This is a genomic window from Priestia sp. ABM2_011 (genome assembly GCF_056158845.1).
In genome coordinates this window covers 4,430,153-4,487,823 of record NZ_JBSWUB010000001.1, presented here as the reverse complement: position 1 = coordinate 4,487,823, position 57,671 = coordinate 4,430,153, and the positions used below count along the sequence as shown (strand labels likewise).

Annotated in this window: 58 protein-coding genes and 1 riboswitch (2 of these 59 running past the window's edge); of the genes, 41 read left to right on the top strand and 17 right to left on the bottom strand. The window is 38.2% G+C overall.

Features of this window, described 5'->3' with window-relative positions:
• Together ACXAE4_RS23675 and ACXAE4_RS23670 are read left to right on the top strand one after the other, a co-directional pair.
• On the top strand, positions 1-195 hold the final stretch of the coding sequence (locus ACXAE4_RS23675; protein WP_014461472.1) for an ABC transporter ATP-binding protein. Its footprint begins 495 nt before the window's first position; only the last 195 of its 690 coding nucleotides appear in the window; its start codon lies beyond the left edge, outside the window; it ends in the stop codon at positions 193-195.
• Positions 192-1,388, top strand: coding sequence for an ABC transporter permease (locus tag ACXAE4_RS23670; protein ID WP_014461471.1), 1,197 nt, complete (start codon positions 192-194; stop codon positions 1,386-1,388). The genes ACXAE4_RS23675 and ACXAE4_RS23670 overlap by 4 nt, the downstream gene beginning before the upstream one ends.
• Before the next feature lie 97 nt (positions 1,389-1,485).
• Here ACXAE4_RS23670 and ACXAE4_RS23665 read toward each other — a convergent pair whose 3' ends face one another.
• Positions 1,486-2,472: a S8 family peptidase gene (locus ACXAE4_RS23665; RefSeq protein ID WP_289578721.1), complete on the bottom strand. Its 987-nt coding sequence runs from the start codon at positions 2,470-2,472 to the stop codon at positions 1,486-1,488.
• Between the two features lie 353 nt (positions 2,473-2,825).
• Here ACXAE4_RS23665 and folP point away from each other — a divergent pair, with 353 nt between their 5' ends.
• From folP to ACXAE4_RS23650, 3 genes are all read left to right on the top strand, one after another.
• Complete coding sequence (folP, locus tag ACXAE4_RS23660; RefSeq protein WP_080564783.1) at positions 2,826-3,674, top strand: dihydropteroate synthase; 849 nt, start codon at positions 2,826-2,828, stop codon at positions 3,672-3,674.
• Between the two features lie 118 nt (positions 3,675-3,792).
• Positions 3,793-4,926 (top strand): zinc-dependent alcohol dehydrogenase, encoded by a 1,134-nt coding sequence (locus tag ACXAE4_RS23655; protein ID WP_289578722.1) that lies wholly within the window; start codon positions 3,793-3,795, stop codon positions 4,924-4,926.
• Between the two features lie 241 nt (positions 4,927-5,167).
• Positions 5,168-5,362, top strand: a complete 195-nt coding sequence (locus ACXAE4_RS23650) for a hypothetical protein (RefSeq protein WP_013055532.1) — start codon at positions 5,168-5,170, stop codon at positions 5,360-5,362.
• 26 nt (positions 5,363-5,388) lie between these two features.
• Here the strand turns inward: ACXAE4_RS23650 and liaG are convergent, their stop codons facing one another.
• Positions 5,389-6,249: a LiaG family protein gene (gene liaG / locus ACXAE4_RS23645; protein WP_226556154.1), complete on the bottom strand. Its 861-nt coding sequence runs from the start codon at positions 6,247-6,249 to the stop codon at positions 5,389-5,391.
• Positions 6,250-6,646: 397 nt separating this feature from the next.
• Positions 6,647-6,748: riboswitch (purine riboswitch) on the top strand.
• Between the two features lie 138 nt (positions 6,749-6,886).
• Between liaG and ACXAE4_RS23640 the strand changes: the two genes are divergently transcribed.
• The 5 genes from ACXAE4_RS23640 (at position 6,887) to bioA (ending at position 12,642) form a co-directional block, all read left to right on the top strand.
• Complete coding sequence (locus ACXAE4_RS23640; RefSeq protein WP_475237044.1) at positions 6,887-8,080, top strand: NupC/NupG family nucleoside CNT transporter; 1,194 nt, start codon at positions 6,887-6,889, stop codon at positions 8,078-8,080.
• A gap of 315 nt (positions 8,081-8,395) precedes the next feature.
• Complete coding sequence (locus tag ACXAE4_RS23635; RefSeq protein ID WP_013055535.1) at positions 8,396-9,832, top strand: amino acid permease; 1,437 nt, start codon at positions 8,396-8,398, stop codon at positions 9,830-9,832.
• 137 nt (positions 9,833-9,969) lie between these two features.
• On the top strand, positions 9,970-10,533 hold the full coding sequence (locus ACXAE4_RS23630; protein WP_289578723.1) for a biotin transporter BioY: 564 nt from the start codon (positions 9,970-9,972) through the stop codon (positions 10,531-10,533).
• 32 nt (positions 10,534-10,565) lie between these two features.
• A complete protein-coding gene (gene bioD, locus ACXAE4_RS23625; RefSeq protein WP_116742103.1) occupies positions 10,566-11,288 on the top strand; it encodes a dethiobiotin synthase in 723 nt (240 codons plus the stop codon).
• Positions 11,269-12,642, top strand: a complete 1,374-nt coding sequence (gene bioA / locus ACXAE4_RS23620; protein ID WP_475237041.1) for an adenosylmethionine--8-amino-7-oxononanoate transaminase — start codon at positions 11,269-11,271, stop codon at positions 12,640-12,642. Before bioD ends, bioA begins: the two co-directional genes overlap by 20 nt.
• Positions 12,643-12,721: 79 nt before the next feature.
• Here the strand turns inward: bioA and ACXAE4_RS23615 are convergent, their stop codons facing one another.
• Positions 12,722-12,904 carry a YolD-like family protein gene (locus ACXAE4_RS23615; RefSeq protein WP_289578724.1) on the bottom strand — a complete coding sequence of 61 codons (183 nt, stop codon included), beginning with the start codon at positions 12,902-12,904 and terminating at the stop codon, positions 12,722-12,724.
• 376 nt (positions 12,905-13,280) lie between these two features.
• Here ACXAE4_RS23615 and ACXAE4_RS23610 point away from each other — a divergent pair, with 376 nt between their 5' ends.
• Positions 13,281-13,946, top strand: a complete 666-nt coding sequence (locus tag ACXAE4_RS23610; protein ID WP_014461462.1) for a TerC family protein — start codon at positions 13,281-13,283, stop codon at positions 13,944-13,946.
• Positions 13,947-14,079: 133 nt separating this feature from the next.
• Positions 14,080-14,259, top strand: a complete 180-nt coding sequence (locus ACXAE4_RS23605) for a hypothetical protein (protein ID WP_140451633.1) — start codon at positions 14,080-14,082, stop codon at positions 14,257-14,259.
• A 33-nt stretch (positions 14,260-14,292) separates the two neighbouring features.
• Here the strand turns inward: ACXAE4_RS23605 and ACXAE4_RS23600 are convergent, their stop codons facing one another.
• Both ACXAE4_RS23600 and ACXAE4_RS23595 read right to left on the bottom strand, forming a co-directional pair.
• Positions 14,293-15,561, bottom strand: a complete 1,269-nt coding sequence (locus ACXAE4_RS23600) for a dicarboxylate/amino acid:cation symporter (protein ID WP_028412107.1) — start codon at positions 15,559-15,561, stop codon at positions 14,293-14,295.
• A gap of 145 nt (positions 15,562-15,706) precedes the next feature.
• Entirely contained in the window at positions 15,707-16,765 is a 1,059-nt protein-coding gene (locus ACXAE4_RS23595) for a DctP family TRAP transporter solute-binding subunit (RefSeq protein WP_033578117.1), read from the bottom strand.
• A gap of 108 nt (positions 16,766-16,873) precedes the next feature.
• Between ACXAE4_RS23595 and ACXAE4_RS23590 the strand changes: the two genes are divergently transcribed.
• From ACXAE4_RS23590 to gdh, 4 genes are all read left to right on the top strand, one after another.
• A complete protein-coding gene (locus ACXAE4_RS23590) occupies positions 16,874-18,442 on the top strand; it encodes an ATP-binding protein (RefSeq protein ID WP_289578725.1) in 1,569 nt (522 codons plus the stop codon).
• 12 nt (positions 18,443-18,454) lie between these two features.
• Positions 18,455-19,141, top strand: a complete 687-nt coding sequence (locus ACXAE4_RS23585) for a response regulator (RefSeq protein WP_098113701.1) — start codon at positions 18,455-18,457, stop codon at positions 19,139-19,141.
• A gap of 219 nt (positions 19,142-19,360) precedes the next feature.
• Positions 19,361-20,221: a RhaT/GlcU family sugar-proton symporter gene (locus tag ACXAE4_RS23580; RefSeq protein WP_098113702.1), complete on the top strand. Its 861-nt coding sequence runs from the start codon at positions 19,361-19,363 to the stop codon at positions 20,219-20,221.
• Between the two features lie 17 nt (positions 20,222-20,238).
• Positions 20,239-21,024, top strand: coding sequence for a glucose 1-dehydrogenase (gene gdh, locus ACXAE4_RS23575; RefSeq protein WP_033578120.1), 786 nt, complete (start codon positions 20,239-20,241; stop codon positions 21,022-21,024).
• 32 nt (positions 21,025-21,056) lie between these two features.
• Here the strand turns inward: gdh and ACXAE4_RS23570 are convergent, their stop codons facing one another.
• The 6 genes from ACXAE4_RS23570 to ACXAE4_RS23545 form a co-directional block, all read right to left on the bottom strand.
• Positions 21,057-21,635 (bottom strand): ferric reductase-like transmembrane domain-containing protein, encoded by a 579-nt coding sequence (locus ACXAE4_RS23570; RefSeq protein WP_028412113.1) that lies wholly within the window; start codon positions 21,633-21,635, stop codon positions 21,057-21,059.
• Positions 21,610-22,533, bottom strand: a complete 924-nt coding sequence (locus ACXAE4_RS23565) for an FAD:protein FMN transferase (RefSeq protein ID WP_028412114.1) — start codon at positions 22,531-22,533, stop codon at positions 21,610-21,612. The genes ACXAE4_RS23570 and ACXAE4_RS23565 overlap by 26 nt, the downstream gene beginning before the upstream one ends.
• A 12-nt stretch (positions 22,534-22,545) precedes the next feature.
• Positions 22,546-22,968: a hypothetical protein gene (locus ACXAE4_RS23560; RefSeq protein WP_028412115.1), complete on the bottom strand. Its 423-nt coding sequence runs from the start codon at positions 22,966-22,968 to the stop codon at positions 22,546-22,548.
• Positions 22,969-23,182: 214 nt separating this feature from the next.
• Entirely contained in the window at positions 23,183-23,653 is a 471-nt protein-coding gene (locus tag ACXAE4_RS23555) for a hypothetical protein (RefSeq protein WP_028412116.1), read from the bottom strand.
• The gene (locus tag ACXAE4_RS23550) at positions 23,643-23,861 is read right to left on the bottom strand and encodes a helix-turn-helix transcriptional regulator (protein ID WP_013081870.1); all 219 of its coding nucleotides are present in this window, start codon (positions 23,859-23,861) and stop codon (positions 23,643-23,645) included. Before ACXAE4_RS23550 ends, ACXAE4_RS23555 begins: the two co-directional genes overlap by 11 nt.
• Before the next feature lie 148 nt (positions 23,862-24,009).
• Positions 24,010-24,192 carry a YolD-like family protein gene (locus ACXAE4_RS23545; RefSeq protein WP_013081871.1) on the bottom strand — a complete coding sequence of 61 codons (183 nt, stop codon included), beginning with the start codon at positions 24,190-24,192 and terminating at the stop codon, positions 24,010-24,012.
• Between the two features lie 393 nt (positions 24,193-24,585).
• On the opposite strand from ACXAE4_RS23545, the gene ltaS reads away from it, so the two are divergent.
• Positions 24,586-26,514: a lipoteichoic acid synthase gene (ltaS, locus tag ACXAE4_RS23540; protein WP_289578726.1), complete on the top strand. Its 1,929-nt coding sequence runs from the start codon at positions 24,586-24,588 to the stop codon at positions 26,512-26,514.
• Positions 26,515-26,590: 76 nt separating this feature from the next.
• Here the strand turns inward: ltaS and ACXAE4_RS23535 are convergent, their stop codons facing one another.
• Together ACXAE4_RS23535 and ACXAE4_RS23530 are read right to left on the bottom strand one after the other, a co-directional pair.
• Positions 26,591-26,791 carry a YolD-like family protein gene (locus tag ACXAE4_RS23535; protein WP_074893948.1) on the bottom strand — a complete coding sequence of 67 codons (201 nt, stop codon included), beginning with the start codon at positions 26,789-26,791 and terminating at the stop codon, positions 26,591-26,593.
• 229 nt (positions 26,792-27,020) lie between these two features.
• Positions 27,021-27,494: a GNAT family N-acetyltransferase gene (locus ACXAE4_RS23530; protein WP_047751599.1), complete on the bottom strand. Its 474-nt coding sequence runs from the start codon at positions 27,492-27,494 to the stop codon at positions 27,021-27,023.
• A 111-nt stretch (positions 27,495-27,605) separates the two neighbouring features.
• Between ACXAE4_RS23530 and pdxR the strand changes: the two genes are divergently transcribed.
• The 11 genes from pdxR (at position 27,606) to ACXAE4_RS23475 (ending at position 38,087) form a co-directional block, all read left to right on the top strand.
• The gene (gene pdxR, locus ACXAE4_RS23525) at positions 27,606-29,003 is read left to right on the top strand and encodes a MocR-like pyridoxine biosynthesis transcription factor PdxR (RefSeq protein ID WP_328141773.1); all 1,398 of its coding nucleotides are present in this window, start codon (positions 27,606-27,608) and stop codon (positions 29,001-29,003) included.
• Positions 29,004-29,137: 134 nt separating this feature from the next.
• Positions 29,138-30,073, top strand: coding sequence for a homocysteine S-methyltransferase (mmuM, locus tag ACXAE4_RS23520; protein ID WP_098999800.1), 936 nt, complete (start codon positions 29,138-29,140; stop codon positions 30,071-30,073).
• Between the two features lie 339 nt (positions 30,074-30,412).
• Complete coding sequence (locus ACXAE4_RS23515) at positions 30,413-31,045, top strand: fumarylacetoacetate hydrolase family protein (protein ID WP_289578728.1); 633 nt, start codon at positions 30,413-30,415, stop codon at positions 31,043-31,045.
• 148 nt (positions 31,046-31,193) lie between these two features.
• The gene (locus ACXAE4_RS23510) at positions 31,194-31,328 is read left to right on the top strand and encodes a hypothetical protein (protein ID WP_257041451.1); all 135 of its coding nucleotides are present in this window, start codon (positions 31,194-31,196) and stop codon (positions 31,326-31,328) included.
• Positions 31,329-31,494: 166 nt separating this feature from the next.
• The gene (locus ACXAE4_RS23505; RefSeq protein ID WP_028412122.1) at positions 31,495-31,956 is read left to right on the top strand and encodes a CBO0543 family protein; all 462 of its coding nucleotides are present in this window, start codon (positions 31,495-31,497) and stop codon (positions 31,954-31,956) included.
• 228 nt (positions 31,957-32,184) lie between these two features.
• Complete coding sequence (locus ACXAE4_RS23500) at positions 32,185-32,748, top strand: ImmA/IrrE family metallo-endopeptidase (RefSeq protein WP_028412123.1); 564 nt, start codon at positions 32,185-32,187, stop codon at positions 32,746-32,748.
• Between the two features lie 327 nt (positions 32,749-33,075).
• On the top strand, positions 33,076-34,380 hold the full coding sequence (locus tag ACXAE4_RS23495; protein ID WP_028412124.1) for a CitMHS family transporter: 1,305 nt from the start codon (positions 33,076-33,078) through the stop codon (positions 34,378-34,380).
• A gap of 153 nt (positions 34,381-34,533) precedes the next feature.
• On the top strand, positions 34,534-36,123 hold the full coding sequence (locus tag ACXAE4_RS23490; protein WP_028412125.1) for an ATP-binding protein: 1,590 nt from the start codon (positions 34,534-34,536) through the stop codon (positions 36,121-36,123).
• Positions 36,124-36,150: 27 nt separating this feature from the next.
• The gene (locus tag ACXAE4_RS23485) at positions 36,151-36,822 is read left to right on the top strand and encodes a response regulator (protein ID WP_028412126.1); all 672 of its coding nucleotides are present in this window, start codon (positions 36,151-36,153) and stop codon (positions 36,820-36,822) included.
• 24 nt (positions 36,823-36,846) lie between these two features.
• Positions 36,847-37,815 (top strand): tripartite tricarboxylate transporter substrate binding protein, encoded by a 969-nt coding sequence (locus ACXAE4_RS23480; protein WP_028412127.1) that lies wholly within the window; start codon positions 36,847-36,849, stop codon positions 37,813-37,815.
• Positions 37,816-37,949: 134 nt separating this feature from the next.
• Entirely contained in the window at positions 37,950-38,087 is a 138-nt protein-coding gene (locus ACXAE4_RS23475) for a hypothetical protein (protein WP_165573233.1), read from the top strand.
• 74 nt (positions 38,088-38,161) lie between these two features.
• Here the strand turns inward: ACXAE4_RS23475 and ACXAE4_RS23470 are convergent, their stop codons facing one another.
• On the bottom strand, positions 38,162-39,034 hold the full coding sequence (locus ACXAE4_RS23470) for a LysR family transcriptional regulator (RefSeq protein ID WP_028412128.1): 873 nt from the start codon (positions 39,032-39,034) through the stop codon (positions 38,162-38,164).
• Positions 39,035-39,174: 140 nt separating this feature from the next.
• Between ACXAE4_RS23470 and ACXAE4_RS23465 the strand changes: the two genes are divergently transcribed.
• Both ACXAE4_RS23465 and ACXAE4_RS23460 read left to right on the top strand, forming a co-directional pair.
• Positions 39,175-40,293 carry an AbrB family transcriptional regulator gene (locus ACXAE4_RS23465; RefSeq protein WP_028412129.1) on the top strand — a complete coding sequence of 373 codons (1,119 nt, stop codon included), beginning with the start codon at positions 39,175-39,177 and terminating at the stop codon, positions 40,291-40,293.
• Positions 40,294-40,358: 65 nt separating this feature from the next.
• On the top strand, positions 40,359-41,132 hold the full coding sequence (locus tag ACXAE4_RS23460) for a class I SAM-dependent methyltransferase (RefSeq protein ID WP_028412130.1): 774 nt from the start codon (positions 40,359-40,361) through the stop codon (positions 41,130-41,132).
• 38 nt (positions 41,133-41,170) lie between these two features.
• Here the strand turns inward: ACXAE4_RS23460 and ACXAE4_RS23455 are convergent, their stop codons facing one another.
• The 3 genes from ACXAE4_RS23455 to ACXAE4_RS23445 are packed head-to-tail and all read right to left on the bottom strand — an operon-like array spanning position 41,171 to position 44,113.
• A complete protein-coding gene (locus tag ACXAE4_RS23455) occupies positions 41,171-42,016 on the bottom strand; it encodes an ABC transporter permease (RefSeq protein WP_013081885.1) in 846 nt (281 codons plus the stop codon).
• Positions 42,009-43,214 carry a quaternary amine ABC transporter ATP-binding protein gene (locus tag ACXAE4_RS23450; RefSeq protein ID WP_013081886.1) on the bottom strand — a complete coding sequence of 402 codons (1,206 nt, stop codon included), beginning with the start codon at positions 43,212-43,214 and terminating at the stop codon, positions 42,009-42,011. Before ACXAE4_RS23450 ends, ACXAE4_RS23455 begins: the two co-directional genes overlap by 8 nt.
• Positions 43,215-43,249: 35 nt before the next feature.
• Entirely contained in the window at positions 43,250-44,113 is an 864-nt protein-coding gene (locus tag ACXAE4_RS23445) for a glycine betaine ABC transporter substrate-binding protein (RefSeq protein ID WP_028412131.1), read from the bottom strand.
• 595 nt (positions 44,114-44,708) lie between these two features.
• Here ACXAE4_RS23445 and ACXAE4_RS23440 point away from each other — a divergent pair.
• The 11 genes from ACXAE4_RS23440 to ACXAE4_RS23390 all read left to right on the top strand — a co-directional run.
• Positions 44,709-45,293 carry a TetR/AcrR family transcriptional regulator gene (locus ACXAE4_RS23440; protein ID WP_098113710.1) on the top strand — a complete coding sequence of 195 codons (585 nt, stop codon included), beginning with the start codon at positions 44,709-44,711 and terminating at the stop codon, positions 45,291-45,293.
• 135 nt (positions 45,294-45,428) lie between these two features.
• Entirely contained in the window at positions 45,429-46,916 is a 1,488-nt protein-coding gene (locus ACXAE4_RS23435) for an aldehyde dehydrogenase family protein (RefSeq protein WP_098113711.1), read from the top strand.
• Positions 46,917-46,941: 25 nt separating this feature from the next.
• Entirely contained in the window at positions 46,942-48,318 is a 1,377-nt protein-coding gene (locus tag ACXAE4_RS23430; protein WP_028412134.1) for a putrescine aminotransferase, read from the top strand.
• A 122-nt stretch (positions 48,319-48,440) separates the two neighbouring features.
• Positions 48,441-49,397 (top strand): agmatinase, encoded by a 957-nt coding sequence (speB, locus tag ACXAE4_RS23425; protein ID WP_028412135.1) that lies wholly within the window; start codon positions 48,441-48,443, stop codon positions 49,395-49,397.
• A gap of 301 nt (positions 49,398-49,698) precedes the next feature.
• A complete protein-coding gene (locus tag ACXAE4_RS23420; RefSeq protein WP_014461429.1) occupies positions 49,699-51,078 on the top strand; it encodes an APC family permease in 1,380 nt (459 codons plus the stop codon).
• Between the two features lie 116 nt (positions 51,079-51,194).
• On the top strand, positions 51,195-51,851 hold the full coding sequence (locus ACXAE4_RS23415) for an HAD family hydrolase (RefSeq protein WP_028412137.1): 657 nt from the start codon (positions 51,195-51,197) through the stop codon (positions 51,849-51,851).
• 306 nt (positions 51,852-52,157) lie between these two features.
• Entirely contained in the window at positions 52,158-53,543 is a 1,386-nt protein-coding gene (locus ACXAE4_RS23410; RefSeq protein WP_099330630.1) for an LLM class flavin-dependent oxidoreductase, read from the top strand.
• Positions 53,540-54,721 carry an acyl-CoA dehydrogenase family protein gene (locus ACXAE4_RS23405; protein ID WP_099330631.1) on the top strand — a complete coding sequence of 394 codons (1,182 nt, stop codon included), beginning with the start codon at positions 53,540-53,542 and terminating at the stop codon, positions 54,719-54,721. The genes ACXAE4_RS23410 and ACXAE4_RS23405 overlap by 4 nt, the downstream gene beginning before the upstream one ends.
• Positions 54,722-54,827: 106 nt before the next feature.
• The gene (ssuD, locus tag ACXAE4_RS23400) at positions 54,828-55,961 is read left to right on the top strand and encodes an FMNH2-dependent alkanesulfonate monooxygenase (protein ID WP_099330632.1); all 1,134 of its coding nucleotides are present in this window, start codon (positions 54,828-54,830) and stop codon (positions 55,959-55,961) included.
• A gap of 15 nt (positions 55,962-55,976) precedes the next feature.
• Positions 55,977-57,164 (top strand): acyl-CoA dehydrogenase family protein, encoded by a 1,188-nt coding sequence (locus ACXAE4_RS23395; protein ID WP_099330633.1) that lies wholly within the window; start codon positions 55,977-55,979, stop codon positions 57,162-57,164.
• Positions 57,165-57,466: 302 nt separating this feature from the next.
• Positions 57,467-57,671, top strand: the 5' end (the start) of a protein-coding gene (locus ACXAE4_RS23390; RefSeq protein WP_028412138.1) for an ABC transporter substrate-binding protein. The gene runs 740 nt beyond the window's last position; 205 of the gene's 945 nt are visible here — the first part of the coding sequence; its start codon is at positions 57,467-57,469; the stop codon falls past the right edge of the window.

Genomic DNA, 57,671 nt, shown 5'->3' with positions numbered 1-57,671 from the left:
GATGAACCAACAGGAGCTCTAGATACAAAAACAAGTGCTGATATTATGGAGCAATTTTCTAAACTTAATGCAGACGGCACAACAGTGGTAGTCATTACCCATGAACCTGAAGTGGCAGAATACACATCGCGTACAGTTATCGTTCGTGACGGTAAAGTGCTAAGTCATAGCGATAAGGAGAACGATAGCTTATGAGTTTGATAGAAAATATTCGCATGGCTCTCTCTTCGGTTCTTGCTCATAAAATGCGCTCTGTTTTGACGATGCTTGGTATTATCATTGGCGTAGCGGCTGTTATTATCGTTGTAGCCATTGGTCAAGGCGGAGAACAGATGATTAAGTCGGAAATAACAGGAGCAAGCAATACAGTTGATGTATACTATCAGCCTCCTGAAGACGAGATGCAAGCTGATGACCTTTCAATGATGGGGGAGCCGATCTTTACAGAGGATGACATTAAAGCTCTTTCGACTATTCCCGGCGTGAAGAATGTGGTGGCTTCTAGCTCAATGGGAATGGGAATAAGATATAGAGACAAGGAATCAGATACGACTGTTAATGCAATTAATGAAGGGTATATTGAAGTTAATCAGCTGGAAGTTTCAAAAGGAAGAATGTTAGACAGCTCTGATTTTTTATCAGGTAATCGAGTAGGTGTTATCACAAGCGATATGAAAAAAGAGCTGTTTGATAAAAAAGAAGCCCTTGGACAAGTAGTATGGGTTCAAGGACAGCCTATCAAAATTGTTGGTGTGACAAAAAAGCCAACGGGGTTTTTGGCATTTGAAATGCCAACTATTTATATTCCAGACAATACGTATAAATCAAGCTTCGGTAAGCTTGACTACACAAACCTTAGCGTTCAAGCAAAAAGCTCTGATCAGCTAAAAAAAGTAGGCAATGACGCAACGGATTTGTTAAATAACTTGCATGATGCGGAAGATGCTTACCAAGTGCAGAACTTAGAAGAAATAGCAGATAGTATTGGAAATGTAACGCGCATTATGACCACAATTATTGGTTCAATTGCAGGCATTTCACTGCTTGTTGGAGGAATTGGCGTTATGAACATTATGCTGGTTTCTGTAACGGAACGCACAAGGGAAATTGGGATTCGTAAAGCACTAGGCGCATCCAAAAGACAAATTTTAACTCAGTTTTTGATTGAATCCATTACGCTCACGCTTATTGGTGGTTTGCTTGGCATTGGCCTCGGCGCAGGCGGGGCAGCTCTTGTTTCATTATTTGCTGGATGGCCATCATTAATTTCGTGGCAAGTAGTGCTCGGAGGAGTATTGTTCTCCATGACGATTGGTATTGTATTCGGTATGCTTCCTGCAAATAAAGCGGCGAAGCTAGATCCAATTGAAGCATTAAGGTATGAATAGAGACATTCATTTGCATGTTTTTATTTCAAACTGACGAAAAGCTTTCCAATCATTTTTGAAAAAGCGGACCATTATATGATCCGCTTTTTCTTATTTGTCACTTACTAATATTGATGCGGGCTACGTTGATAATATCGTGTATTTTTTCCACTAGATTAAGCATGAGAAATCCATTTCCTTCGGAGCTTTTTCGATATCCAAGAGGAAGCGTCCTTCTTACAAGTTGAGCATAGATTTCAGCTTCAATTAAAGAGCGTCCAAATTCTTTCTCACATAAATTAATTAATAGTGCTACAGCTCCTGCAACGTGGGGAGTTGCCATAGAAGTTCCTGAAAGCGTAGCGTACTTACCTTCTAAATAAGTAGAGATAATGTCAACACCAGGTGCGACCAAGTCTACTTCTTCATTAACATTGGTAAAAGGAGCTAAGTCTAGGTTGTTGTCTACGGCTCCTACTTGAATCACTTCGTTGTAACTTCCTGGGTACGAATATTCAAGTGTTTCTTCGCGGTCATCGCCTTCGTTTCCAGCTGCAACAACGACAGAAACATCTTTATTAACAGCATCTTGAACAGCTTTGTGCAGTTCTGGAACGTCTTGTGGTCCACCCAGTGACATGGAAATAACTCGCGCTCGCTCATTGTTAGGACCGCGCCATTCGACGGCGTAGTTAATAGCGTCAATAATCCATTCGTAATTTCCAGATCCTTCACCGGTAAGTACTTTTAAGCTTAAAATTTTTGCTTTGGGCGCCACCCCTACTACCCCTTCATTATTGAGCGCAGCAGCAATGGTACCAGATACGTGAGTACCATGCCCATTATTGTCTTCAAATATAGAAGAATCTCCATTATGATCGGAAGTGAAATTTCTTCCTCCGATAATACAATCTTTTAAGTCAGGATGATTTGTGTCAACACCAGTGTCGATAACTGCAATTACAATGCCTTCCCCTTGATTGCTTTGTTCCCAAATAGACGGCGCTTGAATTAAGCTTACTCCTTTAGGCGTTTCGTTTGTTGAGTCGATAATCGACTCAATTGTATAAGGAATTAATTTGACTTGTAACGGTTGTTGAGTCATAGTCATCCTCCTTAAAATGAATTCCATAAAAATGGAAGTTGCTTAATTATAAATTCCCAACTATTGCTATAAATTAAACGCTTTTTATGCGATTCCTTTCTTTTTGAATAAAAAGACTCATAAAAGATGTGAGAAGAGGAAAAAAGACCCTAAAGACAAGCCCTACAAAGATTTTTAATGTTATCTGTGTATTCGCTTTTAATGTTTATCTCACACTATAGAAGAAAGAAACTCCAAGAAAAATAACATAGAACTGGTGACTTTTGATATAATTACGAACGGTATGACATTCTCAAAATACATGATATTTATAAATATACATCAATTTGCAAATTACGAAGGGGCTGAGTATAGTGTCAACTTTAACGTCTCAATCCGTCATTAAATGCGGAAAGTATGAACTGAATTATGCGGACCGTACGCTTATTATGGGGATTTTAAACGTAAACCCGGATTCATTTTCAGATGGCGGAAAATACTACGATGTAGATAAAGCAGTTGCTCATGCTGAGGAAATGGTGAAGCACGGAGCAGACATCATTGATATCGGAGGAGAATCAACTCGTCCTGGTTATACAAGAATTAGCGATGAAGAAGAGATTAAACGGATTGTACCCGTTATTTCTGAAGTGGCTAAGCGCGTAGAGGTGCCGATTTCCGTAGATACATACAAGTCGGAAGTGGCCAAGCATGCGCTAGAAGCAGGAGCACATATTATTAACGATATATGGGGCGCAAAGGCTGATCCCAAAATGGCTCAAGTTGCAGCTGACTATAATGTTCCTATTATTTTAATGCATAATCGCCATGAGCCCAATTATACAAATCTGATTACAGATATGATAAGTGATTTAAAAGAAAGCATCTCCATTGCAAAGACTGCAGGAGTTCGAGATGATCAAATTATTTTAGATCCAGGCGTTGGTTTTGGAAAAACGGCTGCCCATAATGTAGAAGCAATTCAGCATTTAGATCAGCTGACGAATATGGGTTATCCGGTGCTGCTTGCTACTTCTCGTAAAGGATTTATTGGACAAATAGTCGATGCTCCTCCTACGGAAAGAATGGAAGGAACCGCAGCTACTGTATATGCTGGGATTGCACAAGGCGTACAAATAGTTCGGGTTCATGACGTATTAGAAATTAAGCGCTTTGTAAAGATGGCAGATGTACTGGTAGGAAAACATGTCTTTCAGTTTTAATAATCATTAAAGCAGATGCGTAAGCGCTGCTTTTTTATTTTTCCTTGATTTATCCGGATAGAATACATGCCTTTAGATAAATTTAAGTAGCATCAAGGTTTTAAAAATGGAGGTAAAAATGAGAGCGGTAACGTATCAAGGACCTAATCAGGTAAAAGTAGCAGAAGTAGAAGATGCGAAGTTAGAGAAAAAAGATGACATTGTCATTAAAATAACGTCAACCGCTATTTGTGGTTCTGATTTGCACTTATATCAAGGAAACATGCCATTGCCTCACGGTTATATTATTGGTCATGAACCAATGGGAATTGTGGAAGAAGTAGGACCGGATGTTACAAAAGTAAAAAAAGGAGATCGCGTTATTATTCCATTTAACGTAGCGTGCGGACAGTGTGCGTACTGTAAGGATGATTTAACGAGCCAATGTGATAATTCTAATCCACATTATGATTCTGGCGGCTATTTTGGATATACTGAAAAGTTTGGAAATCATCCAGGAGGTCAAGCTGAATATTTAAAAGTGCCGTTTGGGAATTTCACACCGTTTATGATTCCAGAATCGTGCGAATTAGAAGATGAATCGCTTCTTTTTTTATCAGATGTGCTTCCAACTGCTTATTGGAGTGTAGAGCATGCGGATGTTAAAAAAGGAGATACCGTTATCGTACTCGGCTGCGGACCAGTGGGATTAATGGCTCAAAAGTTTGCTTGGATGAAGGGTGCCAAACGGGTTATTGCAATAGATCATGTTCCATACCGAATGCAGCATGCAAAGAAAATGAATGCCGTAGAAACCTTTGATTTTACAGAATACCCAGATATGGGGGAGCATTTAAAAGAAATCACAAAAGGCGGAGCTGATGTGGTGATTGACTGTGTAGGTATGGATGGCAAAAAGTCGCCTCTTGAATACATTGAACAAAAATTGAAACTTCAAGGTGGAACGCTCGGGCCTATTCAAATTGCGACAAAAGCCGTTCGTAAATGTGGAACCGTCCAAATCACCGGGGTATACGGAAGCAACTATAACAGTTTTCCGTTAGGAGCATTTTTTGCTCGAAATGTAACTCTCAAAATGGGGCAAGCTCCTGTCATTCCAGTTATGCCGAAATTATATGATCAAATTGTAAAAGAAGAATTCGATCCAAAAGAAATCATTACTCATAAAGTCGCTTTAGAAGACGCAGCTAATGCTTACAAAATCTTTAATGGTCATCAAGATAACTGCATTAAAGTCATTTTAAAACCTTAAAGTGTCATGTCTATTAAGGAAAGATTCCTGAGCAGTGAAGCTCGGGAATTTTTTATGTATGTAAAGTGGCGGAGGAAAATAATGCACGATTGGATGGTTGATTTTACATAATTTAGCTTTATGATAGAAAGAGAAGATATAACGCTTTCATATTCTGATTAAATCGTGCTGCTTAAAATGAAATAAATAATATCTTGGTATTCAATCTTATTCAATCACCGAAATATGGAGGAGAGAATGAATGAAATTAGCATTGCTTCTTGTCATTATTATCGGCGTTGCTGCCCTTGCAGGTACGATCAGTGCTGCAAAGAAAGTAGATGAAGATTACGGGAAATCTAAAAAGAAAAGTATAGTGAATTTATCTATTATTTACGGAGTCGTATTCATAGGATCAATTGTAGGAGTAGCATGGTATATTGCAGTGAGACCATAAATAAAACGAACACTTCCGTGTTCGTTTTATTTTGATTTTAACGTTAACTCTCCGCTTGAAACAGCTGCATCAATAGGATATTTTCCATTTCCATGCTTTCCTTTTAATACATCTTCTGTTACGGTTGCATTGCTTAACTTAAAGTCATTGTTTATATCACCGCTGCTTACTTTTCCATTCACTTTAAAACCAGCGCTTTTGGGAAGAACCAACATGGCATCTCCAGATCCTACATCTACAGAAACGGCTTCTTCTAGCTTTTTAAAATCCATATAGAGATCACCAGATCCAATGCGCGCCTGAAGTTTTCCTTTATAGTTTGTTCCTTTAATTTCCCCAGAGCCTACAGCAAATTTAGCCGTTTGGCTTTCAACATTACTCAGCTGTAAATCTCCAGAATTGACATCCGTACGAAGAGAGGTGCTGCTCAAGTTTGAAATACTTGCATTTCCAGAGCCTACTTTAATCGAAACATCTTTCAGCTGAAGCGCTTGCTCAGGCTGTGTAGCAACTTGAAGGTCTCCAGAACCTACCGTAAGCGCAAGATTGTGGTGGTAATCTCTAGGAATGTAGATTGTCACTTTTGTGTTTGAAAAAATAGAAAGCCATTGAAAAGGACTTTTTTGATAAGTGACGACTAGGGTGTCTCCATTTTGCTTTACATCTACTTTTCCTTTACCTTCTACTTTTGTTTTAATATCTTGACGATCTTGCGGCACGACAGTTGTACTGATGCTTGGAGAGTCAATTTGAATATGCTGAATATCACTTGATAACGCCGCTTCAGACTTGGACGTCTTGAATGAACTTAACGACCAAGAGGAAGGCGCAAATGCAGTAGAAAAGAGAACTGCAGTACCACCTATCACTAAAATAAAAGCCAACATTTTTTTCACGTTATAACCCGCTTTCTACCTAAATTAAGTTTGTTTTCTTCTACCATAAAGTGTAAAATGAAAAGCGGTTAAATTCAACGAACAGCAGGATTATTTTTTTCTACGTCTCAAGTCGTAAAAATGAAACATTTTTTTCGAGGAATTAAATGAAAAGCGAAGTAGATATTTAAACATACTCATTAAAGAATCAATTTCTTTGTTTCAAAAATAGGAAAATAATTGAGTTAAAAGGACGATTAAATCCACTTTTTTTGTGTAATTTTCCGATGGGTAGTTCAAAAGAAGTGATAAATAAATAGAATTTTCATACCAATTTTATTATTCCGAAAAACTTTTAAAGTGTTGATTATTAAAAAAATAAAGGGTAGAATTTGTTCATATCAATTGAATACAGCTAAGATTACGATCTTGTATATTATCAGTAATATGGTCTGATAGTCTCTACCTAGTAACCGTAAAAAACTAGACTACAAGAAAGTTTGGATATAAGCAGCAAAAAGAAGGGCGTATTATCATAGATACAGCCTTCTTTCAAAGCTCTTACTTTTCATACTTTCTGTTATTGTCAGAATTTATGAAAAGTAAGAGCTTTTTTTGTTTTTCAAATACACACCTGGGAGTGGCTTGCATGTACTTTTTATTAAATTTATTAGGCGTTTTTGTAGTAATGGGTGTCGTCTTCTTATGTTCTCCTAAAAAGAAAGAAATAAAGTGGCGTCCGATTGCTTCACTGTTGGTCGTTGAAGTCCTCATTACTTGGTTTATGTTAGGAACTTCAATCGGAACATGGATTATTAATAAAATTGCTTCGTTCTTTACTTGGCTGATTTCCTGTGCTAACGATGGAATTGCTTTTGCGTTCCCATCCGTAATGGGGAATGAAACGGTTGACTTTTTCTTCAGTGCATTACTGCCTATAATCTTTGTCGTGACGTTCTTTGATATTTTATCTTACTTTGGTATTTTAACGTGGATTATTGATAAAGTAGGCTGGGTCATTTCGAAAGTTTCTCGTTTGCCTAAATTAGAAAGCTTTTTCGCTATTCAAATGATGTTCTTAGGAAATACGGAAGCATTAGCAGTTATTCGTAATCAACTTTCTGTGTTAAAAGACAACCGTTTGCTTACGTTTGGAATTATGAGTATGAGCAGTATTAGCGGATTTATTATCGGTGCTTATTTAACAATGGTTCCCGCTACGTACGTGTTTACAGCAATTCCACTGAACTGTTTAAACGCGCTTATTTTAGTCAGCTTATTGAATCCAGTTCATGTTACAAAAGAAGAAGATATGATTTACGTACCGCCAAAGTCGGAGAAAAAAGACTTTTTCTCTACCATTTCAAACAGTATGTTAGTCGGAATGAACATGGTAATTGTTATTTTAGCGATGGTTATTGGATATGTAGCTCTTACATCTGCGCTTAACGGTATTTTAGGCGTTATCGTAGACGGCTTGACTGTACAAAAGATTTTCTCTTATATCTTTAGTCCATTCGCATTCTTACTAGGGCTAACGGGACATGATGCAATGTACGTAGCTCAGCTGATGGGTATCAAGCTAGCAACAAATGAATTCGTGGCAATGATGGATTTGAAGAAAAATCTAGATACACTTCCACCGCATACGATTGCAGTTGCTACAACATTCTTAACATCTTTTGCTAACTTCAGTACGGTGGGTATGATTTATGGGACGTATAATTCTACGTTATCAGAAGGTAAATCAACGATTATTGGAAAAAACGTATGGAAACTGCTCGTGAGCGGTATCGCTGTTTCTTTATTAAGTGCTATGATTGTTGGATTGTTTGTTTGGTAAAAAGTTAAAAAAGCTGTGCTTTCGTCTTCGAAAGCACAGCTTTTTTCTTGTTGCATCCTCTATTCATTTAAAGAAAAACGGTTATGAATATCAACAGTAAAAGAAAATCACACTATTCAAGAAAAATTCATTTTACTTTTTCAGAAAAACATTTTAAATCTAGTGAGCATTATGTTAAGATTACAAATGGCTGTTTCATTTAAATTGAGAACGCCGCATAAATATGTAAGTAAATATGCATAGAAAACAAAGGTTTATTAATTTTTTTCTAGGTAATATCTCGTAATAAATAGGTTGAAAGGAAATGTCGTTAATATGATAGAAGGACAACAGCAAACAAATGAATTAAAAAAGACGATGAAAAGCAGACATTTGTTTATGATTTCGCTCGGCGGGGTTATCGGTACAGGTTTCTTTTTAGGAACAGGATACACGATTAGCCAAGCAGGAGCGATTGGAGCTATCCTTTCGTTTATCGTAGGTGGCTTCATTATGTACTTAACAATGCTTTGCTTAGGGGAACTTGCAGTAGCAATGCCAGTTTCCGGTTCGTTTCAGACATATACAACAAAATTTATTGGCCCTGGTGTTGGTTTCGCTTTTGGATGGTTATATTGGTTGGGCTGGGCTGTAACGGTTGCATTAGAATTTTTATCAGCAGGTCAGCTCATGCAAAGATGGTTTCCTGATTCTCCTGTATGGATCTGGTGCGCTATATTTGCGCTTTTATTATTCTCATTAAATGCACTGTCAGCTAAAGCGTTTGGTGAAGCGGAGTTTTGGTTTGCGAGCATTAAAGTGTTAGCTATTATTTTATTTATCGTGCTTGGTGGAGCTGCTATGTTTGGTTTTCTTCCATTAAGTAATGGAGACAGCGCACCGCTTTTCTCTAATTATACGGCTCACGGCGTGTTCCCTCACGGAATTAGTGCCGTGTTGATTACCATGATTACAGTTAACTTCTCATTCCAAGGTACGGAGCTTATTGGTGTAGCGGCTGGGGAAAGTGAAAACCCAGACAAGACTGTACCAAGAGCAATTAAACAAACAGTATGGAGAACGCTTGTATTTTTTGTACTAGCTGTAGCTGTCTTAGCAGGTATGATTCCTCTTGAAAAAGCAGGCGTAGTGGAGAGTCCATTTGTTGTTGTATTTGACCAAATTGGTATTCCATATGCAGCAGATATTATGAACTTTGTTATCCTAACGGCACTGTTATCTGTAGCTAACTCAGGTCTTTATGCAGCAACGCGTATGCTGTATTCATTGTCAAAAGATAACATGGCAAGTTCAGCTTTCATGAAAGTAAATAAACGCGGTGTGCCGATGAACGCCTTGCTTTTAACATTAGGCATTGCGCTTTTATCTCTACTTTCAGGATTCTTTGCTCAAGAAACAGTATTTGTATGGCTCATTTCTGCAGCGGGTTTAGGTGCACAAATCGGCTGGATTACGATTGCTGCATCACTGCTTGCATTTAGAAAAAGATATATAAATCAAGGAGGGCAAATCGAGGATTTAAAATTTAAAGTCCCTCTTTACCCGGTATTACCTTTAATCGCATTAGTATTAAATACAATCGTATTGGGAAGCATGGCATTTGATGCAGAACAGCGAATGGCACTGTATGTCGGTATTCCACTAGCGCTGCTGTTTTATGCTTATTATCATGCACGTGTAAAAAAGAAAGTTGATCTATCTATTAGCCGTCAAGAAGTGCAGCTTAAAGACGACAAAAAAGTAATTTTATAAAAATCAAAAAGACGCAAAAGCCCAGGTTTTTGCGTCTTTTTTTATTGTTTATTTGTAAACTTAAAATAAAATTAAGTTGACAAATAAAAAGAAATTATTGCAAACTTAAAGCAGCGAAAAGAGAAAGGAGGGTGAACATGAGACCGAAAACAATGGCGTATGTGTCTTTATTTGCAGCTTTAACGGCGATTGGTGCATTTATAAAAATTCCTATTCCCTACATACCGTTTACTCTTCAAATTGTTCCTGTTTATTTAGCCGGTGCGCTGCTAGGTCCGCGTTTAGGTTTGTATAGTCAGCTATGCTACATAGGTATTGGGTTAATCGGTGTTCCGGTTTTTGCAGAAGGAGGAGGTTTAGGGTATATCTTCAAACCAACGTTTGGCTATTTAATTGGCTATGCTGCAGGTGCATTTATCAACGGCTACCTTATTCAAAAATATGACTTAAGGAAACCTTTTGCTATCTTTTTAGCTAATTTATCTACGTTAGCTATTGTATATGCAGTCGGCTGCTTCTGGCTTTACGGAGCAATGAAATGGATAATTGAAAAGCCTTTTTCACTGAGGGATACACTTCTTTTTGGAGCTGTTTTGCCAATGCCTGGAGATCTTTTGTTGTGTATTTTATGTTCAGTGCTGATTCACCGAATGCAGCCTCAGTTTAGCCGTTTGTCATCAAAGCGGGTTAAAGCGGGGTAACTAAGACATAGAAAAAAAGGAGAAAAAAGAAAATGGGCAAAGCGTATTTTATTACGGGAACTGGAACAGATATTGGAAAAACCCTGGTTACAAGTATTTTGTATAAAATACTTGGTCGTCTAGGAATAAAAACGACAATTTGTAAACCGTTTCAAACCGGCTACCAAGAAAAAATTGGAGGTTATCCAGATATTCACTGGTTTGAAACGAAGATAGGAGTAGCAAATACAGGTATTTATCAGTTAAAGCCGGAGACGTCGCCTCATTTGGCTATTGCACTGAGCAACAGGAAGGTAGAGCCTTCAATCGTCTTAAAACGCATTGATGAATTAAAAAAGGAATTTGACATAGTACTCGTGGAAGGAGCGGGAGGCCTTGCCGTCCCTTTAATTGAAGAGGAAACAGCGTTTTATATGACTAAAGATTTGGTCATAGATGCACAAATGCCGGTTATTGCTGTTGGAACAACGGGATTAGGAGCTATTCACGATGCGCTTTCTACCTTTTCATATGCAAGTGAGCATCAGCTTAACATCAAAGGACTGATTTTTAATCGTTTTAATCACAGCAGTATCATTCATAACGATAATGTTCGAACAATTGAAAAGCTGCTTCAACTATCATCTTTAATGACCGTTCCAGTATTCACACATATCAATGAAGAGTTAGATGTATATATTGAGAAAATGATGAGGCAAAAAAGTGTTATTCAACATATTCAGGAGGTGTTTGACTGTGCCGTATCAAAAAGCTGAGCTGGAGAAATGGGATAAAGAATACGTATGGCATCCGTTTACACAAATGAAAGCTTACCGTCAATCGAGTCCTCTTATTATTGAAAGGGGAGAAGGAAGCTATTTATATGATGTAGAGGGAAACAAATATTTAGACGGATATGCTTCTCTATGGGTGAACGTGCATGGACATAATGATCCAGAATTAAATACAGCTTTACATATACAAGTGGAAAAATTAGCGCATTCTACGCTGCTTGATATCGCAAACGTTCCATCCATTTTGTTAGCCAAAAAGCTAGCGGAAATTACTCCTGGCAGCTTATCGAAAGTCTTCTACTCCGATACAGGTTCCGCCGCTGTCGAAATTGCGTTGAAAATTGCCTATCAATATTGGCAAAATCTCGACTCTGTAAAGTACAAAAACAAAAGTAAATTTATCTCATTGAATGAGGCATATCACGGAGATACAATTGGGGCAGTCAGTGTAGGAGGCATGGATTTATTTCATCGCATCTTTAAGCCTTTGCTGTTTGAACGAATTCCCACACCTTCACCTTATACTTACCGTATGGACGAGTTAGAAACGGAAGAGCAAGCTTCAGCTTACTGTATTCACCAGCTAGAGAAGCTCTTGCAGAACAAAGGAGAAGAAGTAGCCGGTTTGATTATTGAACCGCTTGTGCAAGGAGCAGCGGGTATTATTACACATCCTCCCGGTTTTTTAAAACAAGTAGAGCGTCTGTGCAAAGCGTACGGGGTATTGCTCATTTGTGACGAAGTAGCTGTCGGATTCGGGCGAACAGGGACGCTGTTTGCATGTGAACAAGAAGATGTTGTACCGGACATTATGTGTGTAGGAAAAGGGATAACAGGAGGGTATATGCCGCTTGCTGCTACGTTAACAAGCGAACAGATATTTAATGCTTTTTTAGCTCATCCAGATGAAAATAAAACCTTCTTTCATGGACATACGTATACGGGAAATCAATTGGCCTGTACAGTAGCGCTTAGAAATATTGAACTGATGGAAGAAAGAGAGTTAATCCGTAGCGTAAAAGAAAAGTCAAAAGTTTTTAAACGTTATCTATTAAAGCTTTATGAACTGCCTAACGTGGGAGACATTAGACAAAGAGGATTAATGGCAGGAATCGAAGTTGTGAAAGACCGCCAAACAAAGTCTATTTTTGAAGATAAAAAAGTGATGGGAGACATTATTTTAGCGGCTCGCCAAAAAGGTTTAATTATTAGAGAGCTAGGTCCTGTGATTACGATGATGCCTATTCTTTCAATGACAGACGAAGAATTAAAAACAATGGTTGAAATTGTATATGAATCGATTAAAGAAGTAATCGCACGCTATACAGTGAGCTAAATAAAAAGAGGGTCAGACAAAAATATTTTATTTAATTGAAAAAAGATCCGAACGATGAATCGTTCGGATCTTTTTTCAATCAATAAATGTTTTTAATACTTGATAGTCGAAGTGATTGCACATGCTGATTTTCATCTTTTAATAGAAGAGTTTGTTCGAGCAAGTTTAAGTTTTGAATATAACCTTTGACCGTTTGAACAAAACCGTTGTTTTGATAGTTAATAGTTAGTAATTTATTCGTTTTTAATGCTTTTAAAATCATACCTATTTTCTCCCTTCTTATATCGTAGCTGACGAAAAACTACAAAATAATGAAGAAGCATTGGAGGCTTGTATTATTTATAAAAATTACTCTGTTTTTTATAAATGCTCTCCTGCTACTAATAGTAGAGGATGATGGTGAAAAACAGATGAAAGATAAAGAATAAGGTTTGATTTATTGTAATGAACTGACTTTTCCTTTACAAATACCTATTTCAAAGTTCTTTTTAGTGATAAAATACTGTTAGTGAAATAACTACTTCTTTTCATTAAAGGGTAAGAACGGGTTATATTGATAGAGTTTTAGTTCTCTATTTCTAGTAATGAAATAAGAGATAGAGAAATAGACTAATAAAAATCAATCAAGGAGTTTTTTTATGGATCAGAGTTTTATTTTAAATCTTTTAGAAATTTTACTCATTAACATTGTACTGAGTGGCGATAACGCAGTCGTGATTGCTTTAGCTTGTCGGAATCTTCCGGACGAGCATCGAAACAAAGCGGTTGTTTTCGGTACATTAGGAGCGGTTGTATTACGTGTAGGGCTAACGTTTGTCGCTGTATATTTATTAACAATTCCATTTTTAAATTTCATTGGAGGCCTGCTGCTTCTATGGATTGCGATTAGTCTTTTAAAAGGTGAAGATGACGGAGATATTAAAGCGAATTCAACTCTAGCAGGTGCTATTAAAACAATTATTATAGCGGATCTTGTTATGAGTTTAGATAACGTAGTAGCGGTTGCGGGTGCGGCTAACGGCAATATTCTACTCATTATCCTTGGTCTTGTTATCAGCATTCCGTTAATCATTTGGGGAAGTCAGCTTTTAATGAAAATCATGGAAAAATTCCCGATTATCATCATTGCCGGAGCAGCGCTTCTTGGCTATACTGCTGGTGAAATGATCTTTAAAGACAAAGCGGTAGGACATATATTAGAAGGATTAAATCCGCATTTGCATACGATTGTTCCTATTTTGTTAGCTATTTTAGTTGTTGTTGTTGGGAAACTTAGCGGACGTTCTAAAAAAGAAACGCATTAATTCTAAAAAAGAGGTTGGGACAAAAGTATTTAAGACGAAGTGAAAAACGAACCACTAATCAAAATGTTTGATTAGTGGTTCGTTTTTTTGTTGTGGTGAACGTAGGCTTTATTTGTTTAGATCCTTCTAGCAGTTGATTGGAGGACAAGGCGAAGACTCCTGCGGGAAAAGCGGAACAGATGAGACCCCACAGGAGCGTAGGCGACGAGGAGGCTCAGCGGCCGCCCGCGGAAAGCGAAGCCTTGCATGGAAATTAACTGCGGTGTCACAAGCGGTTCAGCTCATGTATCCCATTTATTCGTCTTTAGATTGAATTCATTTCGCTATGTCTCAACCTCTTTTTTTATTACTTAGCTAATGGAGGTGCGGAATTAACGTCTTGTATCGTCTCTACAGGAGGATGAAATTCATTTTCCATTTTTGATACAACTACAGTTGCTACACCATTTCCAATTAAGTTTGTAATGGCACGAGCTTCCGACATGAAGCGGTCTACCCCGATTAACAGCGCGATTCCTTCAACTGGAATCATTGGGAATGCAGCAAGCGTAGCTGCTAGTGTAATAAATCCAGAGCCAGTGACTCCGGCCGCTCCTTTAGACGTTAGCATTAAAATACCAAGTAGCGTAATCTCTTGCATTAACGACAGGTCGACTCCATACGCTTGAGCGATAAAGATAGCAGCCATGGATAAGTAGATTGCTGTTCCATCTAGGTTAAATGAGTAACCAGTTGGAATGACAAGTCCTACTACAGATTTTGAACATCCGTACTTCTCCATTTTGTCCATCATTTTTGGCAGTGCAGATTCCGAAGAAGACGTACCTAATACAAGTAGAATTTCTTCTTTAATAAAAGCAATGAATTTAAAAATATTAAATCCATAAATCTTGGCGATGGTTCCAAGTACAAATACAATAAATAAGAACATAGTAATGTAAACAGATCCCATTAAGAAACCGAGTTTTTGAAGAGAGCCTATTCCAAAGTTACCGATCGTATAAGCCATCGCTCCGAACGCCGCAATAGGTGAAAGTTTCATAATCATATTAACAATTCCAAAGAAAATATCTGTACAGCGTTCAAAGAATGTAATGACAGGAGCCGCTTTTTCGCCGAGTGTAGCTGTAGCCATTCCAAATAGTACGGCAAAGAATAAGATTGGCAATAATTCACCATTTGCCATTGCGCCAAATACGCTGTCTGGAATAATTCCCATGATAAACTCCATAAAGCCATGCTCCGCTTCGGCTGCTTGCTGCGTATATTGAGTAACATCAGCTCCGCTTGCGCCATTGATATTAAAGCCAGCCCCAGGCTTGATAAAGTTTACAACGATAATTCCAATTGCTAAGGCAAAAGTAGTGACAATCTCAAAGTATAAAAGAGCTTTACCTCCAATTCGTCCCACTTTCTTTAAATCTCCCATGCTTCCGATACCGATGACCACTGTTAAGAAAATAATTGGGGCAATCACCATCTTAATTAATTTAATGAAGATATCAGCCAATATTTTTAATTTAGCTCCAAATTCAGGAAACATAAAGCCAATTGCAATACCAAGAAGGATACCAATGACAACTTGAACAGTTAGGTTTTTAAAACTTAATTTCATATGTAATGCTCCTTTCGAGAATATTTTTGTTAACGCTTACATTATTCTTATCCTTATATTAACTGATAATTTTAACTATTTATATTTCTGGTGATAATGTTCTTTTTGGTCATTTTGGTCAAAAAAAGTGATGAACATATAGTCATCACTTTTTGCTTTCGATATTTTTTATTTGCTGAATGATATCAAGCGTTTGTTTTGTTGCATTGGCTTCAAACGATTGATAAAGAGAGTTAAACTGCTTTTTCCATTCGGCTTTCTGTGTATCATTTAAGTAATAAACGCGCATGCCAGATTTATTTTTTATTTGCTGCAGCTGTTCATCGTTCATCATTTTTGATTGAGTCCAAATCCAGTTCGTTGTTTCTACCATGGCATCACTTAATAGTTGTTTTACATCTTCAGGGAGGCTGTCCCAATATTTTTGATCCATTAAAACAGCATAGCCCAAGTATCCATGGTTGCTGATGGTCATATATTTTTGCAGCTCGTACAAACGTTTTGAATAAATATTAGAAATCGTATTTTCCTGTCCATCAAATTCCTGTCGTTCAAGGGATTGATATACTTTATTAAACGAGACAGCCTGAGGCTTAGCGCCAAGAAGTTCGAATTGTTTTTTGATTACTTCACTTGGCATAATGCGAAATGTTTGACCTTGAAAATCTGCTGGATGGAGCAAAGGTTTTGTATTGCTGGTCATTTGTTTAAAGCCGTTGCTCCATAAAGCAAGCCCTTTAATGTTTTTCTCTTGCAGCGTACTCAACAAATCCTGTCCGATTTTCCCGGTAAACACTTGTTTTGCCTCGCTGTAATCATCGAAAATGAAGGGGAGATCAAAAAGTTGCCACGTAGGGGAAAGGTCGGTTAGCTTTGAAATAGAAGGCGCAATCATTTGTACATCGTTTCGGCGCAGAGCGGCAAGTTCTTCGTCGTCTGAATACAACACACCGTTTGAATATACTTCAATTTTAACTTTACCATCCGATTTTTGATTAACGATTTCAGCGAATTTTTGAGCGGCTAAGCCTTTTGGAGTGTTCTCAGCTACAACGTGGCTAAAATTAATCACAATTTGCTTATTTAATCCTTTTTGCTCATCGTCATGATACACATTATCCTGATTTATAACCGTATACTGCAAAAAAACATAGATCATCAAGAAAACGCTAACAATGATACTTGCCCCTATAAACATCTTCAAAATGTCCAACCCCGCGATTCAATAATTTTTCTCTACAAATATTCTAACACGCAATTTCTCAACGTGGTAAAATTAAAATAAACTTCAATCAGCAGTAGGTGTTCCGCTATGATGCGCTTATCGATGCAAACGAAAATGACGGGGTTAATCTTTTTTATCGTGGTCTTTTCGTTGTTTTTAGCAAGTATTGTCGTGATTAATAATTTTGTGCAGTCAAAAGAAAATGATTTAGAGCAAAGGGCTTTGATTGCTTCGAGAACAGTTGCTGAAATGCCTGAAATTCGAGAAAAAATTGAAAAAGATAGCAAGAACATTAATCAAATTGTAGAGCCGATTCGCATTATTCACGGTGCTTATTATGTAGTGGTGATGAATATGAATCACGAACGTTTGTCTCATCCTTTGCAAAGCATGATTGGGAAAATTTCTAAAGGAGAGGACGAGGGCCAGGCGTTTGCAGAACATACTTATACTGATAAAGCAAAAGGAGAAGGCGGGATGGTCATTCGTTCTTTTGTTCCCGTTGTAAACGATCAGCATGAACAAGTAGGAGTCGTTGTCTCAGGCTACCTTCTTCCGAAATTTACAGAGGTTATTTTAAGTTTGAAAAAAGAAATTTTTCTCATCTCAGGTCTCGCTCTTTTTTTTGGAGGATGGGGAGCGTGGGCGCTTGCATCTCGTATTAAAAAAGAGATGTTTGAGCTTGAGCCTCATGAAATTGCTCGTTTGTTTGTAGAACGAACGGAGACTTTTAATGCCATGCATGAAGGAGTCATTGCCATTGATAAAGAGGAGAACATCACTATTTTTAATCATAAAGCGAAAATTATGATGGATGTACCTGATGAGGTAATTGGGAAAAAGATCTATGATGTGATTCCAGATACAAGACTGCCAGAAATTCTGCAGCTTAATCAGCCTGTTTATAATCGAGAGCTTCAAGTTCGCAATTTAAATATTTTAAGCAATCGTGTGCCGATTAAGGTTAATAATCACACAGTCGGTGCGGTCGCTATTTTTCAAGACAGAACAGAAGTTAAAAAATTAGCTGAAGAGTTAACAGGGGTTAAATCATTTGTAAGCGCTCTTAGAGTTCAAAACCATGAATACATGAATAAACTTCATACCATTGCAGGGCTTATCCAACTTGGAAATAAAGACAAGGCTCTTCAGTACGTTTTTCAAGTGTCTGAACAGCAAGAAGAGCTCACCCAGTTTCTTCATAAACATATTAAAGATGAAAGTATATCGGGATTGCTGTTAAGCAAAGTCAGCCGTGCCAAAGAACTTGGAATTGAGTTAGCTATCGATCGCCACAGCGAGCTTCACTCATTTCCTCCTTACTTAGATCATCATGATTTTGTGATTATTATTGGTAACTTAATTGAGAATGCTTTTGATTCGTATCATCATATGGAGCGTCGTGAACGGAAGGTCTATATAAGTATGGAACAAAATGACGGCATTCTTTCTATATTAGTTGAAGATAACGGATGTGGCATGAATGAGGATCAAGCAGAGAGAATCTTTGATGAAGGTTTTTCAACTAAAGCAAAGGAAACTAGAGGAATTGGTTTGCATTTAGTAAAACAAATTGTTGAAAAAGGAAACGGTCAGATCGAAGTAGAGTCAGAATTAGATGTTGGCACGACTTTTATCATTACATTCTTTTTATAGGGGGAGTGGGAAATGAATAAAAAAGAATGGACGGTGCTTCTCATAGAAGACGATCCTATGGTACAAGAAGTGAACCGCCAATTTATTGAACAAGTTGAAGGATTCATCGTTATCGCGGCAGCTTCGAATGGTTTAGAGGGTATACAGCTCATTAAACAGCATCAGCCTGATTTAACGATTATTGATATGTATATGCCTAGTCAAGATGGCCTAACCACCTTACAGCAAATTCGAGCAAATGGCTATAAAACAGACGTGATAGCAGTTACGGCTGCAAGTGATATTGAAACCGTACGAAAAGTTCTTCAGTACGGCGCGGTGGATTATATTATGAAACCGTTCAAGTTTGAACGAATGAAGCAAGCGCTTGAGCAGTATCGTTCGTTTCAAGTTAAAATAAGTCAAAAAGAATATATTACTCAGTCTGAATTAGATTCTATGCTGTTTCAGCAATTCGAAGAAAAGGCCGATTTTCTTCCAAAAGGGCTAAATGCGGTTACGTTAAGGAGGATACAACAATATCTTTCCGAACAGAAGCATCCGATTTCTGCTGAAGAAGTGGCGGACGGCGTAGGAATTGCGCGTGTTACGGCAAGAAGGTATTTAGAGTTTTTAGAACAGGAAAACGAGCTGAAATTATCAGTTGAATACGGCAGAGTGGGGAGACCTATTAATCGCTATATGTTAAAAATAAATTAAATCATACAGAACAGCTTTTATTTGGAAAAGCTGTTTTTTTGCGTTAGAAAGTATATCTTTTTCTCTCCTAGAACAAATTAAGGTATACAGTTTTCGCTATCCAAAGAATACTTCGTGCGGTCATTAATTCATAAAATGTCCCTGAAAAAGGATTAATGGCGGAAAAATTGGGGAATATGCATTTTGACATTTAATTTTAGCACAGGAAGGTTTTGAAACATGGACATATTTTTAGCTGTCTTACCAGCCATATTTTGGGGAAGCATTGTGCTTTTCAATGTGAAACTAGGCGGAGGACCTTATAGCCAAACGCTTGGAACCACGTTGGGAGCTTTGATTTTCTCTATCGGTATTTATATTTTTGTACACCCTACGCTTACACCTTTAATCTTTGGCGTTGGAGTTGTATCGGGATTATTTTGGGCAGTTGGACAAAGTAATCAGCTGAAAAGTATTGATTTAATCGGAGTTTCTAAAACGATGCCTATTTCAACTGGGCTTCAGTTAGTTTCCACTTCATTATTTGGAGTAATTGTGTTTCACGAGTGGTCTACAAAAACTTCAATTATTCTTGGTGTGCTCGCTCTTATCTTTATTATTGTAGGGATTGTTTTAACATCACTTCAAAGCAAAGAAGAGAAAGAGGCTGAAGAAGGAAAAGGAAACTTCAAAAAAGGAATTGTTATTTTATTAATTTCAACCGTTGGTTATTTAGTTTATGTTGTAGTAGCCCGTCTATTTAATGTAGACGGATGGTCGGCTTTATTACCTCAAGCAATTGGTATGGTTATTGGAGGAGTATTGCTGACGTTTAAGCATAAGCCATTTAATAAATATGCAATTCGCAACATTATCCCAGGTCTTATTTGGGCCGCTGGTAATATGTTTTTATTCATCTCGCAACCTAAAGTAGGCGTAGCGACAAGCTTTTCGCTTTCTCAAATGGGAATCGTCATTTCAACACTAGGCGGGATCATTATTTTAGGTGAGAAGAAAACGAAGCGTCAGTTAGTTGGGATTATTATTGGAATTATACTGATCATCATAGCAGGAGTCATGTTAGGGCTCGCCAAAAGCTAACTAGGAGGGTATTAACAATGTATAAAGATTTAGAAGGAAAAGTAGTGGTCATAACAGGTTCATCTACAGGTTTGGGAAAATCAATGGCGATTCGTTTTGCGACAGAAAAAGCCAAAGTAGTTGTGAATTATCGTTCTAAGGAAGACGAAGCTAACAGCGTTTTAGAAGAAATTAAAAAAGTTGGCGGAGAAGCAATTGCTGTCAAAGGTGATGTAACAGTTGAGTCTGACGTTATCAATTTAGTTCAATCTGCTATTAAAGAGTTTGGAAAGCTAGACGTTATGATTAACAACGCAGGGTTAGAAAATCCGGTTTCATCTCATGAAATGTCTTTAAGCGATTGGAATAAAGTCATTGATACGAACTTAACGGGAGCTTTTTTAGGCAGCCGTGAAGCGATTAAATATTTTGTGGAAAATGATATTAAGGGAACAGTTATTAACATGTCGAGTGTTCACGAGAAAATTCCTTGGCCATTATTTGTTCATTATGCAGCAAGTAAAGGCGGTATGAAGCTTATGACTGAAACACTGGCATTAGAATACGCTCCAAAAGGTATTCGTGTAAATAACATTGGACCGGGAGCGATTAATACACCGATTAACGCTGAGAAATTTGCTGATCCTGAGCAGCGTGCAGATGTAGAAAGCATGATTCCAATGGGATACATCGGAGAGCCGGAAGAAATTGCAGCAGTTGCTGCATGGCTAGCTTCTTCAGAGGCGAGTTATGTAACAGGAATTACGCTCTTTGCTGACGGCGGTATGACACAGTACCCATCATTCCAAGCAGGACGCGGATAAGAAAAAACGCACTCTATGATAGAGTGCGTTTTTTAGTTTTCCTGAGCTTTTTTTTGGTTCTTAGGAGCTGACTGGTGTTGAATGCGTAAGAAAAGCAAGATTAAAACGATAACGCCAGTGATGCTGTACATCCCAAGAATAAGGGGCTGCTGTGTATCTGTTCCGGAAGTAATGCCGTGATACAGTGCTAGCAAATAGCCTGGAAAAGCAAGAAAATGAATGGCTTTCCATGCTTTTCTCCCAAGCTGTTTTATAAAGTCGGATGTAATAATTAGTACCAATAAAATGTAGAGTGAAATAGTACCAAGACCTGTACTAATCGGTTTGTAATCGGAAGTGAACGGAATTAAAATGTCAGAAAGTGAAAAATGAACAGATTGATCAAATGATAAAACAAGTCCGTGAATCATGCCAAACAATAACCCAAACCACCCTGATGATTGATGGACCAGCAAAAGCTGTTTTTTTCGTTTTGGTTTAAAAAACGAAAAGCTGTGAGAAATGCCAGCGGCAACCGATACAAACATTAGTAAATAAGAACTTAAGCCGGCTGCCCGAATGGTGTTCCATACGGGAAAATGAGCACTAAATTGCGCGAGGAGAGTAGCCATAATGGTATACCTGACCTTTCACATGTTTTTCGATTAGTACGTTGCCTTCTTTTGTAACCGCAATTACTTCTAAAGAAGGGTGATGCATTTTAGCTAACCTTAATCCAGCGTCCCAGCCGAGAATAAGTATGCACTTTGCATAGACTTCAGAAATGGTCAAGTCTTCTGAAACGACCGTTACTTGCAGAAGCTCTGATGAACTAGGCTTGCTATTTCTGCCGTCAATAATATGATGGTGAGTGTGTCCGTTCACTTTCCACGAACGCTTGCCTACACTGCTTGTGGCAATACCGCTGTTGCTTTTTACTTTAATGGTCGTGAGCTTTTTTGATGCATCAAATGGATGAGAGAGAGAAATGGACCAGTGCTTGCTAGCGGGCCCCCACGTTACAATATCTCCGCCTCCATCGATTGCTCCAAGTGAAGTTCCTTTTTTCTTTAATTGATTCGCCATTTGCTGAATGCTCCAACCTTTTGCGATTCCTCCTAAATCCAGACCGATATTAGAAGCAAGCTGAATACTTCTCATTCCTTTATGAATCATAATAGGGTTAACAGCATCAAAAGCTGCTACTTCTTGAGGTAGCTGATTGTTAGGCAGTTGTTCAAAGCTTTGGTCATATCCTAGAGTTTGAATAGAATGATACAGAAATGGGTTGAAAATTCCGTTTGTCTCATTGTAATAGTAATAGGCTGCTTTTACAGCTTCATACAGCATTTTTGACGGTAGAAATAATCTTCCGTTCAGCGAATTAAGCTGTGAAAGCTCGCTTGTTGGAAGAAAGCGGCTTAGGGTTTCTTCTACAAGATAACACCAGCTCTCTACTTTTTGGCTGACAGATGTTTCAAGCTGATATACATTAAATGTGGTATTCATCGCTTTAAATGAGTAGCTCATTTCATCACATCCTTAAGAAGGTCTTGTTTGCATAGAAGAATCATTATTGTTGCCCCAATTATCCTGACCATTTGTGGAATCATCATTTGACCACTGATCATCTTCACTGCTTGAATTATCGTCTGACCACTGATCATCTTCACTGCTTGAATTATCGTCTGACCATTGATCACTTTGTTTGCTAGAACTGTCATTTGACCATTGATCTTGCCCGTTAGTTCCATTGTCCGTATTGGAGTCAGATCCTGAATCTGGAAATAGATCCGTCTCATCTTCCGTTTGAGTTTGCGATGAATTATTGGCGGATGTATCGTTATTTAGTGCTGTAGATGTTGAATTTGTTTGATCATATTTTTGAGAAAGCCCTACAAATGTTGTAAATGCAGCAACGCTCGATAAACCAACCATCCATTTTGTCCATTTATTAGCTGCCATTGATATGCTCCTTTTATCTTTCCTATTTTGCAACTGAACACTGAAGAAAAACTGAAGTGGAAGGTAACATACATCGTTCAATTGTTATAGTTCAATATAGACAGAAAAAATGAAAAAATAGTGAAATAGATGTAGGTTGGATTATTTTTGTGGGGAATTCAATGAATTATTAGATTAAAAAAGGGTTGTTCTTTTTAGAACAACCCTTTTTTATTCAGCGATAAATCTTACTAATTGATACGTAATAAACCGTTAACTGTACAAGCAAAAGAAGCAAAATAACGGCAACGGGGTAAAAGCGAAAAGAATTCGATAAGAGCGGATAGAGAGTCATCAAACCCCCACCAATAGGAAAGGAAAACAAAAGAAAAACAAAGGCTTTTTTACAAGCTTCTGCTGTCATCATTTTTTCACGCTCATCATCTTCTGCAAACTCAAACGGAAATAGTAAAAGGGAAACGTTCTTTGTCTTTTTACGTGCGCGGTAATAAAAAAATATCACGATTAAAAGAGCAATAAAAGAAGCGAAGGAACTTATAGACATAGTAGCTTCCCAAGGCGGCTCAGGGTGCTTCATAATTTCACTTAATTGAGCATTTAAATTTAGCACATCATACAAAACCCAACCTGCACATAACAGAGACACTACATTCAACAAATAAGATTTAATAACATTACTCAACATTTTTCTCCTCCTTTTGAAGTGTAAAAACATCTTCCATTTTTAATTGAAAGACATCACAAATTGTTAAACCAAGTAGTAGGGAAGGAACGTAATTTCCCTTTTCAATAGCTGCAATGGTTTGGCGAGTGGCTCCAACTTTTTCAGCTAAATCTCCTTGCGTATATCCATGTTTAGCTCTAAGCTCTTTTACGTGATTAATAAGAGTCAATATGATCACCCGCTGCCTTTTTAATAAATTTGTTAAGTTGATTTAACATTATGTAAAGTTAATTTAACATCAATTGGATGATTTTTCAATATATAATGGATAAAAAATACAAAAAAGATCCTAGAAGAATTCTTCAGGATCTTTTTTGTTAATAAATTTCTTTAATGCCAGACAAACGAATGGAAAAAATGTTTTGTTTTTCATCTCGTAGGGAGAGGGTTTGGTCGGTTAGGTTTAAATTTTGGATTTTTCCTTTGAAGGTTTGAAGCAGGCCATTTTCGTAATAATTCACGGTTACATGTTTGTTTTTCTTTAACGCTTTTAAAATCATTTATTCATCTCCTTTCATGTGTGCATCTGTTATGAAAAGAAAGCTGTGGCTTAAGCATAAGAATTTGGAGAATGCTCAAGGCAGAATTATTATTATACAGCAAGATGAGAATAGTTTGTAGATAAATTGTGAAAAAATGCACAAGTTTGCAGTGCGGGTGTTGCAACAGAATACAGTATATGAGGAGAGGAGGGGTTTTATGATAAAAAAGGTGATTTTAGTTTATTTATTTGTGGGTATTAGGTAAACTAGTAGATGAATTTAAAGAATCTATCTATAGTTGTGAAGGCTAGGATTTCATTTAATTTTCATTTTCTATGAGTATAATGATAAAGGTTTTCTATATGTTCTTTGTGAATCTACTCATAAACTAATCGAGAAAGGAAAATCAAAATGAAGCGAATCGTTTCTAAGCCGCTGCACTATTTCATATTAGCCGCTGTTTTAATGTGGATAAAGTCGTATGTGGCTTATAAAACTGAATTTAACTTAGGCGTAAGCGGCGTAATGCAGCAAATGCTGCTGTTTATAAACCCTGTAAGTTCAGTGCTGATTTTTTTAGGAATCGGCTTATTTTTTAAAGGAAAGAAAGCAGGAGCTTGGATTCTTGCAGGCAGTTTCATTATGACGCTGCTGTTGTACAGCAACATTCTCTATTATCGTTTTTTTAACGATTTTGTAACTCTTCCCACACTGTTGCAGACAAGTAATGCAGGAAGTATGGGTGGAAGCATTATGGATTTATTAAAAGCACATGATGTTTTTTATTTTGTTGATTTTATTATTTATCTTTTCTTCTTTTTTAGTAAAAAAATTGACTGGCATAATGAAAAAGTATCGGTTAAGAATGCTGTAACCATTCTTTCTTTAGGATTCATGTTTTTTTCTGTCAACTTAACATTAGCAGAAATTGATCGCCCGCAGCTTCTATCTCGAACTTTTGACCGCAATTATCTAGTAAAGTATTTAGGCGCCTATAATTATACGATGTATGACGGTGTTCAGACTGCTCAAAACTCTAAACAGCGAGCTTTTGCAAGCAGCAATGACTTAACGAACGTCGTTAATTTTAAAAACAGTCACTATGCGGAGCCTAATTCCGTTTACTTCGGAAAAGCTAAAGGGAAAAATATTATTAAAATTCATTTGGAATCATTTCAGTCTTTTTTAATTGATTACAAATTAAATGGCCAGGAAGTGACACCGTTTTTAAATTCGTTGGCCCATGGAAATGACTTTACGTATTTTGATAACTTCTTTCATCAAACAGGACAAGGAAAAACATCAGATGCTGAGCTGATGATGGACAACTCTCTATACGGCCTTCCTCAGGGTTCTGCCTTTGTACTAAAAGGAAGCAATACGTATCAGGCAGCACCAGCTATTTTAGATCAAAAAGCTGGCTATACGAGCGCTGTACTGCACGGAGACTATAAGACGTTTTGGAACCGTAACGAAATTTACAAGCAGTTCGGTGTGGATAAGTTTTTTGATGCAAGTTATTACAATATGACGGGTGAAAATAAAATTAATTATGGCTTAAAAGACAAACCGTTCTTTAAAGAATCTGTTCCAATGCTGCAGTCTTTACCACAGCCGTTTTATGCGCATTTAATTACGTTAACAAACCATTTTCCATTTTTACTTGGAAACAATGAGGCAAGCATACAGCCAGCTAACACGGGCGATGCGACAGTTGACCGCTATTTCCAAACGGCTCGTTATTTAGACGAATCATTGCAATCTTTCTTCCAAGAACTGAAAGCTTCTGGGCTTTATGATAATTCTGTGATTATGATTTATGGAGATCACTACGGTATTTCTGAAAATCATAATGCGGCAATGGAAAAAGTAATGGGAAAAGAAATTACACCTTATGAAAATGCTCAGCTGCAGCGTGTACCTCTATTCATTCACGTTCCTGGAGTAAAAGGCGGAGTTAATCATACGTACGGTGGAGAAATTGATGTTGTGCCAACTCTTCTTCATTTAGTAGGGATTGACAGCAAAGAGTTTATCCAATTTGGTACAGATTTATTTTCTAAAGGTCATGATGATGTAGTAGCGTTCCGCAATGGCAACTACGTATCTCCGAAATATACACTAGTGGATGGAACGTATTATGATTCTAAGACAGGCCAAGCGCTTAAAGAAAATAATCAAATGAAAGCTTATAAACAGAAGGTAGCGAAAGAACTGGAGTTATCTGATCAGGTGCTTTATGGAGACTTACTTCGTTTCCACAAGCTGAAGGATTTCCAAACAGTCGACCCTTCGAAATATATGTACGGGAAAGAAGAAACAGAAACATCAGCTAAATAAAGCTAAAATCAAAAGAACATGATGACTTCTGCAAAGCAGAATGAGCATCATGTTCTTTTTTACTGTAAACTATTCATCAATAAATTTCTTTAATTCCCGATAAGCGAATAGAGAAAGTATTTTGCTGTTCATCTTTTAATGAAAGCGTTTGGTCTGTTAAATCTAGGCGCTGTACTTTTCCTTTAAACGTTTGAAGCAAACCGTTTTTATAATAGTTAATTGTAACGGCCCCGTTTTTTCTTAATGCTTTTAAAATCATTTTCAAAACTCCTTCCATATTTAAAATGTGTATGATTAACGAGCTGTAACATTCATTTTCATTTGCATATTTTTATTATACACAAAAATAGAAAGCGTTTTCACTGAAAGTTTGAACACTTTGTGAAAACTTTAACAGAGAATGTGACAAATACATACAGAAACTGATTTATTTGTCGTATTCATCATAAAACACATTTATGAAAGGAGTGTTAAGAACGTGTTAAAACTTTATGGATGGAAAAATATTATAAGATGTCGTTTGAAATGTCGTAGTGAATCCATTCACCGTTCGTTACATTTCCTCCCATTTTTCTGTAAAGCGTTTGAGCTCTTGTATTATCGTAAGCCGTTTCCCAAGACATGGCTGCATACTGATGTTCTTTTGTATACTGGTGACTAATCGAAAATAACTTTTCCCCAATTTTTTGACCTCTTGCTTTTTCAGTAACGTACAAGTCATTTAAAATCGCTACAGGCTTTACACGCGTGGTGCTAAATGTAAAATAAAGCGTTGAAAAACCTACTGCCTCGTCATTTTGAGTCGCGATAAACTGAACGCCAGTATCGGGACGTTGAAACAAGTGATCAATTAAATTTCTCAGCTGTTTTTTGGCAGGCTGAGGGCGCTTGTAAAAATCAACAATGTATTCGTTCATTAATGAAATAAGTGCTTCCATGTCAGCAGCATTAGCTTGACGAATTGTAATAGTAGTAGTCATTAAATCTTCTCCTTTTTAATTAGATGATCTACACTTATAGTAAAAGAAATGTATCCCCTCTAAAAGAGCCAGATTTAAAAAATAAGATAGGGACAGATGAAAGGAGCTAGCGTGAAGTTCACACCTTTATTAAACCGAAGGAATGATATGCCTTTATATCACCAGCTATATGAATATATAAAAAAAGAAATTGTATCCGGCAGGGTGAAAGTAAATGACAAACTGCCTTCTATCCGGTCTCTTGCTGATTACTTAAACGTAAGTCGAAATACTGTAGATATGGCCTATCAGCAGCTTTTAGCTGAAGGATATGTAGAAAGCAAGCCCAAAAGTGGACTGTACGTAACGAATACACAGTTTGATTTACTGCAAACAGATAGAAAGCCGACTATATTTTTACAACCTCACTCAGAAACAAAGTCGTGTACCTATGATTTTCGGTATGGAAAAGTTGATAGCCGTTTGTTTCCCTTGAATGAGTGGAAAAAACGATACAATGAAAGTCTTCAAACTTATAAAGAAGCGCTGTTCACGTACCAAGAAACTCAAGGAGAAGAATCACTGCGAGAAGAAATTGCGACGTACCTTTATCAGTCAAGAGGAGTGGTTTGTTCGAAACATCAAATTATTATCGGAACAGGTACTCAGCAATCACTCAGTTTGCTAGCGCAGCTGTTAAAGCCAAGCATCAGAGATATTGCCTTTGAAAATCCTTGCTATGACGGGGCTAGCTTTGTATTTAAACAGCATGGATTCTCCTTAAAACCTGTGTCACTTAATAACAGAGGCATAAACATCCAAGAGCTTTATGATAGCCAAGCACGCGCTGTTTATGTCACACCATCTCATCAGTTTCCATACGGAATGATCATGCCTGTTTCAAGAAGAATAGAGCTTCTTACATGGGCGAATGACTGCAGTGGATTTGTTATTGAAGATGATTATGACGGAGAATTTCGTTATAAAGGAAGTCCCATTCCTTCATTGCAAAGCTTGGATACTAAAGGGCGCGTCATTTATACAGGGACATTTTCAAAATCTTTTATGCCTTCTTTAAGAATCAGCTACCTTGTATTACCGGAAGTGCTTCTAAAGGAATATCATGAACGTTTCTCTTTATACGAGCAAGCTGTTCCAGCCCTTCATCAGTGGACGCTCGGACTGATGATGAAAAACGGAGAGTGGAGTAAGCATTTAAGAAGAGTGAGAACTGCTTATCAACTCAAACACGGTACTCTTTTAGCAGCTTTACAGAAGGAGTTTAACAAAAACATCACGGTGTCAGGAGAATATGCAGGTTTGCATATCCTTGTCCGCGTGCACAACGATATGAACGAACAGCAGTTAATTAACGCAGCTCAAAAGCAAGATGTCTCTGTCTACGGCACTTCTCGTTATTGGCTTACGGAATCACCTCAACAAAAGACTCATCTATTATTAGGTTTTGGAAGTTTGGAGAGAGAAGAAATAGAAGAAGGAATAAGGAGGTTGAAAAATGCTTGGTTATAAGCCTCTCCTCATTTCTTCGATTTCTTGACAAAAGCTGCCTAGTCCTTTAGACTTTTTTGCATATATTTTAAATTATCTGAAAGGAGGATAGGGTAATCGAAGCTAACTGCTAGTGGACAACCCTAGATCAAACAATGAATCCTATCCAACAAATTTTACATACATTTCCTGTGATTGTACTAGATGGTGCAATGGCAACTGAACTGGAGAGATATGGCTGTGATTTGAACGACAGCTTATGGTCTGCAAAAGTGCTTATGGAGCAGCCGGAATTGATTAAGAGAGTGCATCAAGATTACTTTGCAGCAGGAGCTGACTGTGCAATTACTGCAAGCTATCAAAGCACGTTTGAAGGTTTTGCAAAACGTGGTTTAAGTGAAGCAGAGGCGCGCGAGTTAATTCAAGCATCTGTAAAAATTGCGGCTGAAGCAAGAGATGAATTTTGGCAGAAAGAAGAGAATTGTCTTAATCGCCCAAAACCAATTGTCGCCGCTTCGGTAGGTCCTTACGGAGCATTTTTAGCAAACGGGTCGGAATATACTGGACAGTATGACGTAACAGAAGAAGAGTTAATGGAATTTCATCGTCCTCGTATGAAAGCATTAATTGAAGCAGGAGCAGATGTGTTAGCTTGTGAAACCATTCCTAATCTAATGGAAGCAAGAGCCATTGCGAGGCTGCTAGAAGAATTTGAAGGAGCGTACGCATGGATTACGTTCAGCGCAAAAGATGACCTGCACATTAGCAGCGGAACATTAATCTCGGAGTGTGCACGCTATCTGGATTCCTATAAGCAAGTAGCAGCTATTGGAGTTAACTGTACGCCGCCTCAATATATTTCTTCACTTATTAAAGAAATTAAATCTCAAACGGATAAGCCAGTCATTGTGTATCCAAATTCAGGAGAGCATTATGATGCTGAATCTAAAACATGGAACGGGACATCTGCAGGCGAAACGTATGGCTGCAGCGCTCACAGCTGGTATGAAGCAGGTGCTCAGTTAATCGGAGGGTGCTGTCGCACAACTCCAGATGATATCAAAGGCATTACAAAATGGGCTAGAAAATAACGGATTGAAAAAAAGAGAATGTGAGAAAAGCTGTTTCGCTAACCTTAAACACGAACGATCTATCAAAAATAGATAGTTCGTGTTTTTTTTATGGTCATGGTGAACGTAGGTTTCGTGTGCGCAGTTCCTTCTAGCTGTTGGCTGGAGGGCAAGGCGAAGACTCTCGCGGAAAGCGGAGCCTTGCACGGAAATCCACAGAGGTGTCATAAGCAGTCCAGCTCATTTATTCCCTTTTTCCATCTTTGGATTGAATTCATTTTGTTATGTCTCAATTTCTTTTTTCTTGTAAAATAAAAGAATACAAGTTGAAAAATCTTTATTTGAACGAAAGAAGGGATGATGAAAGTGAAAGATATTAAAAATATTTATTGTGTGGGCCGAAACTACGCACTGCATGCAAAAGAATTACATAATGATATTCCAACATCACCTTTTTTATTTTCCAAACCTACTCACGCTCTTGTTGAAGCAGCTGGACAATCAATCACTCTTCCTCGCGACCAAGGAGAGGTGCACTTTGAAACCGAACTGATTCTTCATATTGGACAACTTTACAAAGAAGGCATAACAGTGGATGAACTTGTTGACGAGATGACGATTGGATTAGATTTGACGCTTCGGGATGTGCAGAGCGAATTAAAACAAAAAAAGCACCCTTGGCTGCTTGCAAAAGGATTCAAACATTCAGCGGTCGTGGGAAACTTTATTCCGTTTGAAGGAGTAGAAGCATCTAAGCAGAAAGACTTTTCGTTAGTGAAAAACAATGAACGCGTTCAGCTGGGAAATATCAAAGATTTGATTTTTGACTTACAAACGATTATTGATTTTACAGGAAAACATTTTGGTCTTGATAAAGGAGATCTTATTTTTACAGGTACACCTGAAGGAGTAGGTCCGCTTTCACATCAGGATCATCTTTCACTTAAATGGGGAGAGCAAGAGCTTGGTTCTTGCATCATTTCCTTTCGTTAAAAAAAGAGGCTGAGAAAAAGTAGTTTGTAGTTTTAATTGAAGGAAAATCCGAACGGTGAATCGAGATTCTTGATAGAGAATCCAACCTGTTCGGATTTTTTATTGCGATGGTGAATGTAGGATTCACGTATTTCGTTGTTTCTAGAGGTTGATTGGAGGGCGAGACGAAGACTCCTGCGGGAAAAGCGGAACAGGTGAGACCCCGCAGGAGCGGAAGCGACGAGGAGGCTCACCGGCCGCCCGCGGAAAGCGAAGTCTTGCACGGAAATCAACACAGGTGTAACAGGCGGTTCACCTTATTTATCTCATTTGTTCGTATTTAGATTGGCTTGACTTCGTTATGTCTCCATCTCTTTTTTTACGAAGTCTTAGTTTTTTAGCCTTCAGAATGAATTTAATATCCAATGGGAAAGCTGTTTTTATCTCCTTTAGAAAACGAGGTCCTCAGCATGGTGCTCTTAATCTTTACAACGGTGATTTCTATTTTGAGTGTACTAGTCATGCCAAAACGTATCAGCTGGATAGAAATGTACACAACTTCTTTGTTTGTTATGTTTTTAGGATCGGTAGCAGATATATATCTTGATGTTAAATATGATCTTTATGGCTTCTTTAAAACAGGAGTAGATTTTGAATATCTTTTAGTCTTTATTTTTATTTATCCTGCGACGAATAGTGTATTTTTAAATTTTTATCCTGGGAGCAAGAGTTTGGCTAAAAAAGCTTTATACATTACAGTGTGGGTAATTCTTACGACATTGTTTGAGTACATTTCTACCCAAACGGAAGTGTTTTATTATAATGGATGGAAGATTCTATACTCGTTTTTTTGCTATCCGTTTCTTTATATAGCAATGGTTTTAAATTTAAAAATGATACGCAGGCTCCAGGTTATCGATAAGCAAAAATAGAAATAAAAAAAAGTAATGATAAATCATAAAAAAATGATATTTTATTAATGGCTACATATGTAATATAGTAAAAATAGAAAATAAACGAGGCAGCATATAAGCAGGGTTAAAAAACATCAAAACGGGAATCTTGACATTAACTTCATGTTTTTAACCATGTATTGTGAATGAATATACTCAATGCTAAATAATATGTTGTAGAAGGAATTTAGTAAAGGAGGCAAGAAGATGTTTAAGCGTAGTGAAAAAATCCAAATTCATGGCGTAACGTTTCATGGAGTCATGAGTGCGAAGCAAAAAGCGGCCCTGCACGAAATTGCTAATGTAACAGACGAAAAAGACTGGGATGGGCTAAAAGGTGTGTATTGCTTAGGCAGTGTAAAGGTGCAAGGAAAAGATGTGTTAGGTGTGTACTATGGCCAATTTAATGATAACCTTCCAAAAGAGAAGCGCAAACTTCAGTTTGAAATTGACTATATTAAATATACAGTAACGGAATGTCCTATTGTCTTTATCGATACAACAAAAAACAAAAAGCCTCATCAATTTGCTTTTATCATTCTGCATGAATTAGGCCATCATGTGGATCGTATGACAAATGGAACGCTTTTAAAAGAAGGAAATAGAACGCAAGAAATGTTTGCTAATACGTATGCCTTAGAAAAATATTCAAAAATAGAAAAGTTCCAAACAAAGAAGTTAAAAAAGATTCCATTTTTAGAGGAATCTCTTACTCAGTGGAATAAAACTCCTCATCCTGGAGCGTACTCTCTTAGAGTTCAAATTGAATAATTCACGAGAATAGTTCCTCTCTCTCCGTTTTTTATTTTCCTACCTTTTTCCTCTTCCTGTCTTTTATCCTTTCAATGAACAAAAAGGATTTAATTACCCATAAAGTTTTAAAAGTTTTTATAGTACGAATTATTTACACTATACCCTCCTGTAAATTATGATTATTTTAAGAAAAAACAGAAAATTTTAAAGTTTTAAGGTACAACTTAATAGTGAACAAGCGATGTTGTAATCGTATAGACGAACTGGCATACATATGCGAGTCATACATACAAACGAATCGCTTCCACTGTTATGAAAGCGGATTCAAAAATAGGAGGGGTAATAATGTTAGCTATTCTTGGGTTTTTGATGGTTTGTACATTTATGTTTCTGATTATGACAAAACGATTAACGCCGCTTATTGCTTTAATGGTTATTCCAGTATTGTTTGCAATCATAGGGGGATTCACAAGCGGTATTGGAGAAATGGCTTTAAATGGTGTAAAAGAATTAGCACCTACAGGCGTTATGTTAATGTTTGCTATTTTATATTTTGGGATTATGATTGATGCTGGTTTGTTTGATCCAGTTGTAGGAAGAATTTTGAAAATCGTAAAAGGTGATCCACTAAAAATCACAATTGGTACAGCTATTTTAGTTCTTATTATCTCATTAGACGGAGACGGAACAACAACATATATGATTACGCTTTCAGCGATGCTTCCGCTTTATAAAAAGCTAAACATGAAGCCAATGATTTTAGCCTGTATCGCCATTATGGGTAGTGGAGTTATGAACTTAACACCTTGGGGTGGACCTACTGCTCGTGTGATGAGTGCATTGAAGTTAGATGCTTCACAGGTGTTTACACCACTGATTCCAGCCATGATTGGCGGAGCTGTTTGGTTGTTATTCACGGCTTACTATTTCGGGAAAAAAGAGCGCCAGCGCTTAGGTGTTATTGATATTCAAGACGTTACAAATGCTCAAGTAGCTTTTGCAGAAGCAGCAGCCGCTGAAGGAATCGAGTACAAGCGTCCGAAGCTTTTATGGGTAAACTTTGCTTTAACAGCTCTATTATTAGTAGGACTTATCACAGCAGTTATGCCGCTTCAAATTCTATTCATGATTGGATTTGCAATCGCTATCATGATTAACTATCCAAATTTAGAAGTTCAAAAAGAGCGTATTACTGCACATGCTGGTAATGTACTTGCTGTTGTGTCTCTTGTATTCGCAGCAGGCGTATTCACGGGTATTTTATCAGGTACCAAAATGGTAGATGCAATGGGTAATAGCTTAGTAGGATTAATTCCAGATGCGTTAGGGCCTTACATGTCTGTGATTACTGCCATCACAAGTATGCCATTTACATTCTTTATGTCAAATGATGCTTACTACTATGGGATTTTACCAATTATTGCTCAAGCAGCTTCAGCATACGGTATTGATGCTGCAGAAATTGGCCGTGCTTCATTGATTGGTCAACCTGTTCACTTACTAAGTCCTTTAGTTGCTTCTACGTATCTATTGGTCGGTATGGCAAAAGTCGAGCTTGGCGAATTTCAGCGCTTTACTTTAAAGTGGACGATTGGAACAGCTATGGTGATGCTTTTAGTAGCTATTATTACAGGAGTTATTACGCTGTAAAGATCAGGAAACTAAAAACTTATCAATTCCGCTTTTGGGATTGATAAGTTTTTTTGTCTAAAAAGCTTTTGGAATAAGGAGCGGATATACAAAAAATTTTGATAAAATAAAAGAAGAATAGAACTATAAGGTAAAGGCTAAAGGTGCGATGAAATGAAAAAATGGTTTCAAGTATCGCTGCAAACAAAAATCGTAGGTTTATCCGCAGCATTAATCATAACTGTTATTGTTCTTTTAGCGAGTATTTTCTCTTACATGCAGTTTGTAGAATCTAAAAGGCAAGCCGAGCAGCTGGCTCTTCAAGCAGCCAAATCAATATCATTTATGCCGGAAGTCAAAGCTGCTTTTCAAAAAAAACAGCCGAGTCGATATATTCAGCCGCTTGCCGAGCAAGTGAGGGAACAAATCGGAGCAGCAAGTATTGTGGTTCAAAACCGTGAGCAAATCATCTATTCTCATTCTAATCAAAAATGGATAGGAAAGAAAAACAAAGAGGCGGTTAACGATAGAGCACTATTATTCGGCGGATATTATACGCTGGACGGAGAGGGAACCACAGGTCCTGCTATTATGGGGAAAGCGCCTATTGTCATCAGTCACGGAAAGTATACGGAAGTCGTGGGAGTGGTGACGGTTGAGTTTTTAAAATCTCATGTTCACGCTCAGCTCATTACGCGTATTCAGCAAATTATCCTATTTTCACTAGCTGTTTTATTGCTTGGTATGATCGGGGGTATTTTTTTAGCTAAAAGTATTAAAAAAGATACTCTTGGTCTTGAACCCCATGAAATCGCTTCTTTGTACCGTGAACGAAATGCAATTTTACTTTCGATAAAAGAAGGAATTATTGCTATTGATCATCAAGGCTTTATTACGATGATGAATACATCAGCTAAAAATATGCTGGGGTTACAGACGGAATATTTACATCATCATATCATTGAAGTATTTCCTTATACGAATATGATTGAAGTGCTAGATACGGGAATAGCCCGAAGCGACCAAGAAATTTTTTTGAATGAAAAAACGTTTATCTTAAACTTAACACCCATTATTGAACATCAGCGAATTGTAGGAGTGGTCGCTAGTTTTCGTGATAAGACAGAATTAAAAAGCTTAATCAATACGATTTCAGAAGTACGAAAGTATTCAGAGGATTTACGAGCTCAAACGCATGAGTTTACGAATAAGCTGTATGTTTTGTCGGGTTTGCTGCAGTTAGGGCAGTACAAAGATGCATTGGAGTTTATTCAAAAAGAATCAGCCGTACACCAAACGCAAAATCGTATTCTATTTGATCAGATATTAGATTCCAAAGTTCAAGCAATATTGCTTGGGAAGATTGGAAAAGCATCTGAAAAGAAAATTCATTTTTCGGTTGATTCGGAGAGTACACTCGATACGCTCCCAGAACATATTGAAATTTCTCATCTCATTATCATTATTGGGAACTTAATTGATAATGCATTTGAAGCCGTGAGTCAGCGGTCTAAAAAAGAAGTGTCGTTTTTTATTACCGATATTGGTCATGATTTAATTATTGAAGTGATGGATAACGGACCCGGTATATCAGAAGAAGTACTAAATCAAATTTTCACAAAAGGGTTTTCAACCAAAGGTACAGACAGAGGGTACGGACTGGCAAATATAAAGAAAATGGTAGATGAACTTGGAGGATCTATTGAAGTGTATAATCAGCCAGAAGGAGGAGCCATTTTTTCAGTTTACCTTCCAAAAAACTGAATCATGAGAAGTAAGGGGAGAGTCGAAATGTTACGAGTCGCAATTGCAGAAGACGATTTTCGAATTGCTCAAGTTCAAGAGCGATTTTTATTAGAAGTAGATGGTGTAGAAGTCGTAGGCAAAGCGTTGAATGCAAAAGAGACGCTTGAAATGCTAAAGGAGAAGAAAGTTGATTTACTTCTTTTAGACATCTATATGCCAGATGAAATGGGAACAGATTTACTCCCAAAAATCAGAGCCCAGTTTCCACAAGTTGACGTTATCGTGGTAACGGCTGCAACAGAAAAAAACATTGTAGAAATCTGTTTGAGAAACGGCGTCGTTAATTATTTGATTAAGCCGGTTATGATGGAATCCTTCATTAATGCTATTAAACAGTATCAAGAGAAAAAGGAACTGTTTAGTACGCATGAAGAAGTTGATCAATCATTTATTGATGCGTACTTTGGACATGTCAGAACAAAGCCAAAAGCGGATAAATCTCTTCCTTCAGGTATTGATGGTATCACATTACAAAAGTCAAAAGACATTTTAAAAAGCATCAAAGGAATTACGATCGAAGAGATGGGGCAACACATGGGAGTATCTAGAACGACAGCTAGACGATATTTAGAGTATCTAGTATCAACCGGTGAATGTCACGTTGAATATGATTATGGGATTATTGGAAGACCGGAGCGCAAGTACTATTTAGCGTAGCATTAGCCTTGAAGGATGGTATATATGATCAAAAAGCTCATGATAGTGTTTATAAGTGCATTGCTTGTTAGCTGTTCTACTCCCTCTAAAAAAGACCGCATTAGTATGGAAAAAATTGAAATTGTGGCAGCCGGTGCAAAAGGCGGAGGAGCAGATGCAACAGTAAGAGCCATTCAACAAGTGCTAACGGAAAAGAAGATTGTGAAGGTACCCGTTTCTGTTAGTAATAAAATAGGTGGGCAAGGTGAAGAAGGATGGAAATATATTAAACAGAGAAAAGAAGGAAATATTGTTTCCGGGAATTCCAGTTTGCTGATTACAAATAATTTGCTAGGGCAAAGTCAATTAACCTATAAAGACTTTACTCCGCTCGCTATTTTAACATCTGAATGGGAGGTCATCGTAGTTCCTGTTAACTCTCCTATATACAATTTAAAACAGCTCATACGCACGTTAAATCAAAGTGAATCCAGTATGAAAGTGGGAATATCACCTCGATTAGGAAACGACGATCATTTATCGTTCATGCAGCTAAATAAAAAAGCAGGCGTAGACTCTTCCAAGCTTGAGTTTTTCGTTTATAACAGCAGTCATAAAGTAATTGATGCGCTCGTTCATCATCAGCTAGATGTAGCACCCATGTCATTATCAGAAGTAAAAAAGCAGTATGAACAAGGGCAGGTAAGGATACTCGCCGTTTCTTCTCCTAAAAGGCTAGAAGAGCTAAAAGAGATACCGACGTGGAAAGAAGCGGGAATTGACGTAACGTTTAGCCATTGGAGAGGTCTAATGGGACCGCCTAATATGACCAAAGAACAGGTAGCATATTGGAATAAGGCCGTGTATGAAATGGTTCATACAAAAGAATGGGAACAGCTTCTTAAAGATAATGATTTAACCTCTTTTTATAAAAATAGCAGCGGTGCTAAAGTCTTTCTTGAGCAGCAAAGCAAGCTGTATTCTGACTTAATGGGCGGAGCAAATGATGAATAAATACAATAGAAAAAGGTTGGGACAAAAGGATTTTAGATGGAGTGAAAAACGAACCATTGATTAAAGTTTTTAATTCTTGGTTCGTTTTTTTGTTGTGGTAAGTGTAGTTTCATTTGTTTCGTTCCTTCTAGCAGTTGATTGGAGAGCAAGACGAAGACTCCTGCGGGAAAAGCGGAACAGGTGAGACCCCACAGGAGCGTGAGCGACGAGGAGGCTCCCCGGCCGCCCGCGGAAAGCGAAGTCTTGCACGGAAATCAACTGCGGTGTCTTAAGCAGTTCCGCTCATATATCCCATTTGTTCGTCTTTAGAATTAGATTCATTTCGGTATGTCTCAACCTTTTTCTGTCAGTGTACATCTTTTAAATCCAAGTTTTGAATGAACTCAATAAAAGCTTTTACAATGTTAATTTTTAAGGAGTCCTCATGATAAAACATCCATGTGCTGCGCGTTAAAGGTACTTGATCTTTAGTTTTTAACGTGTATCTGTAAATCTCTGCAGCATCGTCAAGCAGCATACTCGGCAAAATCGCATAGCCCAGTCCGTTTACAACCATCTTTTTACATGTTTCTGCTTTATCTACTTCAATGCTGACAAGGGGAGGCTGAGAGTAATTTTCAGCCCACCAGTTATCAACGGATGTTTTTAAAAAACGATCTTGATGATAATCAATTCGAGGTAGATTGGGAAGATTGTTTATGTCGACAGGCTGTGCAGACGCAATGCAAATTGTTTCTTTAAAAAGCAGCTCTTTTTGATCTTGCCAGTTATAATCACCTTTTACAAACGCAATATGAACATCGTGCTTATAAAGCAGATGAGCCATGTCGCTGCTCCATCCGGTTGTGACTTTGAATTCAACATCAGGAAATCGCTCTTTAAATAAACGTAATAGTCCAGGGAGCTTGTAGTCAGTGAAAAAGTTAGACACGCCTAGACGTAAAGTTCCGGTTAATTGATCATCCATGTTTAACACATTTTCTTTTATTTTTTGAACCGTAAGCAGCATTTCTTCTGCGCACTTCACTAAATATTCTCCCTGCGGTGTAAACTGAACTCCGCGGCGCCCTCTATTTACAATCTGAACATGAAATTCCTTCTCCATCTGCTGCAGTCTATGCGTAAGCGCAGGCTGAGATATAAATAGCTCCTTGGCTGCTTTTGTAATATTTTTCTCACGGTACAATACTTGTAGAATAAGCCAATCTCGATCGTCCATACTATCCCTCCAGGAATAAAAAAAATGAATGGTTTATAATAAAATTTCGATATTTTAATTATTTCTAAAATTATACTATAGTTAAGAAGAGAAATGTTCGGTGTAAGAAAGAAAAGCCTTGTAGAAGGAAGGAAGTAGGTATGAACGCAAGAGTTGTTTTTTTACAATCTATATTTTTTATTCTATTAACAAGCGTGGGAGGATTTCTTTTATCGTTAACAGGCTTATCCATTGGCTGGATGCTTGGGACTCTCATTTTAGCTGCTATTCTAGCTTTTCGAAAGCCGCGTTTTTTATCTCAAACAAGCAAAAAAGGCATTCCAAAATATTGGCTGTACGCTGGACAGTGCATTTTAGGGATTGAATTAGGTCAAAAGATTAACTTATCTGTGGTGACTACGTTTCAATCTCACTGGTCCACCATTACGATTATGCTTTTGCTGTCCGTTGTTTTTTCTCTTTTATCCGGTTATTTGCTATGGAAGTTCAGTTCCACAGACTTATTAACAAGCTTTTTCGGTACGACTCCGGGTGGAATGAGCGCCATGCCAGGCATGGCTGAAGAAGTAGGAGCCAATACGGCAGTTGTAAGCATCATTCAAACGATGCGCGTGTTTTTAGTTGTGCTTGCTGTTCCTTTATTTGTAGTCTATTGGGGAAGTAATACAGGACGGCATGCAGTGTCCGTTACCCCGAGTGTTTTTGAGTGGGGATCACTGTTGTGGACAGGCGTTTTAATTGTTACAGCAGTAGTCGGCTATTATATAGGGAAAAAACTAAAATTTCCTGCTCCTTGGTTAGTAGGAGGAATGCTTACTGTTGCAATTGTTCAAACAGCTGCTTCATCGTACGTGGGGTATAATCTTCAAGCATACTGGCCTCATTCTGTGATGATTTTATCGCAAATTTTTATTGCTTCAAGCATTGGTTCTCGCTTTCATAAGGAAATGTTCATTGGCGTAAAAAAAATTATGGTTGTGGCGCTTATTAATACAATTGGTTTAATCGCCGCCATGTTTGTATGTGCACTATTCGTTTCCAAAATAACTGGAATTGAGCTTATCACGTCTATTTTAGCGTTTGCTCCTGGAGGCATTGCAGAAATGGCGACTACATCCATTGTACTGCAGGCTGATTCGACGTTAGTAGTAGCGGTCCAAGTGCTTCGTATTTTAACAATTTGGCTGCTTCTGCCTCCGCTGTTTCGCATGTTTCATCAGTGGGGAGAAAGAAAAAGAATACATTCACACGTTTCATAATAAATATGTGAATGCACTAGGTAGAGTAAGAGAGAGTTTTAAAGAGGGAAATGGGGGGAGAATAGATGAGTAATAAAGAAATGGTGGTCAGTCAGTTCGGGGGGAATGCCGGAAAGTATGTCAAAAGTAAAGGTCATGCAAAAGGCAAAGATTTAGCGGTTTTAGCGGAAATTGCTGAAGAAAATAGAGGAGGAAAGCTGCTTGATGTAGCGACAGGAGGAGGACACGTGGCAAATAAGCTAGCACCTGTCTTTCAAGAAGTAACGGCTTTTGACTTAACTCCTCAAATGTTGCAAAGTGCTGAAGGCTTCATTAAAGAAAATGGTCATGAAAATGTATCGTTTGTTCAAGGAGATGCTGAGGATATGCCATTTCAAGATGACGAGTTTGATACGGTAACGTGCAGAATTGCACCGCACCATTTTCCTAATATTAAACAGTTCATCAAAGAGGTATACCGAGTGTTAAAGCCAGGAGGACAGTTCTTGCTCATTGATAATGTAGCACCGGAAGTGAATGCTTATGACGAGTTTTATAATCGAGTTGAAAAGACAAGAGATCCAAGCCATTATCGTGCTTATAAAAAAACAGAGTGGCTTTCTATGCTTGAAATGCAAGGATTCCGTACAGAAGTGCTGACAACTTTTCCAAAGCGCTTTTTATTTGATGACTGGTGTGCGATGATGAATGTTCCCCAAGAGACAAAGCGTGAGCTTACTCAATATATGCTGAATGTACCAAGCGGATTTAAACAGTTTTTCGAAATCAAAACGAATCAACAGGGAATTGAATCGTTTCAAGGAGAAGCAATCTTTGTAGCGTGCTACAAACATAAATAAAAAGAAGCCAACTCCGGTGAGTTGGCTTCTTTTTTTACTTATGCTCGTTGGTTTGAACGATTTCCAAAATATTGCGTAATACGGTCTAAAATAATTGCTAAAATAACGATTGAAATTCCAGCTTCAAAGCCCGTGCCGACTTCAAGTCGAGAAACTGCACGATATACTTCTGCACCAAGTCCCGGAGCACCTACAAGAGAGGCAATAACGACCATTGAAAGAGATAGCATGATGCTTTGGTTAATTCCTGCCATAATTGTTTTTGTAGCTAATGGAAGCTGTACTTTAAATAATTTTTGTTTTGTTGTTGAACCGTAGGCATTTGCTGCTTCTACTAAGTCAGCGGGTACTTCACGAATACCTAGGTTCGTTAAGCGAATCGTTGGAGGCATTGCAAAGATAACAGATGAGATAACACCTGGCACCACACCAATTCCAAAGAAGAAAAGTGCTGGAATCAAATACACAAATGCCGGCATCGTTTGCATAAAGTCTAAGATTGGCGTAATAATCCGAGCTGTCTTTTCGCTTTGAGATGCCCAAATGCCTAGCGGGATTCCTACTATAATTGAAATTAATACGCTTGTTAAAACGAGGGCTAGTGTGTCCATTGTTTCTTGCCAGTAGCCAAGATTAAGAATAAATAATAGACCAATCATCGATAAAATAGTAAATGACCATTTTTTACTTGAAAACCAAGCAATGATTCCGACAATTAAGATTAAAATTAATGCTGGTGGAAAGGTTAGCACTAGTACAATAAAACTTACAATACCATCGACAATAGCTGAAATAACATCAAAAAACCCTTTGATATTATCATTTAAAAACGTGACAAAATGGTCAATCCAATTGCCAACGGGAATTTTAGGAATACTATTCATTTACGTTCACCTCATTACTATCAGTACCGGCAAGTGCTTCAATCACTCGCTCTTTTTTAATGATGCCGCGCAGACGATGGTTTTCATCTACAACCGGTAGCGGGAAACGGCTGATAACCATTTTGTCGTACAAGTTTTCTAGTAGCGTATCTGTCGTAACAGTCGGAATATCCGTATCTAATACGTCTGCTGTCAGTTTATCTTGTTTAATGGCGCGGCTGATATCATCTGCCGTTACAACTCCTAGAAGAGTTTTTTTCTTGTCTACGACGTAGATGCTTGAATAACCAGCTTCTTGCATAATTTTAAGAGCCACGCGCGGACCACGGTCTACGGTAATGGATTCGGCACGATTCATCACGCTTTCAGCTGTGTATACTTTAGCTACATTAACGTCTTCGACAAAGCGCTCTACATAATCATTGGCAGGGTTTGTCATAATTTCTTCAGGTGTTCCTACTTGAACAACACTGCCGTCTTTCATTAAAACGATGCGATCTCCGATTCGAAGAGCTTCATCAAGATCATGGGTAATAAAAATGATTGTTCGCTCCATTTTTTCTTGAAGCTCCAGCAAAAAATCTTGCATGTCTTTACGAATAAGCGGATCTAGTGCACTGAATGCCTCATCCATTAATAAAATGTCAGGGTCATTGGCAAGTGCTCGAGCTAGTCCGACGCGCTGCTGCATACCGCCGCTCAGTTCACCGGGATATTGATTTTCGTATCCTTTTAAACCTACTAATTCAAGCGCTTCTTTTGCTTTCTTTTCGCGTTCGGCTTTTGGTGTACCTTGAACTTCTAATCCGTATTCTGTGTTATCAAGAACCGTACGGTGAGGGAATAAAGCAAAGTTTTGGAAAACCATGCTCATTTTTTTTCGGCGCATGTCGCGAAGTTCCTCTTTGTTCATTTTTACTACATCGTCACCGTCTAAAATAAGAGATCCAGATGTTGGTTCAACAAGGCGGTTAAACATGCGAACTAAAGTGGATTTACCGCTTCCAGACAGGCCCATAATGACGAAGATTTCACCGGATTTGATTTCGAAGTTTGCTTGATTAACTCCAATTGTCATTCCTGTTTCTTCTAGAATTTCTTTTTTTGTTTTTCCTTTTTGAAGTAAATCAATCGCTTTTGACGGATTCTTACCAAACACTTTGGTTATATTTTGTACTTTTAATTTTACGTGTTCCATATGTCCACCTCAATTGTTGTTTTCTTTTACGTTCATTACTTTTTCGTCCAACTATCGATTAACTTTTTATGTTTTTTTACCCATTTCTGTGCTGCTTCTTCAGGGTTTGAAGATTTTTCAACTTGTGACAGAAGAGGACTGATTAATTTATCGTTCATCTGTGCATTATTCATCCATTTTATGACTTGAGGATTTGTCTTTTTAAATTCCTTGCTTGTCATTGTGTAAATGTTGTCAGGGTCTCCAAACGAGTTTTTAGGATCTTCTAAATATTTGATGTCAAAGTCTGCAAAAGCCCAGTGAGGATTCCACATAGTAACAACAATTGGTTTTTTTGCCTCATAGGCTTTGCGCAGTTCACTGAGCATAGCTGCCTCAGACGATTTTACAAGCGTATAGCTTTTAAGGTTATAATCTTTTAACGCTTGTTCGGCTAATCCGTTAATGCTGGAGCCTGGGTCAATTCCAATAACTTTGTTATCGACATCAGAAGCAACCTTAGCAAGGTCTTCTGTTGTGTTCACGTCTTTCATATAGGCGGGAACCGCAAATCCTAAGCGCGCATTTTTAAGCCAAGGGTCTTCAATGTTTACTTGATCTTTATACTTTTTGTAAAAAGGCGCATCTGTTGTAGGAAGCCATGGTGCAAACGAAATATCAATGTCGTTATTAGCTGTTCCTACCCAAACACCGGCTTTCTCTAAGAAAACAGTTCTAACCTTATAACCTCGATCTTCTAAAATCTGTTTCCATACGTACGTGTAGGCAATGTTTTCAGTATAGTTATTCATGCCGATGGTAATGGTTTTTTTATCTTTAAAGGCGCCATTACCGTTGCCGCAAGCTGAAGTAATAACTAGAAGAAAACAAATCATGCTGATTAAAAATAGTTTCTTCATGCAATGTAACTCCTTTATAAAGTTTTAAATCAATATGACTGATATGTAGAACGGATGCTAAACACAACGAAGTGTATACCCGGTTTTTTTAGGTGGTAAACATAAAAAATATAAAATGTGAAATAGAGTGGGTGATTTTTCGGCGTTATAAAGTTATTTTTAGCTAAAAATGTACATCGTAGTTAAGAGAAAATATGGGAAATAAATGGATAAAATAAGTGACTGTAGAATCAGTCTTACATGTTATCACTCTTTTTTTTACTCCGTCAACTTCAAGTCAAGAGTAATTCGGCAATTGAGCCGTATAAACCGATACGAAAAAATATCTTTTTAATAAAGTTATTTTTTAGGAAGAATAGGTGATTAAAGAGCTTTGCATCAGCTTTTACCTTGAATTGTAAAAGGAAGAAAGATAACAGTGAGACATATAAGAAACGTGAGAGGAAATTGATAAAATAAAAAAATATTTTTGAAGCCAGCATACGGATAAATTTTTGATTGAATTTAAAGATTCAGAAAATTTTATCTTGCATAATTTCAACTTCTTATAGTAAAATGAATGAAAGTCATTCATTTTATAGGTGGAGGGAAAAAGTTGGTTACAAGCACAAGTGAAAAATACGATAAGATTTTACAGGCAGCGATTGAAGTTATATCTGAAAAAGGACTTGATAAAACATCAATTTCAGACATTGTAAAGCGTGCAGGCGTAGCTCAAGGAACTTTTTATCTTTATTTCAGATCCAAAAATGCCCTTGTTCCTGCTATTGCAGAAAACTTACTTTCTTTGTCGCTTGAAAAAATTAAAGAAAGAGCTAAAACAGCAACAAATTTTTTAAGTACATTAGAGGTGATGATTGACGAAACGTATAAAACAACGGATGAATATAGAGATGTTCTTGTTTTATGCTATTCGGGGCTCGCTTTTGACTATTCATTAGAAACATGGGAAGCTATTTATTTACCTTATTACAACTGGTTTGAAGAGGTATTAAATGAGGCAGTGAAAAAAGAAGAAGTCATCAAGCATCTTAACGTTAAATGGACAGCTAAAACGATGATCAATTTGATTGAAAACGCTGCTGAACTTTTTTATATCGGGCGAGAGCAAGATGTCACACTTGAACAATCGAAGGAAGAACTTTTTCAATTCTTAAAGCGTTCTCTTGTGCCATTGTAATATTAGCGATGCTAATATTACATCCATTAAAATGACTGACATTCATTCAAAATATACAATTAGTTATCAGAATTATAAGTTTTTAAAGGTTTAAAATGACTGACAATCAGTCGTTATTCGACAAGGAGGTATTTTATGGATCGTACAGCCGTTAAAACTTTAGCTTTGAATATGTACATAAACGGAGAGTGGAGAAAAGCAGAGAAGCAGCGTCCAACTGTTAACCCAGCGACAGGTGAAGTAATTGGATATGCTGCAGAAGGCAGCGCAGAAGATATGAAAGCAGCAATTGAAGCTGCACGGGAAGCCTTTGACAGCGGAATTTGGTCTGAGACTTCTGCATCTGAAAGAGCAGCTATCTTATTTAAAATTGCCGATAAGCTTGAAGAAGCGAAAGAGGAATTAGCAGCGCTAGAAACAATAGATAATGGAAAGCCCTATCGCGAAGCTGAGGCTGATGTGGAAGACGCAGCTGCTTGTTTTAGATATTACGCTGGATTAATTACAAAGCCAGACGGTCAAACGTACAGTGTTCCTGCACCTATGCAAGCAATGGTTATAAAAGAACCAATGGGGGTGTGCGGACTGATTGTACCTTGGAATTATCCGCTCTTGATGAGCGTGTGGAAAATTGCACCTGCTTTAGCTGCAGGAAATACGATTGTATTTAAACCTTCTGAAGTGACACCAGTTACTCCTACAAAACTTTTTGAGATTTTAGAAAGCGTAGGATTGCCAAAAGGAGTAGCAAACCTTGTTATGGGAGCCGGAGATACTGTGGGAAATACGCTTATTCAAGATAAGCGTGTTGATAAGATTTCTTTTACAGGCGGAACGGTAACTGGAAAACACATTATGCGTCAAGCAGCAGAAAATGTAACGAAAGTCTCTTTAGAACTTGGAGGAAAGTCACCGAACATTATATTTGCTGACGCTGATTTTGAAACAGCTGTAGATTATGCCTTGTTTGGAATTTTTGCAGGGAGCGGCCAAATTTGCGCTGCAGGTTCTCGTATTTTAGTAGAAGAAAGCATTGCTGAGCGATTTATCGAACGTTTTGCAGAGCGTGCTCAAAAAATTAAAGTAGGAAATGGAATGGATCAAGAGATTGAAATGGGCCCTCTTGTAAGTGAAGAACATATGAAAAAAGTATTAAAGTACATCGAAATTGGAAAGCAAGAAGGCGCTCGCCTTGTATGCGGAGGCAATCGAATCACCAGCAGTGGGTTGGAAAAAGGTTTTTTTGTAGAACCTACGGTTTTTAGTAACGTTACGTCAAATATGAAAATTGTGCAAGATGAAATCTTTGGGCCTGTTGTCGTTATTCAAACGTTTAAAGATGAAAAAGAAGCTATTAAGCTTGCAAATGATACGGAATATGGTTTAGCAGGCAGCGTGTTTACAAACGACGGTGCAAAAGCTCTTCGAGTGATTAAAAAGCTGCGTGCGGGTATCACTTGGGTAAACACGTATCATTTTACGTTTAATGAAGCGCCTTGGGGCGGATATAAGCAGAGCGGAATTGGCCGAGGGCTAGGAACGTTTGGTTTGGAAGAATTTCAAGAAGTAAAACAAATTAATATTAATTTACAAGTAGAGCCAATCGGCTGGTTTAAAAATTAAAAAGTAGAGAAGGAGCGATATTAAAATGAATACAGTGACGAAAAATCAAGAGGTAAACAAAGCATACGGTGAAGTAAACGAATATATCAACAAAGTGCTGGGACTTATTGAAAAAAGTGAAGTATCAGCTGAAGAAGCACAGTGGATTACGAAAGAAACAGTAGACGGATTTCGCGAGCATGTCAACCCAGGCTTTTTAGAATATCGTAAAACGGTAACGGTGGATACGCAGTTTGCAGCTGTTGAATGGTCAGATGAAGGTTCTTGTTTTACTGATGTAAACGGTAAAAAATACATTGATTGTTTGGGCGGATTTGGAATTTATAACGTGGGGCACCGTCATCCTAAAGTAGTCAAAGCTGTTCAAGATCAGCTTCAGCGTCAAGCGCTCCATAGCCAAGACTTATTAGATCCACTTCGTGCGATGCTTGCGAAAATTTTAGCAGATATTACACCGGGGGATTTGAAGTATTCCTTTTTCACAAACAGCGGAACAGAAAGCGTAGAAGCCGCTTTAAAACTAGCGAAAATGTATAGTGATCGAACAACGTTTATTTCCACAACACGTTCTTTTCATGGAAAAAGTCTAGGTTCTTTATCAGGTACGGCAAAAGGAATGTTCCGTAAACCATTTCTGCCGTTAATTCCAGGTTTCCGTCACGTGCCGTTTGGTGATATTGACATGATGCGCAAAACATTTGAAACGTGCGCGCTTGTAGGGGAAGATGTGGCAGCTGTTTTATTAGAACCAATTCAAGGAGAGGGCGGCATTATTCTTCCTCCTGAAAATTATTTAAAAGAAGTGCGTGCACTGTGTGATGAGTACGACGCTATCTTAATTTTTGATGAAGTTCAAACAGGTATGGGACGTACCGGTGAAATGTTTGCATCAGAACTATATGATGTTGTACCCGATATTTTATGTCTTGCTAAAGCGTTTGGAGGAGGAGTTATGCCTGCTGGGGCAGTCGTAGCAAAAGAAAAAGTGTTTTCAAGCTTCTTTGATAATCCGTTTATGCACACAACAACGTTTGGAGGCAACCCGCTTGCCTGCGCAGCGGCTATTGCAACTATTAACGTGTTGATTGAAGAACAGCTGCCAAACCGCGCGAAAGAGCTAGGGGAATACTTCCTTGCTGGTTTAAAGAAAGCTGCTGAAAAACATGGAGATAAAGTACTTGAAATCAGAGGGCAAGGTTTAATGATTGGAATTGAATTTCACCAAGATGAAATTGGCTACGCGCTTTCTAAAGGTATGTTTGATGAAGGAATTCTAGTAGCTGGGACGCTTGTAAACTCTAAAACAATTCGTATTGAGCCACCGTTGACTATTTCAGCGGAAGAAGTAGATCAAGTCATTTCTACATTTGAAAAAGTATTAAATGAGCTAAGTAACCAATAAATGTAACAAGGAGCAATGAATATGAATCGTCAAACGTTTCTTATTCCCGTATTGCTTTCGATGATTTTAGTAGTACAAATGCCTAGCGACTAACTGAAATTATCGAAACGGAGGAGTAAATCATGAAATATCCATTGTCCCCAGATGTCAAACCAGAATTTTGTACAACAGGCTCATTTATGAGGCTTCCAGCGGAAAGAGGAAATGCAAAAGTAGGGCTAGTAGGGATGCCGTTTGATACGGCGGCATCTTTCAGAGTAGGTGCGCGTTTTGCACCTCAAGCCATTCGGCAAGCTTCCATGACGCTGTTTCCTTATCACCCGGTACACGACGTATACCCATTTGATGATACAAATGCCATTGATATTGGTGATGTGCCGGTTATTCCGCACAATATTCACAGAAGCTATGAATTGATGGAAGAAGCGGTAGGAGCTCTTATGGATAGAGGAATCGTTCCTATTGGAATCGGAGGAGATCATTCCGTTACTTTAGCAAGCCTTCGTGCTGCTGCTAAAAGATATGGCCCAGTGGCTATGATTCATTTTGATTCTCATACAGATACGTGGGATACGTATTATGATGAAAAATATTGGCACGGATCTCCTTTTATACGCGCATATGAAGAAGGGCTAGTAGATCCGAACAAAGTTTTTCAAATTGGTATTCGCGGAACATTAAATCATCCGGGAGATGTTCAAGAAAGCAAAGATCTCGGTTACCATGTAGTAACGGCAGGAGAGCTTGAACATCAAGGGTTTTCATTGATTTTGGAGCAAATGAAGACAGCGATTGGAGATACCCCGTGCTTTTTAACATTTGATATTGATTTTGTTGACCCTTCGTGTGCACCGGGAACGGGAACGCTTGAAGTAGGCGGATTCAGCAGCAGAGAAACGCTGCAAATGATCCGTTCTCTAACGGGATTTAACTATGTTGGATTCGACTTGGTAGAAGTGCTGCCTTCTTATGATCCAACGCAGATAACCTCTTTGCTTGCAGCTACAATCATTCATGATTTTGCTAGTTTAGTTGCAGTGAAAACGAAAAGAAAGTCATTGGATACGACGATTGAATAATGGCTTGTAAGCAGAAATCCCTCTCATTCAGAGGGTATTTCTGCGTTGATATAGCAGGAGATTAGGAACATATAGCTATTTAAAATAAAGCGCTTTCATAATATGATAAAAGAAAAAGATAGTTTGTTAGCAACCCTTACCAACTTAAAGAAATAAATCATATATTTGCTTATAGTAAATGTAACAACTCTTTATATAAAAATGAATGAAAGTCATTCATTTTTATATAAAGAAATTAAACCATATGCATTTATGGATTAAATTGTCAGAATGTTCTTAATAAAGTGAAGGGGGAAGATAAATGAAACATGAAACAGTAACATTAAAAAGGTCGTTGAAATTATGGCAGATTGTATTAATGGGGATCGGATATATGACTCCGATGGTAGTGTTTGATACGTTTGGGATTGCGTCTGATATGACGAATGGACACGTTCCCACATCTTATATCATAGCCCTTGTCGGGATGCTTCTCACGGCAGTAAGCTACAAAAAGATGATTCAAGTGTTTCCAAATGCAGGCTCAGCCTATACATATACGCAAAAGACAATCAATCCACATTTAGGGTTCCTAGTTGGCTGGTCTGCACTAATGGATTATCTCTTTTTACCGATGGTTAACGCACTTATTTTTCAAATTTATTTATCATCTATTTTTCCTTCGGTACCATCGTGGATTTGGGTTGTCAGTTTCGTCATTATCGTTACGCTGCTAAATTTACGAAGCGTTAATTTCACCGCCAATTTCAATACGTTTCTTGTTGTATTTCAAATGACGATTTTAGTATTGTTTGTTGCTGTTTCAATCAAAGCCTTGCTAGGCGGAATGGGGGAAGGAACACTTTTTTCTATGAAGCCCTTCTTTAATCAGAACATGACGTCATCAGGGCTAATAGCAGGAGCTACACTTATGTGTTTTTCCTATTTAGGGTTTGATGCAGTGGCTATGTTATCAGAAGAAACGCCCAATCCTAAAAAAACGATTCCGCGAGCTATTTTTTTAGTTGCGTTAATCGGAGGAGTCATGTTTACCGTGACATCTTATTTTATTCAAGCGGTTTTTCCGACGTTAGAAGGATTCAAGCATCCAGACGCTGCGGCTCCTGAAATTGCTATGTATGTGAGCGGTACGCTGTTTCAAATTGTCTTTTTAGCTGGAGGAATTGCAGGAACATTATCATCAGGCATGTCATCGCATGCAAGCGTTTCGCGTTTATTATACGTAATGGGACGCGACCGAATTTTACCTCAGTCATTTTTTGGTTATGTTCATCCTAAGCTGCGTACACCTTCGCGAAATATTGTATTAGTCGGAGTGGTATCAGCAACTGCCATTTTCTTTAGTCTGGCAACGGCTACGTCATTTATTAATTTTGGAGCACTCATTGCGTTTTCTTTTGTTAATATTTCGGTTATTGCGCACTATGCTGTTCATCAAAAGCAGCACCGGTCGGCTAAGGGTTTTTGGTCATACATTATTATGCCACTATTAGGAGCAGCAGCGATTGGCGTTTTATGGCTCAACTTGGAGCGCAATTCATTTTTACTTGGGATTGGCTGGGCGATTGCTGGTTTAGTTTATTTGGTGTATGCAACGAAAGGTTTTAGAAGGCAGCTGTCTTCCATTGAGTTTAAGGAAACAGAAGAAATGTCACCTTTGATGAAAGTCGGAGAAAAGTAAGGATAGAAACTACCTGTTTAAGCCTATCTTATTAAGGAAGCCACATTTATGGATTACGTATTTTGAACGTGTTACTATGTAAGAACGATAAGATAGAAAAAGGTAGGTAAATTATGATTAAAGCAGTTGTGTTTGATTTTGATGGATTAATTATTGATACAGAATCAGTGTGGTACGAGGTTTACCGCGAAATGTTAGAAGACAGGGGAGTAGATCTACCGATTGCAACGTTTGCTTCTTATGTGGGAACGGATGCTACGGCACTTTACGATTATTTGCTTGAGCAGTTTAACAATGAGTTCACGAAAGAGGAACTGGCTCAAGAATCGTTAAGACGTCATCAAGAAAAAATGAAATCGTTAGTAGCACGAGAAGGTGTAGCAGAGTACTTGGCAGAAGCAAAAGAACTTGGATTAAAAATTGGCTTAGCAAGCAGCTCATATCGCGACTGGGTAACGGCATTTTTAAAAGAGCTAGATTTGCTGCACTATTTTGAAGTCATTCAAACGCGCGATGATGTAGAAAAAGTGAAGCCAGATCCGGCTCTTTACCGAAATGCAATTGAAAAGCTAGGAGTAGAACCCTCTGAAGCTTTAGCATTTGAAGATTCTTCTAATGGAGCAAAAGCTGCCATGGCAGCAGGCTTGCGCTGTGTGATTGTACCAAATCCGTTAACTAAACATCTGTCATTCGAAAGATATCACTTACATATCGAATCGATGAAAGAGAAAAGTTTAAAAGAAGTGATTCAGTATCTTTGTATTGAAGACTAAAGCGAAAAGCGGCACATTTTCCAAAAGAAAATGTGCCGCTTTTTTTATTGTTTTACTGCTTCTTCAGTCAAATCAAAAGGATTATCTACAGGGTTATAGACGCCGTCGTAATGTTTTTTAGTTATTAGAATAATAAGTCAATAACCTTTAAGGAAATCCTAATTCAGTATTAGTAATAGCTTCATTTATGTTTCGTTATAAGGGAAGAAGTTTCATTGACACTCTGGAAGAATATGTTTTAAGATTACTTCCAAACAGTCTTAATTCTTAGTTAATTTATGTATTTAATTAGTTTTGGAGGTTTCTATGGGTAAACATATTTATTTAAATGCGTTTGATATGAATTGTGTTGTACATCAGACACCTGGTTTATGGACGTACCCAAGTGATCAAGCGTCCGAATATAAAACGTTAGATTACTGGGTAGAGTTAGCTAAGCTATTGGAAAAAGGAAAGTTTGACGGTTTGTTTTTAGCTGATGTATTAGGCATTTATGACGTTTATAGGCAAAGTAACGAAGGAGCTCTTAAACAAGCTGCTCAGCTTCCGGTGAATGAACCAACTGCACTTATTTCCGCTATGGCGTATGCTACAAAGCATTTAGGGTTTGGGGTAACGGTATCTACTACTTATGAGAAGCCTTATGCGTTTGCGCGAAAATTTTCGACATTGGATCATTTAACAAATGGCCGTATTGCATGGAATATTGTGACTTCATACCTTGAAAGTGGATCAATCAATCTAGGATTAGAAGAACACTTTACGCATGAAACCCGCTATGATATTGCCGATGAATTTTTAGAAGTCTGCTATAAGTTGTGGGAAGGAAGTTGGGAGGAAGGAGCTGTTGTAAAAGATAAAGAAAAAGGAATTTTTACACTTCCAGACCGGGTTCATCCGATTAATCATAAAGGGAAGTGGTTTAGTGTTCCAGGCGTACATTTATCAGAACCTTCACCGCAGCGGACTCCAGTTTTATTCCAAGCAGGAGCTTCTGCACCAGGAAGAGAATTTGCTGCCAAACACGCTGAATGTATCTTTACAAGTTTTCCTACTAAAAAAGTAGCCGCAGATTACGTGAAAAAAATGCGCGCTCAAATTGCTGCAGAAGGCAGAGACCCAGATAGCGTATTAATTTTTAATTTATTTACCCCAATTGTTGGACGAACAGAAAAAGAGGCTGAAGAGAAGCTTGCCCAGTTTGAGAGCTATGTCAATTTCGAAGGAGCAGCCACGCTGTTTAGCGGCTGGACGGGAATTGATGTTTCTGCCTATGAGCCAGAACAGCTCATTGAATTTATTGCAAAGAATTCGGTTCGTTCTGCTTTAGAGAAATTTACAATAAGTGATCCCGATAGAAAGTGGACGATAGAAGAAGTAGTGAAATTTGTCAGTATCGGAGGGATGGGCCCAGTTACTGTGGGTAGTCCAGAACAAGTAGCTGATTTTATGGAAGAATGGGTAAACGATACGGGCATGGATGGGTTTAATATGGCTTATGTGACCACACCGGGAACGTTTGCTGATTTTATTGATTTAGTGATTCCTGTTTTGCAGGAAAGAGATTTATTCAAAATGGATTACAGTGAAGGAACTTATAGAGAAAAGCTATTTAAAAAATCACATTTCTTGCCTGATGAACACTATGGCGCTCGATATCGAAAGACGAGCCAAAAGGAGAGTTTAACATGACCGCGACCACTGTAAAGGAAGAAATTTATCTTGATCAAGCAAAAAAGCTGTCCGTTTCTTTTGCAAAGGATGCAGCGCAAAGAGATAAAGAAGGCGGAACACCCAAGCAGCAAAAAGATGCTATTCGCCAAAGCGGGCTGTTAAATTTATTAATTCCTCAAAAATATGGCGGAGAAGGCGGGAAATGGTCAACAGCTTTGGCTATTGTTCGAGAGTTGGCCAAAGGCGATGCAGCATTAGGCCACTTATACGGCTATCACTCCTTGTTTGTCTCAGATATTCGAATCAAAGGTACAGAAGAACAGCAGGCTTATTTTTATCCTTTATCTGTTCAGCAGCAAGCTTTTTGGGGAAATGCCTCTAATCCTTTAGTAGAAAGTCTAAAAGGCGATAAGCAATCACAAGGTTATCTATTAAATGGAACAAAAGCTTTCGGTTCTGGTTCACCTGATTCTCAGTACTTATGGCTATCGTTTAATGATAGAGAAACGGGGCAATATTTAAACGGAGTCGTGCCTACTGCGAGAACAGGCATTACCGTCAAGGATAACTGGAATGCGATGGGACAAAGACAGACGGGAAGTGGAAATGTAGATTTTAAAAATGTACGAATAGAAGAATATGAAGTGGTTCAAGATTTTGTTGAAAATCCTACTCCTTTTTCAACTATTGGAGCCTCGCTGTCGCAAATTATTTTAACGAATGTCTTTATAGGAAGCGCTTTTGGAGCAATTGAAGAAGCACAAAACTACACGGCTTCTAAAACACGGCCTTGGTTAACATCAGGGGTAGAAAAAGCTTCGGATGATCCAGGTATACTGCGAAAATACGGTGAACTTTGGATTCAAGCGAAAGCAGCCAGTGCACTTGCAGATGAAGCAGCTCTCATATTGGATGAAGCGTGGGAAAAAGGCAGAAAATTAACGGAAGAAGAACGTGGAAATCTAGCAGTTCACGTAGCGGCTGCCAATGTTTTCGCTGGTAATGCTGCACTGGATATCACAAGTAAGATATTCGAAGTTATGGGAGCGCGTTCGGTTCATGCTGAATACGGATACGACCGATTCTGGCGTAATGTAAGAACTCATACTCTTCATAATCCAGCTGAATACAAGCTTCGAACGGTTGGGAACTGGGTGTTGAATCATCAGTACCCTACACCTAATCCGTATGCTTGATTTAAAAATAGTAAAAAATGAAGCTATCAGACAACTGAGGCTCCTTATTGCAGTTTATTTGTAATAACGGAGTTTTTTTTGTAGCTTTCAAAAGGGGCGAATAGAAGTGGAGTTATTTTGGTTTATTCCAACGTACGGAGATGGACGTTATTTAGGAAGCCATGAAGGAGCCAGGGCTGCAAGCTATTCTTATTGCAAACAAGTTGCACAAGCTGCGGATGAGCTAGGATATAGCGGGGTTTTGCTTCCGACGGGAAAGTCATGCGAGGATGCGTGGATTGCTGCATCTACTTTAGTGCCAGTCACTGAAAATCTGAAGTTTTTAGTGGCGGTACGCCCCGGTTTAATGTCCCCTACACAAGCCGCAAGAATGGCGGCAACATTTGACCGCTTTTCTAAAGGAAGGCTTCTTATTAATGTCGTAGCAGGAGGAGATCCTGTGGAGCTAGAAGGAGACGGGGTGTTTTTGAACCATCACGACCGCTATGAGCTGACAGATGAATTTTTAACGATATGGAGAAGGGTATTAAATGAATCCGATGTTCACTTCGACGGAGACTACTTGAGTGTTAAAGGTGGAGACGTGCTTTATCCGCCGATCCAAAAACCGTATCCTCCGCTTTATTTTGGAGGTTCTTCTCCTGTAGCGATGGACGTTGCCTCAAGGCATATAGACGTCTATTTAACTTGGGGAGAGCCACCTGCGCAAGTAAAAGAAAAAATTGAACGAATGAAAGAAAAAGCTAGGCAGACAGGAAGAGAAATTCGATTTGGCATCAGGCTTCATGTCATTGTTCGTGAAACTGAAGAACAAGCCTGGAAAGCGGCAGATGAACTGATTCAACATGTAGATGAAGAAGCCGTTAAATCAGCCCAAAAAGTATTTTCTCGAATGGATTCAGAAGGTCAAAAACGTATGAGCGCCTTGCATCAAGGCGACCGTTCAAATTTAGAGGTAAGCCCTAATCTATGGGCTGGTGTAGGGTTAGTTCGAGGAGGCGCAGGGACTGCTTTAGTAGGGGCTGCTGATACGGTGGCACAGCGAATCAAAGAATATGCTGAGTTAGGTATCGAAACATTTATTTTATCTGGATATCCTCATTTAGAAGAAGCATATCGAACAGCAGAGCTTTTGTTTCCAAGACTTCCAGTTCAGCGTAAGCAAGATGAGAACGAGCGCACATTTATCAGTCCATTTGGTGAAGTGAAAGTGAATGATAAAGCACCCGCTAAAAGGTGAGAAAGGAGGGGGATCATGAACAACACACAAACGGTTGCAGCGTCTCAAGAGAAAATCCTTGAATTGGCTAATCAGTTGGCTAAAGAGTTTTTCAAAACAGCCGCAAAAAGAGATAGAGAAGGTGGAACGCCTCTATATGAGCGTAATCTACTTAGAAAAAGCGGTCTTTTAGCACTCCCCATTCCTAAAGAATACGGAGGTTATGGAGCCGGCTGGCCGATTGTTTTTAAAGTCGTGAATATCATTGCGAAAGCAGATAGTTCACTTGCACACTTGTTGGGGTATCATTATTTGACGGTTTGTTCGACGTTTCTGTTCGGAAGTACTCAGCAGTACAAAACTTTTTACGAAGAAACAGCAGCTCAGCAGCTTTTTTGGGGCAATGCCTTTAATCCTAGAGATTCAGGGTTGAAAGCAGTTCGAGAAAATGGACGATTAATGCTCAGCGGAAGCAAGAGTTTTTGTTCGGGGGCAACGGATTCCGATCGTTTGTTAGTATCGGCTCAAGAAGAAAACGGTGAGGTATTGCTATGTGTACTTCCTACTCATAGAGCAGGAATCGTTACTGAAGATAATTGGGACGGATTTGGGCAGCGTCAAACGGACAGCGGAAGTGTAAAGTTTGAAGGTGTTATCGTTTATGAAGAAGAAATATTGCATAAAGCAGATGGAGAGCAAAAGGTTTTTCCTACGGTACGAACACATTTAGCTCAGCTTATGCTCACTCACTTATTGTACGGTATTGCTCAAGGCGCTTTGGAAGAATCAAAAGCTTATCTGAAGGCTCATACAAAACCGTGGCTAAGTTCAGGTGTTGAAGCAGCGGAGCAAGATCCTTATATTATTCAGCAATACGGTGAAATGAGTTTAAACCTTCATGCTTGTTCAGCACTTATAGAAAAAGCTGTTACAGAATTTGATCGTGCATGGGCAAAAGAAGATGCGCTAACGGAACAGCAGCGTGGCGAGTGTGGAGTCGCCATTGCGATGGCTAAAACGTTTACTGCCAAAACGGCCTTACATATTACTTCCACTATATTTGATGGGATGGGTGCTAGGGCCACGTCTGATCAGTACAAATTTGATCGCTACTGGCGCAACGCACGAACAATTAGCTTACACGATCCTGTTGCTTACAAGCTTCGTGACATAGGTAAATGGTATCTTAGCAGTGAACTGCCGCCGATTACCCCATATTCATAGAAGTCTACTAAAAAAAGAGGTTGGGACAAAAGTATTTTAATTGTAGGAAAATCCGAACGATGAATCGTTCGGATTTTTTATGGTTAAGGTGAACGTAGGTTTCATATGTTGAGTTGCTTCTAGCTGTTGATTGGATGGGTTTCATTATGTAGCAATTTCTTTTTTAATAGAATGGGTATAACTTTTTTAATTAAAAAATAACGAATCAGCTTGTTTAAATAGATAAAACTGATATAATGATAACGATTATCAGTTTCAAGAGTCAATTATCTACATAAAGATACAAGCAGGAGGAATGACATTTGAATAAGAAAAAAATAGGACTGCTGGCTTTTATTACAATGCTGGCAATCGGAATGCTTATCGGCTGCAGCAGTACGAACAAGGAAAATTCAGCCGATGAAAAAAATGAAAAAACAAGAGTGGTTAAACATGAGCTTGGAGAGACAAAAGTAAAAGAAAATCCAAAGCGAGTAGTTGTATTAGAGTTAGGTTTTATTGATGCAT

Coding starts and splice junctions, on each gene's coding strand:
- ACXAE4_RS23670 (WP_014461471.1), top strand. CDS start 192: ATGAGTTTGATAGAAAATATTCGCATGGCTCTCTCTTCGGTTCTTGCT.
- ACXAE4_RS23665 (WP_289578721.1), bottom strand. CDS start 2,472: ATGACTCAACAACCGTTACAAGTCAAATTAATTCCTTATACAATTGAG.
- ACXAE4_RS23655 (WP_289578722.1), top strand. CDS start 3,793: ATGAGAGCGGTAACGTATCAAGGACCTAATCAGGTAAAAGTAGCAGAA.
- ACXAE4_RS23650 (WP_013055532.1), top strand. CDS start 5,168: ATGAAATTAGCATTGCTTCTTGTCATTATTATCGGCGTTGCTGCCCTT.
- liaG (WP_226556154.1), bottom strand. CDS start 6,249: ATGTTGGCTTTTATTTTAGTGATAGGTGGTACTGCAGTTCTCTTTTCT.
- ACXAE4_RS23640 (WP_475237044.1), top strand. CDS start 6,887: ATGTACTTTTTATTAAATTTATTAGGCGTTTTTGTAGTAATGGGTGTC.
- ACXAE4_RS23635 (WP_013055535.1), top strand. CDS start 8,396: ATGATAGAAGGACAACAGCAAACAAATGAATTAAAAAAGACGATGAAA.
- ACXAE4_RS23630 (WP_289578723.1), top strand. CDS start 9,970: ATGAGACCGAAAACAATGGCGTATGTGTCTTTATTTGCAGCTTTAACG.
- bioD (WP_116742103.1), top strand. CDS start 10,566: ATGGGCAAAGCGTATTTTATTACGGGAACTGGAACAGATATTGGAAAA.
- ACXAE4_RS23615 (WP_289578724.1), bottom strand. CDS start 12,904: ATGATTTTAAAAGCATTAAAAACGAATAAATTACTAACTATTAACTAT.
- ACXAE4_RS23610 (WP_014461462.1), top strand. CDS start 13,281: ATGGATCAGAGTTTTATTTTAAATCTTTTAGAAATTTTACTCATTAAC.
- ACXAE4_RS23600 (WP_028412107.1), bottom strand. CDS start 15,561: ATGAAATTAAGTTTTAAAAACCTAACTGTTCAAGTTGTCATTGGTATC.
- ACXAE4_RS23590 (WP_289578725.1), top strand. CDS start 16,874: ATGATGCGCTTATCGATGCAAACGAAAATGACGGGGTTAATCTTTTTT.
- ACXAE4_RS23585 (WP_098113701.1), top strand. CDS start 18,455: ATGAATAAAAAAGAATGGACGGTGCTTCTCATAGAAGACGATCCTATG.
- ACXAE4_RS23580 (WP_098113702.1), top strand. CDS start 19,361: ATGGACATATTTTTAGCTGTCTTACCAGCCATATTTTGGGGAAGCATT.
- gdh (WP_033578120.1), top strand. CDS start 20,239: ATGTATAAAGATTTAGAAGGAAAAGTAGTGGTCATAACAGGTTCATCT.
- ACXAE4_RS23570 (WP_028412113.1), bottom strand. CDS start 21,635: ATGGCTACTCTCCTCGCGCAATTTAGTGCTCATTTTCCCGTATGGAAC.
- ACXAE4_RS23565 (WP_028412114.1), bottom strand. CDS start 22,533: ATGAGCTACTCATTTAAAGCGATGAATACCACATTTAATGTATATCAG.
- ACXAE4_RS23560 (WP_028412115.1), bottom strand. CDS start 22,968: ATGGCAGCTAATAAATGGACAAAATGGATGGTTGGTTTATCGAGCGTT.
- ACXAE4_RS23555 (WP_028412116.1), bottom strand. CDS start 23,653: ATGTTGAGTAATGTTATTAAATCTTATTTGTTGAATGTAGTGTCTCTG.
- ACXAE4_RS23545 (WP_013081871.1), bottom strand. CDS start 24,192: ATGATTTTAAAAGCGTTAAAGAAAAACAAACATGTAACCGTGAATTAT.
- ltaS (WP_289578726.1), top strand. CDS start 24,586: ATGAAGCGAATCGTTTCTAAGCCGCTGCACTATTTCATATTAGCCGCT.
- ACXAE4_RS23535 (WP_074893948.1), bottom strand. CDS start 26,791: ATGGAAGGAGTTTTGAAAATGATTTTAAAAGCATTAAGAAAAAACGGG.
- ACXAE4_RS23530 (WP_047751599.1), bottom strand. CDS start 27,494: ATGACTACTACTATTACAATTCGTCAAGCTAATGCTGCTGACATGGAA.
- mmuM (WP_098999800.1), top strand. CDS start 29,138: ATGAATCCTATCCAACAAATTTTACATACATTTCCTGTGATTGTACTA.
- ACXAE4_RS23515 (WP_289578728.1), top strand. CDS start 30,413: ATGAAAGTGAAAGATATTAAAAATATTTATTGTGTGGGCCGAAACTAC.
- ACXAE4_RS23505 (WP_028412122.1), top strand. CDS start 31,495: ATGGTGCTCTTAATCTTTACAACGGTGATTTCTATTTTGAGTGTACTA.
- ACXAE4_RS23500 (WP_028412123.1), top strand. CDS start 32,185: ATGTTTAAGCGTAGTGAAAAAATCCAAATTCATGGCGTAACGTTTCAT.
- ACXAE4_RS23495 (WP_028412124.1), top strand. CDS start 33,076: ATGTTAGCTATTCTTGGGTTTTTGATGGTTTGTACATTTATGTTTCTG.
- ACXAE4_RS23490 (WP_028412125.1), top strand. CDS start 34,534: ATGAAAAAATGGTTTCAAGTATCGCTGCAAACAAAAATCGTAGGTTTA.
- ACXAE4_RS23485 (WP_028412126.1), top strand. CDS start 36,151: ATGTTACGAGTCGCAATTGCAGAAGACGATTTTCGAATTGCTCAAGTT.
- ACXAE4_RS23480 (WP_028412127.1), top strand. CDS start 36,847: ATGATCAAAAAGCTCATGATAGTGTTTATAAGTGCATTGCTTGTTAGC.
- ACXAE4_RS23470 (WP_028412128.1), bottom strand. CDS start 39,034: ATGGACGATCGAGATTGGCTTATTCTACAAGTATTGTACCGTGAGAAA.
- ACXAE4_RS23465 (WP_028412129.1), top strand. CDS start 39,175: ATGAACGCAAGAGTTGTTTTTTTACAATCTATATTTTTTATTCTATTA.
- ACXAE4_RS23460 (WP_028412130.1), top strand. CDS start 40,359: ATGAGTAATAAAGAAATGGTGGTCAGTCAGTTCGGGGGGAATGCCGGA.
- ACXAE4_RS23455 (WP_013081885.1), bottom strand. CDS start 42,016: ATGAATAGTATTCCTAAAATTCCCGTTGGCAATTGGATTGACCATTTT.
- ACXAE4_RS23450 (WP_013081886.1), bottom strand. CDS start 43,214: ATGGAACACGTAAAATTAAAAGTACAAAATATAACCAAAGTGTTTGGT.
- ACXAE4_RS23445 (WP_028412131.1), bottom strand. CDS start 44,113: ATGAAGAAACTATTTTTAATCAGCATGATTTGTTTTCTTCTAGTTATT.
- ACXAE4_RS23435 (WP_098113711.1), top strand. CDS start 45,429: ATGGATCGTACAGCCGTTAAAACTTTAGCTTTGAATATGTACATAAAC.
- ACXAE4_RS23430 (WP_028412134.1), top strand. CDS start 46,942: ATGAATACAGTGACGAAAAATCAAGAGGTAAACAAAGCATACGGTGAA.
- speB (WP_028412135.1), top strand. CDS start 48,441: ATGAAATATCCATTGTCCCCAGATGTCAAACCAGAATTTTGTACAACA.
- ACXAE4_RS23420 (WP_014461429.1), top strand. CDS start 49,699: ATGAAACATGAAACAGTAACATTAAAAAGGTCGTTGAAATTATGGCAG.
- ACXAE4_RS23410 (WP_099330630.1), top strand. CDS start 52,158: ATGGGTAAACATATTTATTTAAATGCGTTTGATATGAATTGTGTTGTA.
- ACXAE4_RS23405 (WP_099330631.1), top strand. CDS start 53,540: ATGACCGCGACCACTGTAAAGGAAGAAATTTATCTTGATCAAGCAAAA.
- ACXAE4_RS23395 (WP_099330633.1), top strand. CDS start 55,977: ATGAACAACACACAAACGGTTGCAGCGTCTCAAGAGAAAATCCTTGAA.